This is a genomic window from Paracoccus haeundaensis, assembly GCF_006239215.1.
Classification (GTDB): Bacteria; Pseudomonadota; Alphaproteobacteria; order Rhodobacterales; family Rhodobacteraceae; genus Paracoccus; species Paracoccus marcusii.
The window spans coordinates 110980-166432 of record NZ_VDDC01000007.1; the positions used below are offsets into that span (position 1 = coordinate 110980).

At 68.7% G+C, this 55453-nt stretch carries 57 protein-coding genes and 1 tRNA gene (2 of these 58 running past the window's edge); 23 read left to right on the forward strand and 35 right to left on the reverse strand.

Features of this window, described 5'->3' with window-relative positions; translation table 11 throughout:
• Together msrB and msrA are read left to right on the forward strand one after the other, a co-directional pair.
• Positions 1-131 carry the 3' portion of a peptide-methionine (R)-S-oxide reductase MsrB gene (msrB, locus tag FHD67_RS03450; RefSeq protein ID WP_045982827.1) on the forward strand. It extends 319 nt beyond the left edge of the window, so the window shows 131 of its 450 coding nt (coding positions 320-450); its start codon lies beyond the left edge, outside the window; the stop codon is at positions 129-131.
• Positions 124-630, forward strand: a complete 507-nt coding sequence (gene msrA, locus FHD67_RS03455; RefSeq protein ID WP_046000698.1) for a peptide-methionine (S)-S-oxide reductase MsrA — start codon at positions 124-126, stop codon at positions 628-630. Before msrB ends, msrA begins: the two co-directional genes overlap by 8 nt.
• A 124-nt stretch (positions 631-754) precedes the next feature.
• Here msrA and FHD67_RS03460 read toward each other — a convergent pair whose 3' ends face one another.
• From FHD67_RS03460 to kynU, 4 genes are all read right to left on the reverse strand, one after another.
• Positions 755-3808, reverse strand: coding sequence for an efflux RND transporter permease subunit (locus tag FHD67_RS03460; protein WP_139597819.1), 3054 nt, complete (start codon positions 3806-3808; stop codon positions 755-757).
• Positions 3805-4905: an efflux RND transporter periplasmic adaptor subunit gene (locus tag FHD67_RS03465; protein ID WP_139597820.1), complete on the reverse strand. Its 1101-nt coding sequence runs from the start codon at positions 4903-4905 to the stop codon at positions 3805-3807. Before FHD67_RS03465 ends, FHD67_RS03460 begins: the two co-directional genes overlap by 4 nt.
• Complete coding sequence (locus tag FHD67_RS03470) at positions 4902-5966, reverse strand: efflux RND transporter periplasmic adaptor subunit (protein ID WP_139597821.1); 1065 nt, start codon at positions 5964-5966, stop codon at positions 4902-4904. Before FHD67_RS03470 ends, FHD67_RS03465 begins: the two co-directional genes overlap by 4 nt.
• Before the next feature lie 70 nt (positions 5967-6036).
• Positions 6037-7224: a kynureninase gene (gene kynU / locus FHD67_RS03475; RefSeq protein ID WP_139597900.1), complete on the reverse strand. Its 1188-nt coding sequence runs from the start codon at positions 7222-7224 to the stop codon at positions 6037-6039.
• 61 nt (positions 7225-7285) lie between these two features.
• On the opposite strand from kynU, the gene FHD67_RS03480 reads away from it, so the two are divergent.
• Positions 7286-8080 carry an alpha/beta hydrolase gene (locus FHD67_RS03480; protein ID WP_139597822.1) on the forward strand — a complete coding sequence of 265 codons (795 nt, stop codon included), beginning with the start codon at positions 7286-7288 and terminating at the stop codon, positions 8078-8080.
• On the opposite strand, the gene FHD67_RS03485 is transcribed toward FHD67_RS03480, so the two are convergent.
• Together FHD67_RS03485 and FHD67_RS03490 are read right to left on the reverse strand one after the other, a co-directional pair.
• Positions 8068-8904: an aldo/keto reductase gene (locus FHD67_RS03485; protein WP_139597823.1), complete on the reverse strand. Its 837-nt coding sequence runs from the start codon at positions 8902-8904 to the stop codon at positions 8068-8070. The two genes, FHD67_RS03480 and FHD67_RS03485, sit on opposite strands and share 13 nt — an antisense overlap.
• A 52-nt stretch (positions 8905-8956) precedes the next feature.
• The gene (locus FHD67_RS03490) at positions 8957-9427 is read right to left on the reverse strand and encodes a YbaK/EbsC family protein (RefSeq protein WP_046000692.1); all 471 of its coding nucleotides are present in this window, start codon (positions 9425-9427) and stop codon (positions 8957-8959) included.
• Positions 9428-9540: 113 nt separating this feature from the next.
• On the opposite strand from FHD67_RS03490, the gene FHD67_RS20840 reads away from it, so the two are divergent.
• The 4 genes from FHD67_RS20840 (at position 9541) to bluB (ending at position 12681) form a co-directional block, all read left to right on the forward strand.
• Positions 9541-10287, forward strand: a complete 747-nt coding sequence (locus FHD67_RS20840; RefSeq protein WP_046000691.1) for a DUF421 domain-containing protein — start codon at positions 9541-9543, stop codon at positions 10285-10287.
• 3 nt (positions 10288-10290) lie between these two features.
• The gene (locus FHD67_RS20845) at positions 10291-10623 is read left to right on the forward strand and encodes a hypothetical protein (RefSeq protein ID WP_045982818.1); all 333 of its coding nucleotides are present in this window, start codon (positions 10291-10293) and stop codon (positions 10621-10623) included.
• 118 nt (positions 10624-10741) lie between these two features.
• Positions 10742-12010, forward strand: coding sequence for a lytic murein transglycosylase (locus tag FHD67_RS03500; protein WP_046000690.1), 1269 nt, complete (start codon positions 10742-10744; stop codon positions 12008-12010).
• Positions 12007-12681 (forward strand): 5,6-dimethylbenzimidazole synthase, encoded by a 675-nt coding sequence (gene bluB, locus FHD67_RS03505; RefSeq protein WP_139597824.1) that lies wholly within the window; start codon positions 12007-12009, stop codon positions 12679-12681. Before FHD67_RS03500 ends, bluB begins: the two co-directional genes overlap by 4 nt.
• Here bluB and FHD67_RS03510 read toward each other — a convergent pair.
• From FHD67_RS03510 to rsfS, 6 genes are all read right to left on the reverse strand, one after another.
• On the reverse strand, positions 12678-13175 hold the full coding sequence (locus FHD67_RS03510; RefSeq protein WP_046000688.1) for an RNA pyrophosphohydrolase: 498 nt from the start codon (positions 13173-13175) through the stop codon (positions 12678-12680). The genes bluB and FHD67_RS03510 overlap by 4 nt on opposite strands.
• Positions 13176-13179: 4 nt before the next feature.
• A complete protein-coding gene (locus FHD67_RS03515) occupies positions 13180-14601 on the reverse strand; it encodes a S41 family peptidase (RefSeq protein WP_046000687.1) in 1422 nt (473 codons plus the stop codon).
• A 16-nt stretch (positions 14602-14617) separates the two neighbouring features.
• Complete coding sequence (locus FHD67_RS03520) at positions 14618-15787, reverse strand: murein hydrolase activator EnvC family protein (protein ID WP_045982813.1); 1170 nt, start codon at positions 15785-15787, stop codon at positions 14618-14620.
• A complete protein-coding gene (gene gpmI, locus FHD67_RS03525; protein ID WP_139597825.1) occupies positions 15784-17298 on the reverse strand; it encodes a 2,3-bisphosphoglycerate-independent phosphoglycerate mutase in 1515 nt (504 codons plus the stop codon). Before gpmI ends, FHD67_RS03520 begins: the two co-directional genes overlap by 4 nt.
• Before the next feature lie 93 nt (positions 17299-17391).
• Complete coding sequence (gene rlmH / locus FHD67_RS03530) at positions 17392-17859, reverse strand: 23S rRNA (pseudouridine(1915)-N(3))-methyltransferase RlmH (RefSeq protein WP_045982811.1); 468 nt, start codon at positions 17857-17859, stop codon at positions 17392-17394.
• A 9-nt stretch (positions 17860-17868) separates the two neighbouring features.
• Positions 17869-18234 (reverse strand): ribosome silencing factor, encoded by a 366-nt coding sequence (gene rsfS / locus FHD67_RS03535; RefSeq protein WP_246071217.1) that lies wholly within the window; start codon positions 18232-18234, stop codon positions 17869-17871.
• A 357-nt stretch (positions 18235-18591) separates the two neighbouring features.
• Here rsfS and leuC point away from each other — a divergent pair, with 357 nt between their 5' ends.
• The 3 genes from leuC to FHD67_RS03550 are packed head-to-tail and all read left to right on the forward strand — an operon-like array spanning position 18592 to position 21627.
• Entirely contained in the window at positions 18592-20010 is a 1419-nt protein-coding gene (leuC, locus tag FHD67_RS03540; protein WP_139597827.1) for a 3-isopropylmalate dehydratase large subunit, read from the forward strand.
• Positions 20011-20017: 7 nt separating this feature from the next.
• Positions 20018-20623 carry a 3-isopropylmalate dehydratase small subunit gene (leuD, locus tag FHD67_RS03545; protein ID WP_046000684.1) on the forward strand — a complete coding sequence of 202 codons (606 nt, stop codon included), beginning with the start codon at positions 20018-20020 and terminating at the stop codon, positions 20621-20623.
• 17 nt (positions 20624-20640) lie between these two features.
• Positions 20641-21627, forward strand: coding sequence for an endonuclease/exonuclease/phosphatase family protein (locus FHD67_RS03550; protein ID WP_139597828.1), 987 nt, complete (start codon positions 20641-20643; stop codon positions 21625-21627).
• On the opposite strand, the gene FHD67_RS03555 is transcribed toward FHD67_RS03550, so the two are convergent.
• The 13 genes from FHD67_RS03555 to FHD67_RS03615 form a co-directional block, all read right to left on the reverse strand.
• Positions 21613-22842, reverse strand: a complete 1230-nt coding sequence (locus FHD67_RS03555) for an adenosylmethionine--8-amino-7-oxononanoate transaminase (protein ID WP_139597829.1) — start codon at positions 22840-22842, stop codon at positions 21613-21615. The two genes, FHD67_RS03550 and FHD67_RS03555, sit on opposite strands and share 15 nt — an antisense overlap.
• A complete protein-coding gene (gene bioD / locus FHD67_RS03560) occupies positions 22839-23489 on the reverse strand; it encodes an ATP-dependent dethiobiotin synthetase BioD (RefSeq protein WP_246071208.1) in 651 nt (216 codons plus the stop codon). The genes FHD67_RS03555 and bioD overlap by 4 nt, the downstream gene beginning before the upstream one ends.
• On the reverse strand, positions 23486-24619 hold the full coding sequence (locus tag FHD67_RS03565) for an 8-amino-7-oxononanoate synthase (RefSeq protein ID WP_246071210.1): 1134 nt from the start codon (positions 24617-24619) through the stop codon (positions 23486-23488). Before FHD67_RS03565 ends, bioD begins: the two co-directional genes overlap by 4 nt.
• A gap of 15 nt (positions 24620-24634) precedes the next feature.
• On the reverse strand, positions 24635-25678 hold the full coding sequence (bioB, locus tag FHD67_RS03570; RefSeq protein ID WP_046000679.1) for a biotin synthase BioB: 1044 nt from the start codon (positions 25676-25678) through the stop codon (positions 24635-24637).
• 68 nt (positions 25679-25746) lie between these two features.
• On the reverse strand, positions 25747-26118 hold the full coding sequence (locus FHD67_RS03575; RefSeq protein ID WP_045982803.1) for a hypothetical protein: 372 nt from the start codon (positions 26116-26118) through the stop codon (positions 25747-25749).
• Complete coding sequence (gene flhB / locus FHD67_RS03580) at positions 26112-27173, reverse strand: flagellar type III secretion system protein FlhB (RefSeq protein WP_139597831.1); 1062 nt, start codon at positions 27171-27173, stop codon at positions 26112-26114. The genes FHD67_RS03575 and flhB overlap by 7 nt, the downstream gene beginning before the upstream one ends.
• A gap of 10 nt (positions 27174-27183) precedes the next feature.
• Positions 27184-27942 carry a flagellar biosynthetic protein FliR gene (locus tag FHD67_RS03585; protein WP_046000677.1) on the reverse strand — a complete coding sequence of 253 codons (759 nt, stop codon included), beginning with the start codon at positions 27940-27942 and terminating at the stop codon, positions 27184-27186.
• Positions 27939-30038, reverse strand: a complete 2100-nt coding sequence (locus FHD67_RS03590) for a flagellar biosynthesis protein FlhA (protein ID WP_139597832.1) — start codon at positions 30036-30038, stop codon at positions 27939-27941. Before FHD67_RS03590 ends, FHD67_RS03585 begins: the two co-directional genes overlap by 4 nt.
• The gene (locus tag FHD67_RS03595; protein ID WP_052714842.1) at positions 30035-30310 is read right to left on the reverse strand and encodes a hypothetical protein; all 276 of its coding nucleotides are present in this window, start codon (positions 30308-30310) and stop codon (positions 30035-30037) included. The genes FHD67_RS03590 and FHD67_RS03595 overlap by 4 nt, the downstream gene beginning before the upstream one ends.
• On the reverse strand, positions 30310-31176 hold the full coding sequence (gene motA / locus FHD67_RS03600; RefSeq protein WP_139597833.1) for a flagellar motor stator protein MotA: 867 nt from the start codon (positions 31174-31176) through the stop codon (positions 30310-30312). Before motA ends, FHD67_RS03595 begins: the two co-directional genes overlap by 1 nt.
• A gap of 11 nt (positions 31177-31187) precedes the next feature.
• Complete coding sequence (locus FHD67_RS03605; RefSeq protein ID WP_052715256.1) at positions 31188-31730, reverse strand: MotE family protein; 543 nt, start codon at positions 31728-31730, stop codon at positions 31188-31190.
• Positions 31723-32055 carry a hypothetical protein gene (locus FHD67_RS03610; protein ID WP_084693842.1) on the reverse strand — a complete coding sequence of 111 codons (333 nt, stop codon included), beginning with the start codon at positions 32053-32055 and terminating at the stop codon, positions 31723-31725. Before FHD67_RS03610 ends, FHD67_RS03605 begins: the two co-directional genes overlap by 8 nt.
• Before the next feature lie 14 nt (positions 32056-32069).
• Positions 32070-32546 (reverse strand): flagellar basal body-associated FliL family protein, encoded by a 477-nt coding sequence (locus FHD67_RS03615; protein ID WP_046000674.1) that lies wholly within the window; start codon positions 32544-32546, stop codon positions 32070-32072.
• Between the two features lie 117 nt (positions 32547-32663).
• Here FHD67_RS03615 and fliF point away from each other — a divergent pair, with 117 nt between their 5' ends.
• Genes fliF through fliP form a run of 4 tightly spaced genes read left to right on the forward strand, consistent with a single transcriptional unit; the run spans position 32664 to position 35762 of the window.
• On the forward strand, positions 32664-34241 hold the full coding sequence (gene fliF, locus FHD67_RS03620) for a flagellar basal-body MS-ring/collar protein FliF (protein ID WP_046000673.1): 1578 nt from the start codon (positions 32664-32666) through the stop codon (positions 34239-34241).
• On the forward strand, positions 34238-34810 hold the full coding sequence (locus tag FHD67_RS03625) for a hypothetical protein (RefSeq protein ID WP_046000672.1): 573 nt from the start codon (positions 34238-34240) through the stop codon (positions 34808-34810). The genes fliF and FHD67_RS03625 overlap by 4 nt, the downstream gene beginning before the upstream one ends.
• Positions 34798-35055, forward strand: a complete 258-nt coding sequence (locus tag FHD67_RS03630; protein ID WP_042245210.1) for a FliM/FliN family flagellar motor switch protein — start codon at positions 34798-34800, stop codon at positions 35053-35055. Before FHD67_RS03625 ends, FHD67_RS03630 begins: the two co-directional genes overlap by 13 nt.
• Entirely contained in the window at positions 35055-35762 is a 708-nt protein-coding gene (fliP, locus tag FHD67_RS03635; RefSeq protein ID WP_425467240.1) for a flagellar type III secretion system pore protein FliP, read from the forward strand. The genes FHD67_RS03630 and fliP overlap by 1 nt, the downstream gene beginning before the upstream one ends.
• A 27-nt stretch (positions 35763-35789) precedes the next feature.
• Here the strand turns inward: fliP and dxs are convergent, their stop codons facing one another.
• From dxs to dapF, 6 genes are all read right to left on the reverse strand, one after another.
• Positions 35790-37715 (reverse strand): 1-deoxy-D-xylulose-5-phosphate synthase, encoded by a 1926-nt coding sequence (gene dxs, locus FHD67_RS03640; RefSeq protein ID WP_046000671.1) that lies wholly within the window; start codon positions 37713-37715, stop codon positions 35790-35792.
• Between the two features lie 26 nt (positions 37716-37741).
• On the reverse strand, positions 37742-38605 hold the full coding sequence (locus tag FHD67_RS03645) for a polyprenyl synthetase family protein (protein WP_046000670.1): 864 nt from the start codon (positions 38603-38605) through the stop codon (positions 37742-37744).
• Positions 38605-38841: an exodeoxyribonuclease VII small subunit gene (locus tag FHD67_RS03650; RefSeq protein WP_045982791.1), complete on the reverse strand. Its 237-nt coding sequence runs from the start codon at positions 38839-38841 to the stop codon at positions 38605-38607. The genes FHD67_RS03645 and FHD67_RS03650 overlap by 1 nt, the downstream gene beginning before the upstream one ends.
• Positions 38841-39752, reverse strand: a complete 912-nt coding sequence (locus FHD67_RS03655; RefSeq protein WP_139597834.1) for a histone deacetylase family protein — start codon at positions 39750-39752, stop codon at positions 38841-38843. Before FHD67_RS03655 ends, FHD67_RS03650 begins: the two co-directional genes overlap by 1 nt.
• Before the next feature lie 122 nt (positions 39753-39874).
• Positions 39875-41128 carry a tRNA (N(6)-L-threonylcarbamoyladenosine(37)-C(2))-methylthiotransferase MtaB gene (gene mtaB, locus FHD67_RS03660; protein WP_139597835.1) on the reverse strand — a complete coding sequence of 418 codons (1254 nt, stop codon included), beginning with the start codon at positions 41126-41128 and terminating at the stop codon, positions 39875-39877.
• Positions 41125-41952, reverse strand: a complete 828-nt coding sequence (gene dapF, locus FHD67_RS03665; RefSeq protein ID WP_046000666.1) for a diaminopimelate epimerase — start codon at positions 41950-41952, stop codon at positions 41125-41127. The genes mtaB and dapF overlap by 4 nt, the downstream gene beginning before the upstream one ends.
• Before the next feature lie 95 nt (positions 41953-42047).
• Here dapF and FHD67_RS03670 point away from each other — a divergent pair.
• The 7 genes from FHD67_RS03670 to FHD67_RS03700 all read left to right on the forward strand — a co-directional run bounded on the left by FHD67_RS03670 (position 42048) and on the right by FHD67_RS03700 (position 47976).
• Positions 42048-42123: transfer RNA gene (locus FHD67_RS03670), tRNA-Lys, on the forward strand.
• Positions 42124-42249: 126 nt separating this feature from the next.
• Positions 42250-43476, forward strand: coding sequence for a glutathionylspermidine synthase family protein (locus FHD67_RS03675; RefSeq protein WP_139597836.1), 1227 nt, complete (start codon positions 42250-42252; stop codon positions 43474-43476).
• Between the two features lie 19 nt (positions 43477-43495).
• The gene (locus FHD67_RS03680; RefSeq protein ID WP_045981552.1) at positions 43496-44080 is read left to right on the forward strand and encodes a DUF1190 domain-containing protein; all 585 of its coding nucleotides are present in this window, start codon (positions 43496-43498) and stop codon (positions 44078-44080) included.
• 185 nt (positions 44081-44265) lie between these two features.
• Complete coding sequence (gene osmF / locus FHD67_RS03685; protein ID WP_139597837.1) at positions 44266-45171, forward strand: glycine betaine ABC transporter substrate-binding protein OsmF; 906 nt, start codon at positions 44266-44268, stop codon at positions 45169-45171.
• Positions 45171-46310 carry an ABC transporter permease gene (locus FHD67_RS03690; RefSeq protein WP_139597838.1) on the forward strand — a complete coding sequence of 380 codons (1140 nt, stop codon included), beginning with the start codon at positions 45171-45173 and terminating at the stop codon, positions 46308-46310. The genes osmF and FHD67_RS03690 overlap by 1 nt, the downstream gene beginning before the upstream one ends.
• A complete protein-coding gene (locus FHD67_RS03695; RefSeq protein WP_139597839.1) occupies positions 46307-47242 on the forward strand; it encodes an ABC transporter ATP-binding protein in 936 nt (311 codons plus the stop codon). The genes FHD67_RS03690 and FHD67_RS03695 overlap by 4 nt, the downstream gene beginning before the upstream one ends.
• On the forward strand, positions 47239-47976 hold the full coding sequence (locus tag FHD67_RS03700; RefSeq protein ID WP_139597840.1) for an ABC transporter permease: 738 nt from the start codon (positions 47239-47241) through the stop codon (positions 47974-47976). Before FHD67_RS03695 ends, FHD67_RS03700 begins: the two co-directional genes overlap by 4 nt.
• Here the strand turns inward: FHD67_RS03700 and FHD67_RS03705 are convergent.
• Positions 47973-48647, reverse strand: a complete 675-nt coding sequence (locus tag FHD67_RS03705) for a GntR family transcriptional regulator (protein WP_139597903.1) — start codon at positions 48645-48647, stop codon at positions 47973-47975. The genes FHD67_RS03700 and FHD67_RS03705 overlap by 4 nt on opposite strands.
• A gap of 130 nt (positions 48648-48777) precedes the next feature.
• On the opposite strand from FHD67_RS03705, the gene FHD67_RS03710 reads away from it, so the two are divergent.
• A complete protein-coding gene (locus tag FHD67_RS03710) occupies positions 48778-49476 on the forward strand; it encodes an aspartate/glutamate racemase family protein (RefSeq protein ID WP_045981558.1) in 699 nt (232 codons plus the stop codon).
• A 32-nt stretch (positions 49477-49508) separates the two neighbouring features.
• A complete protein-coding gene (locus tag FHD67_RS03715; RefSeq protein WP_045981559.1) occupies positions 49509-50864 on the forward strand; it encodes an NCS1 family transporter in 1356 nt (451 codons plus the stop codon).
• A 36-nt stretch (positions 50865-50900) separates the two neighbouring features.
• Here FHD67_RS03715 and FHD67_RS03720 read toward each other — a convergent pair whose 3' ends face one another.
• The 3 genes in view from FHD67_RS03720 to glgX are tightly spaced (each overlapping or abutting the next) and all read right to left on the reverse strand, a layout consistent with a single transcriptional unit that may run on beyond the window.
• Entirely contained in the window at positions 50901-53336 is a 2436-nt protein-coding gene (locus tag FHD67_RS03720; RefSeq protein WP_139597841.1) for a glycogen/starch/alpha-glucan phosphorylase, read from the reverse strand.
• Positions 53314-55188: an amylosucrase gene (locus tag FHD67_RS03725; protein ID WP_139597842.1), complete on the reverse strand. Its 1875-nt coding sequence runs from the start codon at positions 55186-55188 to the stop codon at positions 53314-53316. The genes FHD67_RS03720 and FHD67_RS03725 overlap by 23 nt, the downstream gene beginning before the upstream one ends.
• Positions 55185-55453, reverse strand: partial view of a glycogen debranching protein GlgX gene (gene glgX / locus FHD67_RS03730; protein WP_139597843.1) — the 3' end only. Its footprint extends 1816 nt past the window's final position; 269 of the gene's 2085 nt are visible here — the last part of the coding sequence; the start codon falls outside the window, past its right edge; the stop codon is at positions 55185-55187. The genes FHD67_RS03725 and glgX overlap by 4 nt, the downstream gene beginning before the upstream one ends.

Below are 55453 nucleotides of genomic sequence, written 5' to 3' on the forward strand. Positions count from 1 at the left end.
GTCCGCGCGATCAGGGCGGGCTGCGCTATTGCATCAATTCGGCGTCGCTGCGCTTTGTCCCCAAGGACCGGATGGAGGCCGAGGGTTACGGCGACTATCTGGCCCAGGTCGAGGAGGCGCATCATGGTTGAACGTGCGGTTCTGGCCGGTGGCTGCTTCTGGGGCATGCAGGACCTGATCCGGCGCATGCCGGGCGTGATCGCGACGCGCGTCGGTTATTCCGGCGGCGACGTGCCCAACGCGACCTATCGCAACCACGGCACCCATGCCGAGGCGATCGAGATCATGTTCGACCCCGACCTGATCAGCTATCGCCGGCTGCTGGAGTTCTTCTTCCAGATCCACGACCCCTCCACGCCGAATCGGCAGGGCAACGACATCGGGCCGGGCTATCGTTCCGCGATCTATTACGCGGACGAGGCACAGAAGCAGGTGGCGCTGGACACGATCGCGGATGTTGACGCATCCGGCATCTGGCCGGGACGCGTCGTGACCGAGGTCGAGCCGGTGGGCGATTTCTGGGAGGCCGAGCCCGAGCACCAGGATTATCTAGAGCGGTTCCCCAACGGCTATACCTGCCATTTCCCGCGCCCCGATTGGGTGCTGCCCAAACGCGACGCCGCAGAGTGAGGCACGGGCGCCCCGGAACGCGGTTCCGGGGCGTTCTCTTGCGTCCCGCGACGGCCGGGGGGCTGCCGCCCCCCGGCCCCCCCGCCCGGACGGTTCAGGTCCGATTGGATTGGAGACGGACGCTTCAGGGACGGGGCGGCCTGACCCGGAATACCGCGCAGTAAAGCGCGGGCACGAAGACCAGCGTTACCAGCGTGCCGGCGATGATGCCGCCCATCATCGCATAGGCCATCGGCCCCCAGAACACCTGCCGCGAGATCGGGATCAGCGCCAGCGACGCCGCAGCCGCGGTCAGCAGAATGGGGCGGGCGCGGCTGTCCGAGGCCTCGAATACGGCGTCCCACTGGCTGCGGCCTTTGTGCAGCAGCTCCTGGATCTCGTGGACTAGGATGACCGAGTTGCGGATCAGGATGCCGATCAGCGCCAGGATCCCCAGGATCGCCACGAAGCCCATCGGCACGCCGAAGGGCACCAGCACCGCCACCACGCCGATCAGCCCTAGGGGCGCAGCGGCGATCACCACCAGCGACATCCGAAAGCTTTGCATCTGCGCCATGACCAGGACGGCCATGATCAGCAGCATCACCGGCACCACCGCGGCGATGGGCGCTTGGCTGTCGGCCGAGGTCTCGACGCTGCCGCCGACCTCGATGCGGACGTCGGGGGGCAGGGTTTCCTGATATTCGGCCACCTGAGCGGCCAGCGCCGTGACCAGGGTCGCGGGCTGGTCGGCGGTGCCGATGGCGGCCTTGACCGTGACGGTGGGCAGGCCGTTTCTCTGCATGATCAGCGGCTGTTCGGATCCGTATTCCAGCGTCACCAGCGCGGCCAGCGGCACGACCCGCCCGTCCGCCAGGTTCAGCTGCATGTTGCGGATCGAGGCCAGCGACTGGCGATCGTCGGCCACGCCGCGGGCGACCACGTCGATCAGGAAGATGTCGTCGCGCAGCTGCGTCACGCTGGTGCCGCTGAACAGGGCCGACAGGGCCTGGGCGATGTCCTGGCTGGTCACGCTGAGCCGGCGGGCCTGGTCCTGGTCCACGACCAGGCGGACCATGCGCGCGGGCTCGTTCCAGTCCAGCGCGATGTCGCGCAGGCGCGGCTCGGAGGCGATCAGCGTGGCAAGGCCCTGGGCCGCGTCGCGGGCGGCGTCGGTGTCAGGGCTGGTCACGCGGTACTGGACGGGCTTGCCCACGGGCGGGCCGATTTCCAGGTTCTTGACATAGATGTCGACGCCCGGAAATTCGGCGGCCGCCAGCGCGCTCAGCCGCGCCTTGACGCGGTCGCGCGCGGCCAGGTCGGGGGTCTGGATCACGATCTGGCCCATATGCGGCCCTGCCGTGGGCACGTCCATCGACAGCACGAAGCGCGGCGCCCCCTGCCCCACATAGGAGGTCCAGAACAGCACGTCGTCATCATCCGCCAGGCTCGCCTCCAGCCGGTCCATGTCGGCGCGGGTCCGCGCGATCGAGGCGTTCTGGCGTTCCGTGATGTCGACCAGCACCTCGGTCCTGTCGGAGGTGGGGAAGAACTGCTGTTCCACGAACCGCATCCCCCAGACCGATGTCGCAAAGATCGCCAGCGTCACCGCGATGGTCAGCCACTTGAACCGCATCGCCGCCCGCAACAGGCCGTGGAAGGCGCGCCGCAACCGGCCCGGCCCCTTGTGGCCATGCCCCATATCGGCGCGCAGGAACGTGACCCCCAGCAGCGGCGCGAACAGCACCGCCACGATCCAGGACACGATCAGCGACACCGCGATGACCACGAACAGCGAGAACGTGAACTCTCCCGCGGCAGAGCTGTTCAGACCGATGGGGATGAAGCCCGCGACCGTCACCAGCGTGCCGGTCAGCATCGGAAAGGCGATCGAGGTCCAGGCATAGCTGGCCGCATCGGTCAGCGATTCCCCGATCTCCAGCCTTGAGATCATCGTCTCGATGGCGATCATCGCATCGTCGACCAGCAGGCCAAGGGCGATGATCAGCGCGCCCAGAGAGATCCGCTGCAGCGTGATGCCGTAAAGGTCCAGGATCACGAAGGTGATCGCCAGGCACAGCGGGATGGTCAGCGTCACCACCAGCCCCGCGCGCAGGCCCAGGCTGATGAAGCTGACGACCAGGACGATGGCCACGGCCTCGGCCAGGGCCTTGACGAAATGGCCCACGGCGTCTTCGACCACATGCGGCTGGTCGGCGAATTTCGCCATCTCGATGCCGATGGGGAGGTCGGCGGCGATGCGGTCCATCAGCGCCTCCAGTTCGGCGCCGAACTCCAGGATGTTGCCGCCCTGGCGCATGCCGATCTGCAGCCCGATCGCAGGCTGGCCGTTGTGGCGGAACAGCGATGTGGGCGGGTCCTGATAGCCGCGTGTGACGGTAGCCACGTCGCCCAGATTGAAGAACCGCTCTCCGACGCGCAGGTTCACGGCCTCGATCGATTCCGCCCCGTCGAACTGGCCGCCGACGCGCACCAGGATGCGTTCGGGCCCGGCCTGGATCACGCCGGACGGCGCGATGGCATTCTGTTGGGCCAGGGTCTGGATCACCTGCGCCTGGTTCAGGCCCAGGGCCGCCAGTCGCGCGGCGGAGAATTCCAGGAACACCTGTTCGTCCTGCACGCCCAGCAGCTCGGTCTTGCCGGCGGCGTCCAGGGCCGCGACCTGGCGACGGATCGCCTCGACCCGGTCGCGCAGCTCGCGCGGCGTGAACCCATCGGCGGTGAAGGCATAGATGTTGCCGAACACGTCGCCGAAATTGTCGTTGAACTGAAAGCCCGCGAATTCCTGGGGGAATTCGGGCCGGATGTCGCCCATCATCTGGCGGACCCGCTTCCACACCTCGGGGACGGCAGGGCCGCGGATGGTGGGGTCCAGCTCGACGTAGACGACCGCCTGACCCGGCGTGGTGACGGAGCGGGTGAAGTCCAGCTCGTCCAGCTCCTCCAGCTTGGTCTCGATGCGGGTGGTGACCTGCTTCAGCGTCTCGTCGATGGTGGCGCCGGGAAGGGCCGCGCCGATGATCATCGTCTTGATCGTGAAGTCCGGGTCCTCCTCGCGGCCCAGGTTCAGGTAACTGATGGTGCCCGCGATCATCGACACGATCAGCAGGAACCACACGAAACTGCGATGCTTCAGTGCCCAGTCGGACAGGTTGAAGCGGGTCTTGGGGGTGCTCACGGCTCCAGCCTCCGGCCGACGGGCTGGCCGGGGGCCAGGGATTTCACGCCGCGGATCACGACCTCGTCGCCCGCGTCAAGGCCGTGGGTGATGGAGACGCGCCCGCGAAAGGGGGCCGCCGCCTGCACGGGGGCCTGTTCGACCCGCGCCCCCGCATCGTCGCGGATCACCCGCCAGACGAAGGGCATGCCCTCGGTGGCGACCAGCGCCTCGGCCGGCAGCGACAGGGATGGCGCATCGACCGTGCCGAACCGCGCCCGCACCAGCGCGCCAAGGCGGAACGGCGCGCCGGGCGGCAGCGTCAGGTACAGCCGCCGCGTCCGGGTGGCGCTGTCGGCGATGGGGTCGACCCGGTCCAGCGTAGCCGCGATCTCGACCTGGGGGTCGCTGCGATGCCAGACGGTAAAGTCGGCGCCCGGTGCCAGCCCGACCAGCGCCTGTTCGGGCAGGTCGATCACCACCTCGGGGGTGTCCTGGGCCGACAGCTGGATCACGGGCGCGCCCGCATCCACGACCGCGCCCGGCACCTCATAGACGGCGCTGACCACACCGGCGAAAGGCGCGGTCATCTTGGCGAACCCTTCGGCATCCTCGGCCTGCAGCAGCTGCGAGCGGGCCTGCTCGACCGCGGCGGCGGCGGCGCTGGCCTCCTGCTGAGCCTGTTCCAGCTGGGCGTTCGAGGCGACGTTGCGCGCCGCCAGCGCCTGCGTGCGTTCCAGCGTCGCGCGCGCGGTGCGGTCCTGCACGTCCGCGGCATCGACGGCGGCGCGCGCGGCGCGGGTTGTCGCGGCCAGATCGTCCGTGGACAGCTGCGCCAGCAGATCGCCGGCCGCCACCTGATCGCCCAGATCGACAGGCCGCGCGATCATCCGGCCCAGGGTCTGAAAGCCCAGCTGGACCTGGGTACGCGCCTCGACCACGCCCGGGATCCAGCGCGCGTCCAGGCCGCGATCGTCCACGATCACGCTGACCACCGGGCGCGGCGGGGCCGCGGGCTTTTCTGCCTGACCGCCAAGGCCCAGCCAGTCGGGCAGCGACAGCGCCGCGGCCGGCCCGCAGGCCAGCGCAAGCACGCCGGCCAGGATCAGGGCCCTCATTGCACGCCCTCCGCGACCGGTCGGACCCGGCGGCCGGGATACAGCAGCTGCGCCCCGTCGCCCACGACCCGCTTTCCGTCGGACAGGCCCTCGGACACGAAGATCGTGCTGTCCGCAAAATGGTTGATGACCACCTTGGTCAGCGCCACGCGCCCGTCATCGTCGACCACCCAGACGGCCGGATCGTCGCCCGACCGCATCAGGGCGGTCCAGGGCACGACCACGCCCTTTTCCATCGCCATGCTCAGATGCCCGCGCACCGACGCGCCCAGAAGGACGATCCCGGCATTGGGCGTCAGCAGCCGCGCGCGCACGGTCACCGTGCCGGTCTGCGGATCGACCAGGGGCGCGATCTCGGTCACGGTGCCGACCATGTCGGGACGGTCGACGTCCAGAGTCTCCATCCGCACGTCGCGGCCCAGGATGTCGTGCAGCAGCGGGTCGTCGGGCGCGTGAAAGACGGCCTCCAGCCCCGACAGCGCGGCCAGCGTCAGCACCGGCTGCGCGGCGGCGACCACCTGGCCGGGGGCCACCGACTTGTCGGTCACGACGGCATCCTCGGGCGCCCGCAGCACGGCATCGTCGACGGCGCGCCGCGCCTGTTCGACCGCGGTTTCCGCGCGCTCCAGCGCCCCCTGGGTCTGGGACAGCGCCTGCTCGGCCTGATCGGCCGCCGCCCGCGTGCCGACCCCCCGCGCCAGCAGCGCATCGGCGCGATCGCGGGCCTGCCGGGCCTGGTCGCTGCCCGCGCGCGCGGCGGCCAGGCCCGCCAGCGCGACGTTCAGCGCCTGATCCTGCTGGACCGCGTTCAGCCGGGCCAGGGGCTGACCCGCGACGACGCTGTCGCCCTCGGCCACCAGCACCTCGGTCACGCGGCCGCCCTGGCGAAAGCCCAGCTCCAGCGTGTCGACGGCCTCGATCTCTCCGGACAGCTGCATGTCCAGGTCCAGAGGCTGGGTGCGGGCGGTCACGATGCGCACGCGGATATCGTCGGGGGCGGCCTGGGCCGCCGCAAGCGTGGGAATCATCATGGCAAGGGCAAGGGGCAGCAGCTTGAACATCGGAACCGATCCACGACATCTGTGGCTCAATCTGTCGACGGTTTTGGCCGCCTTGGAAAGCCCCCTTACCCTAGGTCACCGCAGCCTTGCGACGGAATTCCGCACTGTCCCAGCTGCCGTCGCGCAGGATTCGCGCCAAGGTCGCGACCGCCTGCGACACGTCGTCCAGATCGTTGTAAAGCGGCGCGAACCCAAAGCGCAGCACGTCGGGCGCGCGAAAGTCGCCGACCACCCCCGCCGCGATCAGAGCCTGCATCACCGCATAGCCCTGCGGATGGCGGAACCCGACCTGAGAGCCGCGCCGCGCCGGGTCGCGCGGGCTGTTCAGGGCCAGGTCTGGGCATTGCGCCTCGACCCCCGCAATGAACGCCTCGGTCAGTTCGATCGATCGCGCCCGCAGCGCGGCCATGTCGACCGTGTCCCAGATGTCCAGCGACGCCTCCAACGCGCTCAGCGCGATGACGGGGGGCGTGCCCACGCGCATCCGCTCTATCCCCGGCGCGGGGCGGTATTCCTGGTCGAAGGCGAAGGGCGCGGCATGGCCCATCCAGCCCTGCAGGATCGGCTCGGCCTGTTCGGCGTGGCGCGGATGGGTCCAGATGAAGGCCGGCGCCCCCGGACCGCCGTTCAGGTATTTATAGGTGCAGCCCACCGCGAAATCGGCATCCGACCCCCGCAGGTCCACGTCCACCGCCCCCGCCGAATGGGCCAGATCCCAAATGGCCAGCGCGCCGGCGTCATGCGCGCGGGCAGTCAGGGCGGGCATGTCGTGACGGCGGCCGGTGCGGTAATCGACCTCGGTCAGCATCAGCACGGCCAGGTCGGGGCCGATGGCCGCCTCGACCTCTTCGGGGGCCACGACGCGCAGGGTCGCGCCCAGGGCGCGGGCGATCCCCTCGGCCACGTACAGGTCCGACGGAAAGTTGCCGCTGTCCGACAGGATCACCCGGCGATCGGGCCGCAGGGCCAGCGCCGCGCTCAGCGCCTGGAACACCTTGATGGACAGCGTATCGCCCATGACCACCTGGCCATCCTCCGCGCCGATCAGCCGCGCGATGCGGTCGCCGACCTTGCGCGGCTGGACATACCAGCCCGCCTTGTTCCAGCCAGTGATCAGCATCTCCGACCATTCGTCGGCCATCATGGTTGCGACCCGATCGGCGGCGGCGCGGGGCATCGGCCCCAGGGAATTGCCGTCCAGATAGGTCATGCCGTCCGGCAGGTGGAACGCGGCGCGGGTCTTGGTGAAATCGGTCATCATGGGCTCCCTCTTGACGCGACGATAGCGCCGCGATTGGCTGCCCGAAAGAGGGGGAACCATGCTGTATCAGATCACCGACTGGGACGACGCCTATGCCAATGGCGCGCATATCCCGCATGCCGACACCTATGTCCCCCGCTGGACCGAGGCGGCGGCGGCCTTCCGCGCCGCCCATCCGCCGCAGGATCTGGGCCGGGGGCATCTGTTCCTGCCGGAGGGAGACCTGCGCGGGCTGATGGTGTTCATCCATGGCGGCTACTGGATGCGGTTCGACCCGACGCTGTGGTCGCATCTGGCGGGCGGCGCGCTGGCGGAGGGTTGGGCCTGCGTTCTGCCGGGCTATCCCCTGGCGCCGGAGGCGCGCATTGCCGACATGACCCGCATCGTCGCGGAGCAGATCGCAGAAGCGGCGGGTCGCATCGCAGGGCCCATCGCGCTGACCGGTCATTCGGCGGGTGGGCATCTGGCGGCGCGGATGATCTGTCCGGGGGTGCTGCCCGAAACGGTGGCCGCGCGGGTCACCGCCTGCGTCCCCATCTCTCCCCTGACCGACCTGCGTCCGCTGATGCGCACGGCGATGAACGACACCCTGCGCCTGGACGCGGCCGAGGCCGCATCCGAAAGCCCCGCCCTGCTGGAACCCCGCATGGGCATCCCGGTCACGACTTGGGTCGGGGGGGCCGAAAGGCCTGAATTCATCCGCCATGCCCGGCTGCTGGCGGATGCCTGGGCGGGGCTGGGCGCGGCGACCGAATGCGTCATCGACCCCGGCCGCCACCATTTCGACGTGATCGAGGGACTGGCGGACCCCGCCAGCCCCCTGATGCGTCGCCTGCTGGGTTACAGCGGCTGACGATAGTCGAACGTGTCCGGGTCCGGCCCGGTGCGATGACCGCGGTCCAGTGCGTCGATGGCCGACATCTCCTCGGGCGTCAGGGTAAAGTCCAGCACGTCGAAATTCTCGGCCAGGCGTTCGGGCTTTTCCGATTTCGGAATGACCGACAGCCCGTGCTGGATGTGCCAGCGCAGGATCACCTGCGCCACCGTCCGCGCCGTGCGCGCCGCCGCATCGCGGATCGCGGGGGCGTCGAAGCTGTCGCCGCGGCCCAGGGGGGTCCAGCTTTGCGTGACGATGCCAAGCTGCTTGTTCACCGCCCGCATGCGCTCCTGCGTCAGCGAAGGGTGCAGCTCGATCTGGTTCAGCGCGGGCGCGACGCCCGTCTCGTCGATCAGGCGACGCAGATGCGGCTCGTGGAAATTCGCGACGCCGATGGACCGCACGCGCCCTTCGTCGCGCAGGCGGATAAGTGCCTTCCAGCTGTCGACATAGGCGTCCATCGCCGGCAACGGCCAGTGGATCAGGTACAGGTCCAAATAATCCAGCCCCGACCGCTCCATCGTCGCGTCAAAGGCCCGCAGCGCGGCGTCATGCCCCTGCGCGTCGTTCCACAGCTTGGACGTGACGAAGATCTGGTCGCGGGCCACGTCGCTGTCGCGGATGCCCCGGCCCATCCCGGCCTCGTTCTTGTAGGCGGCAGCGCCGTCGATCAGCCGGTATCCGATGCGCAGCGCCTCGGCCACGACCTCGGGGGTCTTCGCATCCTCGATCTGCCAGATGCCGGTGCCCAGCTGGGGCATGGTCCGGCCGTCGTTCAGGGTCATCATGGGTTGGGTCATCGGGGCTTCCTTTCAGATGTCGCGTCCCAACGCCCCGGACCCGCCGCGGGGTTCATGCGACAAAATCACCGGTCCGTGCGGCGGTCACGGCCTGCAGCCGGTCGGGCGCGATGGCAAAGACATGCCGCGGGGTGCCCGCCGCCGCCCAGACCTGCACGAAATCGGCCAGGCGCGGGTCCAGGAAGGCCCTGACCGGCGACAGATGCCCCACCGGCGCGACACCGCCGATGGCGAACCCCGTGCGCGCCCGCACCAGCGCCGCATCGGCCCGGCCCAACGGCTCTCCGGCCAGCGTCGCGGCCTTGTCGGGATCGACCCGGTTGCCGCCTGCGGTCAGGAACAGCAGCACCGCTCCGCTGTCCTGGCCGTGAAAGATGATCGACTTGGCGATCTGGTCCAGCGCGCAGCCGACCGCGTCCGCGGCCTCGGCGGCGGTGCGGGTGCTGCCCGGCATCTCGCGGATGTCGACCGCGACGCCGGCCGCGTCCAGGGCCGCGCGGACCCGCTCCAGACTGTCGCTCATGGCATGCCCCCCTGCTGCTGCGCGGACCCTAGCGGGCGGGACCAGGCGGCGGAACCCCTCGGTTCGGGCACGGTTATAGGCTGTGCAGCATTCCCTGCCGCGAAAGGCCTTTCATGGACCAACCGGTCATCCCCTTCGATCTTGCCCGGATGTTCCTGGGCGAGCATCCACCCCTGTTCTATGCCGAGATCCTGGTCCGCACCGTGCTGGTCTATGTCTATGCGCTGCTGATGATCCGCTGGATCGGCGGGCGCGGCGTGGCGCAGCTGTCGATGGTCGAGTTCCTGCTGGTCATCGCCCTGGGGTCCGCCGTGGGCGACGCGATGTTCTATCCCGACGTGCCGCTGCTGGCGGCGATGGCGGTCATCACCGTGGTCGTCGGGCTGAACAAGGTGCTGGACCGGCTGATCGTGCGGTTCGACCGGGCCAAGCGCATCATCGACGGCCGCCCCGTGGCGCTGGTCCTGGACGGGCGCATCCTGCCCGAGGCGGCATCGCAGCGCGACCTGGGCCTGGCCGAGATCAAGGCGATGCTGCGCCTGGCCGGCGTCGGCAACCTTGGAGAGCTGCGCGCCGCCTATCTGGAGGCGGGCGGCGGACTGTCCGTCTTTCGCCGGTCGCAGGTGCAGCCCGGCCTGTCGCTGCTGCCGCCCGAACATCTGGTGAACGGCCCGCCCCCGCCCGCAAAGGCGCTTGCGATGGACGGGCAGACATGTTGTGCCATGTGCGGCGCGTCCGCGGGCGCGCAGATCATCGCCACCCGTGCGCCCTGCCCCGAATGCGGCAACCGCATGTGGCAGGCCCCCGAATGGCCCGAAGGGGCCGAACGCGCCCAGGGCGGCGCAAAACCGATGGAGTAAGCCATGAAGGTCTTCACGCTGGTCGTCGAGCTGGGCAGGCGGAAGGGCGACGGTCTGCCCAAGGGCGCCACCGGGGCGGGGCTGGTCTGCTATGCCCCGGCCAACGACGAACCCGAGGCCGTGCGAGAGACCGTGGCGATCCTGAAGCAGGCCGACATGGCCCCCCTGGACGTCACCGGCTATGGCACGCTGGACGAGCGTCTGGCCGACGGCCACGAGATCGACGAGGCGGAACGCGCGCTGATGGATCGGGCGCTGGCCGAAAACTCGGTCATCATCGCGCAGATGACGCCTTGGTTCGGGACCGCGCCGGACCCGGAATCGCTGCTGCACTAAGCGCGCCCGCGCCCTACCCAAGCGGGAGTGGTTCGTCTAGACTGCACGCAGAAGACCAAATCCGGGCCATCAAGATCCGGGCCAAGAAACCTCGGCAGTCCAAAACAGGCGATCCATAATGAGCTTTTCCCGCATTCTTCTGTCCACCACCCTGATCGGCGCGCTGGCCGCCTGTGCATCGCCGATGTCGCGCATGCCCGCCGCGGGCGGCCCCCGCGCGCCCGCCGACGTGACCGTGACCCCGATCCCGCCCGCCAATCCCGGCGACGAGGCCGGCCTGCAGCGGTTCGTCCAGCAGTTCCGCGCCCGCGCCCTGTCGTCGGGCGTGTCGGGCCCGACCTATGACCGCGCCATGGCGTTGGCCCGCTACAACCCCGAGGTGATCCGCCTGGACCGCCGCCAAGCCGAATTCTCGCGCCCCGTCTGGCTGTACCTGGACAGCGCCGTGTCGGACGTGCGCATCACCACCGGCCGCCAGAAGCTGGCGCAGCTGTCGCCCGTTCTGTCCCGGATCGAGGCGCAGTACGGCGTCCCGCGCGAGATCGTGCTGGCGGTCTGGGGGATGGAATCGAACTTCGGCGCCAACCGCGGCAGGATGCAGATCATCCCGTCGCTGGCGACGCTGGCCTATGACGGCCGCCGCGGAGAGATGTTCCAGAACCAGCTGATCGCCGCCCTGCAGATCCTTCAGGCGGGCGACACCGATCCCCAGCACATGCTGGGCAGCTGGGCGGGCGCGATGGGGCATACCCAGTTCATGCCGACCTCCTATCTGGAATACGCGGTCGACTTCAACGGCGACGGCCGCCGCGACATCTGGTCCGAGGACCCGACCGATTCGCTGGCCTCGACCGCGGCCTATCTGGCGCGCAGCGGCTGGCAGCGCGGCGCGACCTGGGGCGCCGAGGTCCGCCTGCCCGCCAACTTCAACATGGGCCTGATCGGCAAGGGCACCCGGCGGTCGGCCGGCGACTGGTCAGCACAGGGCGTGCGCACCATGTCGGGCGGCGGGCTGCCGGCGGGCAACGGCTCGATCATCATGCCGGCGGGGGCGCGGGGGCCTGCGTTCTTCATCACCGACAACTTCCGGTCGATCCTGCGCTACAACAACTCGGACAACTACGCCCTGGGCGTGTCCTACCTGGCGGAGCGCATCGCGGGCCGTCCGGGCATCCAAGGCGCCTGGCCGCGCCAGGACCGCACCCTGTCCACCGCCGAACGCCAGGAGATCCAGCAGCGCCTGGCACAGCGCGGCTTCTATCAGGGAGAGATCGACGGCCTGTTCGGTTCGGCCACAATGGAATCGGTCTCGGCCTTCCAGCGGTCCATCGGCGTGACGCCGGACGGCTATCCGACCTCGATCCTGCTGGACCAGCTGCGCCGGTGACCGATGCCTGCGGCCTTGCCCCGGCGGGGCTGTTTTCGAACGCGGAGCGCGCGGCGGTCTATCGCGCGATCCGCGAACGCCGCGACGTGCGGGGTCAGTTCCGCCCCGACCCGGTCGACCCCGCGACCCTGCGCCGCCTGCTGCAGGCGGCGCATGACGCGCCGTCCGTCGGGCTGTCACAGCCCTGGAACTTCATCCTGATCCGCGACGCGGCACTGCGCGGCCGCATCCATGACGCCTTCGCATCGGCCAATGCCGAGGCCGCCGACCGCTTTCCCGACCGCAAGGCGCTGTATTCGTCGCTGAAGCTGGAGGGGATCCTGCAGGCGCCGGTCAACCTGTGCATCACCTGCGACCGGACCCGGGGCGGCGCGCATGTGCTGGGCCGCACCCATGACCCGGCAACCGACCTCTATTCCACCGCCTGCGCGGTGCAGAACCTGTGGCTGGCCGCGCGGGCCGAAGGCATCGGGGTGGGCTGGGTCAGCATCTTCCGGCCCGACGACCTTCGCGGCCTGCTGCACCTGCCCGACCATGTCGTGCCGGTGGCCTATCTGTGCATCGGCCATGTCACCGAACTGTACCGCCAGCCCGAATTGCAAAGCCGGGGCTGGGCGGCGCGCCTGCCGCTGGACGAGCTGATCCTGGAGGATCGCTGGCCCGCGTCCTAGGCCAGATGAGGGTGGAACGCGCCCAGCACCTCGGCATAGACGGCGCGCTTGAAGGGCACGATGCTGTCCAGCACGTCCTCGGCCCGCATCCACCGCCACTGGTCGAACTCGGGGTGGGCGGTATCGATGCGGATGTCGGTGTCCTGGCCCAGGAACCGCAGCGCCAGCCATTTTTGGCACTGCCCGCCATAACGGCCCTTCCAGATCCGGCCGACCATCTCGGGCGGCAGGTCGTAGAAGACCCAGTCGGGCGTCTCGTCCAGCACCTCGACCAGCGATGGGTCGATGCCCGTCTCCTCGGTCAGCTCGCGCAGTGCGGCCTCGCGCGGGGTCTCCCCCTCGTCGATGCCGCCCTGGGGCATCTGCCACGCAGGCGGCTGGTCGGGGCTGCGGTCGATCCGGCGCCCGGCAAAGACCAGGCCCCGGTCGTCGATCAGCACCACGCCGGCGCAGGGCCGGTACGGCAGGCCGCCCGGCCCCATGCGTCCGTCCATCGGATCAGCCCTGGTCCGGGGCGGCCTCGGCCCCCTCGCCCGCACCTTCACCGGTGACCGCGGGCGTCTCCGCGGCAGGCACCTGGTCGGCGCGGAAGTTCACCGCGGCCAGACCCTTCAGCACGTCGACCGCATAGGCCAGCTGATAGTCCTCCTCGCGCAGCGCGGCGGTGGCCTCGACCTCGGCGGCCTCCTCCTCCATCTGCTTGCGCATCTCGTCGCTGACATCGTTGCCCAGGGCACCGCGCAGGTCGGCCTCGGACCGGCTGAAGTCGCTGTTGCTGCGGGCTTCCTCCTCCTCGACCTCGGGGGCCGGGGCGGGCTGGGCGACCAGGATGTCGGGCTGCACGCCCAGGGCCTGGATCGACCGGCCCGACGGGGTGAAGTACCGCGCCGTGGTCAGGCGGATGGCGCTGTCGGCGGTCACCGGCATGACCGTCTGGACCGAACCCTTGCCAAAGGACTTTTCGCCCACGACGATGGCGCGGCGGTGGTCCTGCAAGGCACCCGCGACGATTTCCGACGCGCTGGCCGAACCGCCGTTGATCAGCACGACCATCGGCTTGCCCTCGGCCAGATCGCCCGCCTCGGCGTTCCAGCGTTCGCTTTCTTCCGGGTTGCGGCCGCGGGTGCTGACGATCTCTCCGGCATCCAGAAAGGCGTCGCTGACGCTGATCGCCTGGTTCAGCAGGCCGCCGGGGTTGTTGCGCAGGTCCAGCACGAAACCGGTGACCCGGTCGATGCCGCCGGCTTCCTCGACGGCCTTCTTCAGTTCCGCCTGCAGCGTGTCATAGGTCTCGTCGTTGAAGGTGGACACCCGCAGCACGACCGCATGGCCCTCGACGCGGCTGCGCACCACGGTCAGCTTGATCGTGTCGCGCGACATGGTCAGGTCGAACGGCTCGCTCTCGCCCTCGCGCAGGACGGTGATGGTGATCTCGGACCCGATCGGGCCGCGCATCATCTCGACCGCGTCGTCCAAAGGCAGGCCCAGCAGCGATTCGCCGTTCACGTGGGTGATGAAGTCGCCCGGCTGGATGCCCGCATTCGCGGCGGGCGTATCGTCGATGGGCGCTACGACCTTGACCAGACCCTCCTCCTGGCTGACCTCGATCCCGAGGCCGCCAAAGCTGCCGCGGGTCTGGGTCTGCATGTCGGAATAATCGTCGGCCGACAGGAAGCTGGAATGCGGGTCAAGCGAGGTCAGCATGCCGTTGATGGCGGCCTCGATCAGCTCCTTGTCCTCGGGTGCCTCGACATAGTCGGTGCGGATGCGCTCGAAGATGTTCCCGAACAGCTCCAGCTGCTGATAGACCGAGGCATTCCCCTCGGCCGTCTCCTGCGCCAGCAGCGGACCGGCGATCTGGGTGGTGGCCAGGGCTCCGGCCAGAACGCCCCCCAGGCCTGCGATCAGATAATGTCTCATGGCGGTCTTTCCTGCCTCAGTCCTGTTGCGGGTCGACGACGGGATTCAGCACGAACCAGTCGGCGGGGTCCAGCGTTTCATTGCCCTGGCGCAGTTCCAGATACAGCGTCTCGCTGCGTCCGGCCTCGGCGCCCTGGGCGGCATCGGCGACGAATTGCGATCCGAACTCCTGGGCGGGGGCTTCCGCGCCCCCCATCAAGCCCACCGGATCGCCCGCCTTCAAGACGTCGCCCACTTCTCCGAAGACCTGGGACAGGCCTGCGAAGATCATTAGATAGCCGCGCGCGGGCTCGACGATCATCACATTGCCGTAATCCAGGAACGGCCCCCGATAGCGGATCGTCGCAGGCCAGGGCGTCTGCACCAGCGCCGCGGGGGCGGTGGCGATCACCCAGCCCGGTCGGCTGACCCCCGCCGCGTCCGGCTCCCGATAGGGGCGCAGCACGGTCCCCACCACCGGCAGGGCCAGGCTGCCGCGCGCGCCCTCGAAATCGTCCATGGGCGCGCCCACGTCCTTTTCCATCCGCGCGATGCCGGTCGCGAAATCGTCCAGGCTCTGCGCAGCGGCGCGCAGGGCCTGCAGCTCCTCGGGGTCTTCGGCATATCGCGCGGGCATCGAGCTGCGGTCCGTCACGGCGCTGGCCAGCAGGCGGCGCGCCTCCTGGACGCTGTCCAGGCCGCTCCCCAGCATGCCGGCGGCGTTCGACTGCAGCTGGCGGACGGTGGCGATCTCGTCCAGATCGGCCTGCAGGGCCTCGGCCTCGGCCCGCAGGCCGGGGGTGACGCCCGACAGGATCATCCCCGACCGCGCATTGGCCAGCGCCCCCGCCGGATGCAGCAGCATCGTCGATTCGGGGCTTTGCTGCAGCGCGGTCATCGCGCCCAGGACGCGTGCCAGCTGGTCGCGCTGCGCCTCGAACCGGTCGCGCAGTTCGGCCTCGCGGCCGCTGGCCTGGCGCAGGCCGCCGCGCAGGGCGGCCAGGCCCAGCTCGTATCCGCGAATGACCTCGGTCAGGGCCACCACCTGGTCGTCGGCGCTGACCGCCTCGGCCAGCTGGCCGATGGCCGCGCGCAGCAGGGCCGCGGCAGCCTCGGCATCCGCAACCGCCTGGTTGGCGGGGGTGGTCTGCGCAAGGGCCGGACCGGCAAGGGCGGCGCAGAGCGCCAGGGCAAGGCGGGTTCTCATCGGACGATCAGGCTTTCCCCGGTCATGTCGGAGGGCTGGTCCAGCCCCATCAGCGCCAGAACCGTCGGCGCCAGATCGGCCAGGCGCCCGTCGCGCAGCCCCGTGACGCCCGGCGCGCCATAGACGATGACCGGGACCGGGTTCAGCGTGTGCGCGGTATGCGGCCCGCCCGTCACCGGGTCGATCATCTGTTCGCAATTGCCGTGATCGGCGCAGATCACCGCCGCCCCCCCGACCGCGTCCAGCGCGGCAAGCATCCGGCCCAGACCGCGATCCACCGCCTCGCAGGCGCGGGCGGCCGCGTCCAGATCGCCGGTATGGCCGACCATGTCGGGATTGGCATAGTTCACCACGATCAGATCGTAGCCCTGACCGATGACCTGGACCAGCCTGTCGGTAACCTCGACGGACGCCATCTCGGGCGCCAGGTCATAGGTGGCGACCTTGGGGCTTTGCGGCATGTGGCGATCCTCGCCCGGTTCGGGCGTTTCCTTGCCGCCGTTCAGGAAGAAGGTCACGTGGGGGTATTTCTCGGTCTCGGCCAGGCGGAACTGGCGCAGGCCCTTGGCCGCGACCCAGGCCCCCAGGGTGTTCTGCACCTGCCGCTTGGGAAAGGCCGCCTGCATGAAGCTGTCGTGGCGCGTCGAATAATCGACCATGCCCAGCATCGCGGCCCAGGCCGGGCGTGCGGCGGCGTCAAAGCCGTCGAAGACGGGATCGCCCAGGGCAGACAGGATTTCACGCGCGCGGTCGGCGCGGAAATTCAGGCAGAAGACCCCGTCCCCATCCCGCGCACCCGCATAGCCACCGATGACGAAGGGCGGCACGAACTCGTCCATCTCGCCGCGCGCATGGGCCGTGGCGATGGCGGACGCGGCGTCCGGCGCAGCCTCTCCCTGTCCGGCGACGACGGCGTCGAACGCGCGCTGCACCCGGTCCCAGCGGCTGTCGCGATCCAGTGCGTAATAGCGACCGATCACCGTTCCGATCCGCGCCCCCGCAGGCAGCCCGTCCTGCAGCGTGGCCAGGAAGCCCGGTGCCGAATCGGGGGCCACGTCGCGGCCGTCGGTGATCGCGTGGATCACCACCGGCACGCCTGCTTGGGCCACCGCGCGCGCTGCGGCCAGCACGTGGACGATATGACCGTGAACACCGCCATCCGAGACGACGCCCAGAAGATGCGCGGTCCCGCCCGTGGCCTTCAGCCGGTCGATGAACGCCAGCAGCGGCGCGTTGCGGCCGAAGCTGCCATCCTCGATCGCAAGATCGATCGCGCCCAGATCCATCGCGACCACGCGTCCGGCGCCGATATTCGTGTGACCCACCTCGGAATTGCCCATCTGGCCGCGCGGCAGGCCCACGTCGGGACCGTGCGTCACCAGCGTCGCATGGGGACAGTCGCGCATCAGACGGTCGAAATTCGGGGTCGCCGCCCGGTCCGGGGCGCTTTGTTCGGGTCGGGTGGACTGGCCCCAGCCGTCCAGAATGCACAGGATCACGGGTTTGGTCATCGGAGCCTCGCGGTTTTGCCCTTACTTACGCCTCGCGGGCGGCGGCGGCAACCAAGCCCGCCCACGCCCGGTGCCCCCCTATGCCCGGTGCCCCTATGCCCGGTGATAGGGCGACCCGGCCAGGATCGTGGCGGCGCGGTACAGCTGTTCGGCCAGCATCACGCGGACCAGCAGATGCGGCCAGACCATCCGGCCCAGGCTGATCTGCCAGTCGGCCCGCGCCCGCAACGACGGGTCCAGCCCGTCCGCGCCGCCGATCACGAAGCACACGTCGCGCGCCTGGTCGCGCCAGTCCGCCAGCCGCGCGGCGAATTCGGGAGAGGTCGGCTGATCGCCGCGTTCGTCCATCATCACCACCGCCGCGCCGGGCGGGATGGCGCGGGACAGCAGCTCTGCCTCGGCGGCCATGGTGCCGGCGCGGCGATCCTCGACCTCGACGACGGACACGGCCGGCAGCCCCAGGCTGCGGCCGGTCTTGGCAAAGCGCTGCAGGTAATCGGCGACCAGCGCCGCCTCGGGGCCGGTCTTCAGCCGCCCCACGGCGGCGATGTCGATCCGCATCGCGGCGGATCAGTCCTGCGGCTGATAGCTGGACGGTTGGGCGGGTTCGCGCACGCGGGCCAGCGCATCGGCGGGCAGCCACATCTTTTCCAGTTGATAGAAGTCGCGGACCTCGGGGCGGAACACGTGGACGATCACGTCGTCCGTGTCGATCAGCACCCAGTCGCCGGCATCCTTGCCCTCGATCCGCGGGCTGCGGCCGGTGACCTGCTTTACGCGCTCGGCCAGCTTCTCCGCGATGGCGCCCACCTGACGCGAGCTGCGCCCCGAGGCGATGACCATGTGGTCGGCAATGGCCGTGCGACCGCGCAGGTCGATGCAGACGACCTCCTCGGCCTTGTCGTCATCAAGGGAATTCAGCACCAAGGCCAGCATGTCGTCACTGGTATGCTGGCTGGTCTGCTGGGTCGAGGTCGGCCGACCGGCCGACGGGGCGTCTTGTGACAGGGTGTAGTCCTCCGATCCGCGCGCCGATAGCCCCCGGCGCAGGGGTTCACCCAACATAGCATCTTTTCGGCCCGTCTCAATCTCTCGCGGCATTTTCCTTGACATGCGCGCGCTTGCCAGCAGGCGGATGCTGGCCTAATCTGGCCCAATGATGCGCTATTTCGACATTCATGACCGCGCGCGCCTGCCGGGCCGCTTCTACGGCGAGATGCTGGGCGTGACCGCGCAGGGCTGACGGCTGCCCGACCGTCACCCTTCCTGCATCACAGCCGAAAGACCTCAGCCATGACCCCTGCACGCACGCTTTACGACAAGATCTGGGACGCCCATGTGGTGGACCGCCAGGAAGACGGCACCTGCCTTCTGTATATCGACCGCCACCTGGTCCACGAGGTGACCAGCCCGCAGGCCTTCGAGGGGCTGCGCATGACCGGCCGCCCGGTCCGCGCGCCCGAACGCACCATCGCCGTGCCTGATCACAACGTGCCCACCACGCTGGACCGCCAGACCGGCATCGACAACGAGGAAAGCCGCATCCAAGTGGATGCGCTGGACCGCAACGCCCGTGAATTCGGGGTGGTCTATTACCCGGTGAACGACATCCGCCAGGGCATCGTGCACATCGTCGGCCCCGAACAGGGCTGGACCCTGCCCGGCATGACCGTCGTCTGCGGCGACAGCCATACCGCAACCCACGGCGCCTTCGGCGCGCTGGCCCACGGCATCGGCACGTCCGAGGTCGAGCATGTGCTGGCCACCCAGACCCTGATCCAGGGCAAGTCCAAGAACATGAAGGTCGAGATCACCGGCCGCCTGGCCCCCGGCGTGACCGCCAAGGACATCGTCCTGCGCATCATCGCCGAGACCGGCACCGCGGGCGGCACCGGCCATGTCATCGAATATTGCGGAGAGGCGATCCGCAACCTGTCGATGGAAGGCCGCATGACCATCTGCAACATGGCGATCGAGGGCGGCGCCCGCGCCGGCCTGATCGCCCCGGACGAGGTCACGTTCAATTACGTCAAGGGCCGTCCCCATGCGCCCAAGGGCGCCCAATGGGAGGCCGCCGTCGCCTGGTGGAAGACGCTCTTCTCGGACGACGGCGCGCATTTCGACAAGGTCCTGACCATCCGCGCCGAGGACATCGCGCCGACCGTCACTTGGGGCACCAGCCCCGAAGACGCGCTGCCGATCACGGCATCCGTGCCCGACCCGGAAAGCTTTGCGGGCGGCAAGGTCGATGCCGCGCGCCGGTCGCTGGACTATATGGGCCTGACTGCAGGCACGCCGCTGACCGACATCGCCATCGACGCGGTCTTCATCGGATCCTGCACCAACGGCCGGATCGAGGACCTGCGCGCGGCCGCCGACGTGCTGCGCGGGCGCAAGCTGGCGCCGGGCGTGCGCGGCATGGTCGTGCCGGGATCGGGCCTGGTCCGCGCCATGGCCGAGGAGGAAGGGCTGGACCGCATCTTCATCGACGCGGGCTTTGAATGGCGGCTGGCCGGCTGCTCGATGTGCCTGGGCATGAACCCCGACCAGCTGAAGCCCGGCGAACGCTGCGCCGCGACCAGCAACCGCAACTTCGAGGGGCGCCAGGGCTACAAGGGCCGCACCCACCTGATGAGCCCCGCGATGGCGGCCGCCGCCGGCGTCGCCGGACGCCTGACCGACATCCGCGAATTCGCGCACGAACCGGCCTGAGGACATCATGGACAAGTTCACCACCCTGACCGGCATCGCGGCCCCCATGCCCCTGGTCAACATCGACACCGACATGATCATCCCCAAGCAGTTCCTGAAGACCATCAAGCGGTCCGGCTTGGGCGTGAACCTGTTCGACGAGATGCGCTATGACCGCGACGGGAACGAGATCCCAGATTTCGTCCTGAACCGGCCCGCCTATCGCGACGCCCAGATCCTGATCGCGGGCGACAATTTCGGCTGCGGCTCCTCGCGCGAGCATGCCCCCTGGGCGCTGCTAGATTTCGGCATCCGCTGCGTCGTCTCGACCAGCTTTGCGGACATCTTCTTCAACAACTGCTTCAAGAACGGCATCCTGCCGGTGGTCCTGCCCCAGGATGCGGTCGACGCGCTGATGCGCGATGCCGAGAAGGGCGCGAATGCCCGCATCACCGTCGATCTGGACGCGCAGACCGTGACCGGTGCGGACGGCACCGAATACGGCTTCGACATCGACCCGTTCCGCAAGCATTGCCTGATGAACGGCCTGGACGACATCGGACTGACGATGGAAAAGGCCCCCGCCATCGACACGTTCGAGACGCAGATGGCCCAGGCCCGCCCTTGGGTCTAAGGGCCCTTGCCCTGGCCATGCTGCTGGCGGGCCCGGCGGCGGCCGATCCGCTGCGCATCGCCACCTGGGACCCCGGTCTGTCGCGCGACGGGCCGGGTCTTTTGTTGCGCGACATCATGGCCCACGATCCGCAGGTTGTGGCCGCGGCGCAGGTGATCGCCCATGCCGCGCCCGATGCGATCCTGCTGACCGGGCTGGACTGGGACCTGGACAACCGCGCGCTGACCGCATTCGCGGGCCTGCTGGCCGAACAGGGTCATGCGATGCCGCATCATCATGCGACGCAGTCCAACCGTGGCATGGCCACGGGCGTGGACCTGGATGGCGACGGGCGCGCGGGCCAGCCCCGCGATGCGCAGGGCTATGGCGCCTTCACCGGACAGGCGGGGCTGGCGGTGCTGTCGCGCCTGCCCATCGCGGGCGTCACCGATCACAGCGCGACGCTGTGGCGCGACCTGCCGGGCAACCGGATGCCTGAAAGCCCCCATGCCGACATCCAGCGCCTGTCCAGCACGGCGCATTGGGACGTGGCGCTGGACACGCCTGCGGGGCCGCTGCACCTGCTGGCACTGGCCGCGACACCCCCCGCCTTCGAGGATCGCAATCCCGCCCGCAACCATGACGAGGTCACCTTCTGGCTGACCCACCTTCCCGACGCGCCCTTTGCGATCGTGGGCAACCTGAACGTCGATCCGCAGGACGGCGACGGCGATCCGGCCACGCTGGCGGCGCTGGCCGCCGTTACCCAGGACCCCCGGCCCCGCGGCGCATGGCAACCGCCGCAGACCGGACCGAATGCCGGCCAGCGGGGCGACCCGGCGCTGGATACGGCGAAATACGACCGCGCGCCTGGCAACCTGCGACTGGACTACGTCATGCCGGCGCAGGGGCTGTCGGTGCTGGCGTCGGGTGTCGTCTGGCCCGCGCCCGACGATCCGCTGGCAGAGGCCGTGGCGCTGGCCTCGCATCGCAGGCTGGTCTGGGTCGACCTAGACCTGGAATGAGGTGACGGCCTCCCAGGCCGCATCCAGGTCGCCCCCCGTCACGCAATAGGGCGGCAGCACATAGACCGTGTTCCCCAGGGGACGCAGCAGCACGCCGCGGTCCATGCAATGCGCCCGCATCCGCGGCCCGACCTCGGACAGATAGCCGCCCTCGGGCACGACCAGGTCGGCGGCGGCGATGGTGCCGCATTGGCGGATGTTGGTGAACCGCCCGTCCAGCCGCGCCAGCCGTTCGGCCTGCATGGCGGTCAGCGCGTCCAGCCGCGCCTGCATGGGGCTTGCCTGCCACAGCCGCACCTGCGCCAGCGCCGCCGCGCAGGCGATCGGGTTCGCGGTATAGCTGCTGGAGTGATAGAAGGTCCGCCGCCGGTCGGTCGAGCGATGCGCGTCGAATATCCGCCCGCTGGCCAGCGTCGCCGCCAGCGGCACCACGCCCCCGGTCAGCCCCTTGGACGTGCACAGGATATCGGGCGCGACGCCCGCATGATCGCAGGCCCACAACCGCCCGGTGCGGCCCCATCCGGTCATCACCTCGTCGGCGATCATCAGCACGTCGTGGCGGTCACAGATCGCCCGCAGCCCGGCCAGAACCGCGGGGGCGTACATCCGCATCCCCCCCGCGCCCAGCACCAGCGGCTCCAGAATGATCGCCGCCATCCGCCCACTGGCCGCCAGCGCCTCGAACGCCGCCAGCGTCGCGGCACCGTCGCCCTCGGGAAAGGGCAATCGGTCCACCCCGAACATCAGCGGGTCATAGGCGGCGTTGAAGACCCCCCGCTCTCCGACGCTCATCGTGCCGATGGTGTCACCGTGATAGCTGTCCTCGATCACCGCGATGCGGTGGCGGCCGTCGCCCTCGTGGCGCCAATAGCCCAGGGCCATCTTCAACGCGACCTCGACCGCGGTCGACCCGCTGTCGCTGTAGAACACGTGGTCCAGCCCCGCGGGCGTCATCGTCACCAGCACCTCGGCCAGCTCCTCCGCCGGGTCATGGGTCAGCCCGGCAAAGATCACCTGATCCAGCCGCCCGGCGGTCTCGCGGATGGCCTCCACGATCTGGGGCTGATTGTGGCCATGCGTGACCACCCACCAGCTGCTGATCCCGTCCAGCAGCGGGCCGCGATCGGTCAGGATATGCGCGCCCTGGGTGCCGACCGCCCGGGGCGGGGCCGGTTCGGTGCCATGCTGAAAGAACGGATGCCAGACGGCGCTCATGCGAAATCCCCTGCGCTAAACGCGGCCCGCATCGCGGCGGTCAGGCTGTCCCTGTCCAGCTGGTCCAGCAAAGGCAGGCGTCCCAGCACCCTGACCCGACCCAGATCGCCGATGGTCGCCATGTTGTCGTCATTCGCAGGCCCGACGAAGGCCACGCCATGAACCGGCACGCCCCGCGCGCGCAGGCTCTCCAGCGCGGTCAGGCTGTGGCTGATCGTGCCCAGCCCCGTGGCACAGACGACGATCACCGGCACCTGCCAGCGCGCAAACAGGTCCGCGAACAGCACCTGCCGCGTGACGGGCACCAGCGCGCCGCCCGCCCCCTCGATCACCAGCCGCGCGGCATCGGGCGGGGTCCAGACCGCCGGGTCCAGCGTGACGCCCGCCAGTTCCGCCGCCCGGTGCGGCGACAGGGGCTGGGGCAGCAGCACGGCCTCGGGGTGGGTGCGGGCGCCGGACAGCCGCTCGACCTCGGCGCGGTCGGTGCCGGGTTGGGCGGCATTCCCGCGGGCGGCGGAAGCGGCGTCGTTTTCGACATTCCCGGCCAGCCCCGACTGCACCGGCTTCCAGTACTCTGCCCCGATCAGCCCGCACAGCCCGGCCGCGAAGACCGTCTTGCCGACATCGGTGCCGGTGCTTGTGATCACAAATCGGGCCACAGGTCCTCCAGCGTCTCGGCCAGCCGCAGCACATCCGCGCGCGTGGCGTTCAGCGTCAGCGACACCCGCAGCCGCGACGTGCCCTCGGGCACCGTCGGAGGGCGGATGCCGCGCACGTCGAACCCGCGCGCCTGCACCTGTGCGGCCAGCGCCATGGTTTCGGCATTGGGTCCGACGATCAGCGGCACGATCTGGCTGCCGCTCAGCGGAACCTGCGGCAGGCGGCGCGCCATCTGGTCGTGGAACGCCGTAACATGGCCGGCCAAGGTCGCCTGACGCCACGGTTCGTCCTGCAGCACCGCCAGCGCCTCCAGCCCCGCGGCCGCCATCAGCGGCGACGGCGCGGTGGCAAAGATGAAGGGCCGGCAGCGGTTCACCAGGAAATCGATCAGCACCCGCGCCCCGCAGATCAGCGCACCGGACCCGCCCAGGGCCTTGCCAAGCGTATGCAGCGTCACGACGTTGTCGCGCCCTTCCAGGTGGTGGGCCAGCCCCCGCCCCCGGGGACCGAAGACGCCCGTCGCATGCGCCTCGTCGATCAGCAAAAAGCCGTGCGCGTCCGCCAGCCGCATCAGGTCGTCCAGCGGCGCCCGGTCCCCGTCCATGCTGTAAAGGCTCTCGACCGCGATCCAGACCGCACCCGTGTTGCCCGCGCGGCGCCATGCGGTGATCACATCCTCGGCGTGGCCGACATCGCCGTGGCGAAAGCTGGCGACCTCGGCGCGCCCGGCCCGCGCGCCCTCATGCGTGCTGGCATGGGCCAGCGCATCCATCAGCAGCAGATCACCCCGCTGCGGCAGGGTGGTGATGACCGCGAAGTTCGCGACATAACCCCCACCAAAGCCCAAGGCCGCCTCGGCGCCGAAGAACCGCGCGGCGGCATCCTCGAACCCGGCCTGCTGGTCGGTGTTGCCCCGCAGCAGGCGCGACCCCGCCGCGCCCACCGGAACGCCCGCATCCAGCGCCCGCACGACCGCGGCACGCATCCGGTTGCTTTGCGCAAGGCCCAGATAGTCGTTCGACGAAAAGTCGATCCCCCGGCGCTCAGCCAGGCTGCGCAGCCGCGCATCGCCCGCCAGACCCTGCAGGTCGCGTCGATAAATTGTCAGCCGGTCCAAGCCGCAGCCCCGGCCCTAGCGCAGGATCGGAATGGCGGGGTCGGCGGCCAGCAATTCGGCCCGGCGCGCTGCGTCGGGATGATGTTCGTGCGCCTGCATGGGCTGAAGGCCCAGCTTGGCGAACAGGCGCATGTCGCTTTCCTCCTCGGGGTTGTCCTTCGTCAGCAGCGTGTCGCCCACGAAGATCGAATTCGCCCCGGCAAAGAAGCACATCGCCTGCATCTCGTCCGACATGGCGGTGCGGCCGGCGGACAGGCGGACATGGCTGCGCGGCATCATGATGCGCGCGGTGGCGATCATGCGCACGAAATCGATGGGGTCCACCGGGGCGGCGTCGGCCAGCGGGGTGCCCTCGACCGGGATCAGCATGTTGATCGGCACGCTTTCCGGCGCGACCGGCAGGTTGGCCAGCGTCACCAGCATGTCGACGCGGTCCTGCGGCCCCTCGCCCAGACCCAGGATGCCGCCCGAGCAGACCTTGATCCCGGCCTGCCGGACGGTGTCCAGCGTATCCAGCCGGTCGGCAAAGCTGCGGGTAGTGATGACGTTGCCGTAATGCGCCTCGGACGTGTCGATGTTGTGGTTGTAGTAGTCCAGCCCGGCATCGGCCAACTGGCGCGACTGGTCCGCATCCAGCATGCCCAGGGTCATGCAGGTCTCCATCCCCAGGGCCTTGACGCCCTCGACCATGGCGATGATCTGCGGCATGTCGCGTGCCTTGGGGCTGCGCCAAGCGGCGCCCATGCAATAGCGCGTGGCACCGGCGTCGCGTGCGCGGCGCGCCTCGGCCAGCACGCGCTCGACCTCCATCAGCTTGGATGCCGACAGGCCCGACGCATGGCGGGCCGACTGGCTGCAATAGCTGCAATCCTCTGGGCAGCCGCCGGTCTTGATCGACAGAAGGCGGCTCAGCTGCACGCGGTTCGGGTCGAAATGCTGGCGGTGCACGGTCTGCGCCTGAAACAGCAGATCCATCAGCGGCAGGTCAAAGACGGCGCGCGCGCCCTCGGCGGTCCAGATCTTGCGGTGGCTGTCGGTGTTCGGATCGCTGTGCAGCATGGCTCTTCCCCGTGGCTTGGCACCGTGCCTAGCATCCCGGTCGCAGCCTGTCCAATGCCGCCGACGGCTCAGTATTTCTCCTTGCGGCGGCGTTCCGCCTCGTCCTGTCCCAAGCCCAGCAGCGCCTCGGCCCGGCCGAATTCGCGCGCCGCCTGCTGGCGGGCGATCTGGAACCGGGGCAGCATCCGCTGCAGCTCCTGGTCGGCATGGCGCAGCTCTCGTGCGGCACGCCCGGCCTGGGCGTTGGCGATGCGCGCCTCGGGCAGGGTCAAGGGAGCGGTGCTGTCATAGCTTTGCGCCAGCGTGGCCTGCAGCGAATCGATGCGCTGGCGTGCAACCGTCATGTGCGCATTGAACGCCGCAAAGGTCTTGAGCTGACGCTCGGCCTTCAGCCGCGCGATGCGTTCCAGCTGCTGCAGCTGTTTGATCTTGTCTACCATCCGGAACGGGCCTTCTGTCGCATCTTCTCGGCAAAGCGGATCGCGGCGGCAACGGCGGCGAAATGGGCGCGGTCGATCTCCTCTCCCACCTTGACCTGGGCGTGGATGGCGCGGGCGCAGGGCGGGTCGGACCAGATGGGCACGCCCGCCTCGGTCGCCTTGGCGCGAATGCGGGCGGCGACCTCGTCGGTGCCCTTGGCCACGCAGACCGGGGCACGGCCGGACCCCCGCGACCACTTCAGGGCGACGGCATAATGGGTCGGGTTGACGATGATGACGTCGGCGGTGGGCACGTCGGCCAGCATCTGCTTCATCGCGATGTCGACCGCGCGCTGGCGGCGGGCGCCCTTCATGTGCGGGTCGCCTTCGGAATCCTTGAACTCGTCCTGCATTTCCTGGCGGCTCATGCGGTTCTTGCGTCGGTGGTCGAACCACTTCCACAGCATGTCCGGCACGGTGAAGACGATCGAGACGACCAGCCCCAGCATCAGCACCTGCCCCAGGATCGAGCCCAGTGCCGCAACCCATTGCCCGTCCGCCATCGCCGCGGCGGCGATCCGGTCCAGCAGCGATGCGAACAGGAACCACCCCCCCGCACAGACCAGTCCGGCCTTGCCCAATGAAAAGGCGAAGGTCACCAGGCCGTCCTTTCCGAACTTCTGCGCGGCGTTCTTGACCGGGTTGATGCGCTTGATGTCGAAGGCCAGCTTCTGGGGCGAAAAGATCAGCGCCCGCGTGGCGATCAGGCCCAGAAGGATCGCCCCCATCACCAGAGCGGCCAAGCCGATCGTAGCAGTCGCGGCATAGGCGGCCAAGCTGCGCGCGATCGGTGCCGGCCCGTTGTCCGACCAGCCCTCGGCGCCAAGCGCCCGCGTGGCCATGGCCATCCATTGGCGCACCGCAAAGCCGGCCATGACCGAAAAGGCCAGGAATGCCCCCAGGTACATCATCGTGACGTTCAATTCCGTCGATCGCGGAATGTCGCCCTTTTCGCGCGCACGCTGCAGCTTCTGGTCGGTGGCCTCGAACTGCTTGTCGTCGGCATCCTCGCTCATCCGCGGTCCCTCATGGCAGTGCCGGCAGCATGAAGCCCATAACCGCGTTGGCCCAGATGCCGACCAGCAGCGGCGCCAGGATCACCAACCCCATCAGCGCCAGCAGGATGGAGGCGGGCGCGCCGATGAACACGACCGGCAGGGCGGGCATCACCCGGTTGATGACCCCCGACAGCGCCTGGTACAGGAATCCCCCCAAGGTGAAGGGCGCGGCCAGCATCATCGCCAGCCAGAAGCTGTCGGTCACCATGCGGACGACGGCCATCACCAGCCCCTCGACCTGGGGCAGGTCCGCGGGCGGCCAGAGACGCAGGCTGTCGGCGATCAGCTCGACGATCATGACTGGCAGGCCCATGGCCATCAGGACCGCCATGCCGGCCAGGTGCAGCATGTTGCCGATGGGATGGGGCGACATCTCGTTCTGGATGCCCATGATCTGGGACAGTGACGCGGTCGCGGCAATGGCCGTGGTGGCGATGTCTATGGCGATGGTCAGCAGCCGCAGCATGATGCCCGTGGCAAAGCCCAGAACCATCTCGACCCCGACCTGCGCGATCATGCCCAGGGGTTGTTCGGGCATCTGCGGGCCGGGCGCGATGCCCGACAGCAGCGGCGCCAGCGCCAGCGCGATCGCCACCTTGACGCGGGCCGAGATCACGCGTTCGCCCAGGCCTGGCAGGGCCACCACGCAGGCCTGCACGCGGACATAGACCAGCACCAGCGCCCAGTCCAACCCCGGAACGATGGCCTGCAGCTGGTCCCACATCATGCGGCCTCGACGGTGCCCAGCAGGCGCAGTTCGGCGGCGGGATCGATCTCCTCCAGACCCAGGACCGGGACCGCCATGCCGTTGGCCCCCAGCACCGCGCGGACCATGCGGCGCCGGTGGTCGGGCGCAACCAGCACGGTGCGGGCGACGGGTTCAGCCAGGGACAGCGCGCGGCGGGTGGCCTCGACCAGCTTCTTGGACATGGCGGGGGTCATCGCCCCGCCCCCCGCACGTCCGGTTTCGGCATCGGCGCGCACGAACTCCGCCTCCCAGGCGGGATGCAGCTGCAGGGCTGCGACGCGACCGGCCTCGTCCGAATATTGCTGGGTGATCTGGCCGCGCAGGCGCTTGCGCACCAGCTCATAGATCGTCTCGGCCGATTCCACATTGCGGAACTCGCAGATGGCATCCACGATCAGCGGCAGGTTGCGGATCGAGATCCGCTCCTCCAGCAGGGCGCGCAGGATCGCCAGCAGCGTCTCGGGCGTCACCTTTTCCGGCATCATCGCGTCGAAATACTTGCGATAGCGTTCGGCGCGGCCCGTGTCGGACAGGGTCTTCAGTTCCTCGATCTGGCGCTGCATCGCGCCCAGGGTCAGCAGTGCGGGCAGGTTGGCCTTGACCACCTCCATCAGATGCGTGGACAGCACTTCCATCGGGGTCACGACGGTGGCGCCCATAGTCGCCGCGTCCTCTTGGTCGGTCGGATGGATCCAGCGGGCCGGGCTGGAATAGACCGGCTCGCGGACGGCCACGCCGCGCAGATCGGCCAGCACGGCATCCGGGCCAAGCGCCAGGATCTCGGCCGGGCGCAGGGTGCCGCGGCCTCGGATGACGCCGTGGATGCGGATCTGATAATCGCCGGGCGGCAGATCGTCGGTGTCGGTGATGCGCACATCCGGCAGGATCAGGCCGAAGCTGCGGGCGATGTGGATGCGCAGGTTGCTGATGCGGCTGCCCAGGCCCCGCGCCTGGTCCAACGCAGTCACGATCAGGTCCGACCCGATCTCGACGCTGATGTCGTCGGTGTCCAGGACGTCCCCGATGCGGGCAGCGGGCTTGATCGCGCTGTCGCCCAGGGGCAGGTCGGGCAGCGTCTCGTCCGCGATGCGGCGTTTCTGCGCGATGCGCCAGGCCATGAAGCCCATCCCCGCCGCGATCCCCAGAAACAGCGGCTTCGGCATGCCCGGCACGAGGGAGATCACCACCATCGCCGCCGCGACCATCGCCGCCGGCTGCCAGCTGCGCACGAACTCGGTCGACATCAGGCCCGCGGTGGTTTCCGTGGCCCCGCCCCGCGACAGCAGCAGCGCCGCCGCCATCGAGGTGATCAGCGCCGGGATCTGGCTGACCAGCCCGTCCCCGACCGTCAGGTGGGAATAGGTCGCCGCCGCCTCTCCCAGAGGCATTCCGTGGATCGTGATGCCCACGACCAGACCGATGCACAGGTTGATCAGCGTGATGACGATCCCCGCCACCGCGTCGCCCTTGACGAACTTCGACGCGCCGTCCAGCGAGCCGAAAAAGCTGATCTCGCGCTGTTCCTGGATGCGGCGGCGCTTGGCCTCCTGGTGGTCGATGGCACCGGCGTTCAGATCGCCGTCGATGGCCAACTGCTTGCCGGGCAGCGAATCCAGCGCAAAGCGGGCGGCGACCTCGGCCATGCGGCCCGAGCCCTTGGTGATGACCATGAAGTTCACCACAGAGATCACAGCAAAGATCGTAATCCCGACCAGGATCGACCCCCCCGCCACGAACTCGGCAAAGCCGTTGATGACCGAACCCGCCGCCTCCTTGCCGTTCTGCCCTTCGGTCAGGATCAGCCGGGTCGACGATACGTTCAGCGACAGCCGGATCACCAGGCTGACCAGCAGCAGGACCGGGAAGGCCTGAAAGTCGGTGGGCTTCTCGACCAGCGAGGCCATGACCAGCACCATCACGGCGGTGGCGATCGAGATGGCGATGCCGAAATCCAGCACGCCGGCCGGCAGCGGGATCACCATCGAGATGACGACCAGCACAAGGCCGCCCGTGACAAGCAGGGGCGCGTCCAGGATCTTGGTGGACTTGCCCGAGAGGGCGGCGATGGGGGTCATTCGCGGGGCTCCGTTCTGGTGGCCGCGGGGCGCAGGAGGTCGTCAAGCGACCAGGGACGTTCCGTCAACAATCCGATGCGGCGCAGATAGGCGATCGCCTGCAGCCGGTCGGCACTGTCCATCTGCAGCAGCGTCACGCGATAATCGCGCGGCAGCCCCTGTCCGGTCAGCAGCCATTCGTCGGCGGTGCGGCGAAAGCCGTCCAGCCCGGCGGCGGCGACCGGACCAGCGGCCAGGCAGGCGATCAGAAGCGGCAGGCCGATCCGGGTCATCACGCCGCCTTCTTCAGCTCTCTCAGGGCACCTTCCAGCGTGTCGAAGCTGGGGCGCACATGTTCGGGCACGGTCTGGCGGCCGACCTCGACGCACAGGGTGGTGGCGTGCTGGTGCAGGCCTGCGACCAGGACCGACTTGACGACCTCGTAAAAGCCCAGGTCCTGCTTGACGACCGCGCCAAGCCGGTTGGCCAGCGGCGCCACGAAGCCATAGGACAGAAACACCCCCAAGAAGGTACCGACCAGCGCCCCGCCAATCATCTTGCCCAGAACCGAAGGCGGCTGATCGATCGAGGACATGGTCTTGATCACGCCCAGAACCGCCGCGACGATCCCCAGGGCGGGCAGCGCGTCGGCCATGTTCTGCAGGGCGTGGGGGACGTGCATCTCCTCCTCCTTGAGGACGGCGATGCGGCGGGACAGCATGTCCTCGACCTGGTAGGGATCGTCATAGTTCAGGCTGGCCGAACGCAGCGTATCGGCGATCAGCGAGACGACATGATGATCCGCCGCCAGCTTGGGATAGGCGATGAAGATCGGTGATTCGCCGGGATTCTCGATGTGCTGTTCCAGCGCGACGGGGTTCTCCTTGGCGATCTTGAGCAGCTGGAACATCAGGCACAGCACGTCCTGATGATCTTGGGCGTTCCATTTCGGGCCTTTGAAGGCGCGGATCAGCCCGCCCAGGGTGGCCTTCAGCGTATGGCTGTCGTTGCCCAGCAGATAGGCGCCGACGGCAGCGCCCATGATCATCATCATCTCGAAGGGCAGCGAATGCAGGATCACGCCCATCTTGCCGCCGGCCAGCAGGTAGCCGCCGAACACCATGGCGATCGTAAGGAATATTCCGACGAAACCGAACATTGCGGGGTTCCTTATGGGTTGCGGACGCTGCGCGCGCCCATCTGGGCGGTCAGCAGGGCGGCCTGGCGCGGCTCGACCGCGGCGATGATGCGGGCGCCGGCCTCGGGCTGGACGCGCATCAGGATCTCGGCCGCGAAATCGGCGGGCAGGTTGGTCAGGATGGCGGCGGCCTCGGCAGGTTTCATCTGGTCATAAAGCGCGATCAGCCGGTCGATGTCGGTGCGCACGGCCTGGGTCGCGCCGTCCTGGCGGGCCGTGATGCTGCCCTTTTGGGTGCGCAGCTCGGCCAGCCGTTCGCGCAGCGTGCTTTCCGCCTGCGCCAGCTCGGCCTTCCGCGCGTCGATGGATTCCATGTAACGCTCGATGCGCAGCGCACGGTCGCGCAGCTCCTCGGCCAGGGCCACGGCCTCGGGGACATCGCCGCAGCCGTCCAGCAGGTCGGTGGGCGCGGCCACGGCGGCAAACACCCGCGACAGGTCCTGGCCCTGCCAGATCATCGCGCCGGCCGGCAGCGCGAACAGCAATGTCAGCGCGGGCAGCAGATGCCTAGCCATGGGACACCTCGCGCTTGCGCAGGCGGCGACCCGAAGGCATCGGCTGCGGCGCCTCGGAGGCGGCGGCGCCGATGCGCTGCCGCAGGTCCCAGATGGCGCGTTCGCGGCGCGCGGTCTCGATCTCCTCGGCCAGGCGCTCGCTGGCGGCGGTGGCCTCGTCGCGGGCCGACCGGATGGCGCGTTCCAGGCGGTCGACCTCGGCGGCCATGACGGCGATCGCGCCCCCCAGACCGCTTTCCAGGTTGTTCATCCGCCGCAGCCGCCGCGCCAGGGTGGCGCAGAAGACACCAAGCCCCAGACAGGCCGCCAGCAGCAGGATCTGCATCAGTTGTTCCAAGGTCATTTGAATCGAAACTCCGTGATCAGAAGGTCCTTGACCGGCTCCTCGCCCAGGACGAAGCGGGTGCGAGTGACCAGTTCGGCGCGGATCACCTCGAGGACGCCGCGCTTGTCATAGGCCGCCGGATCGACGCCCGAGAGGAAGGTCGTGAACGCGTCCGACACGCGCGGCATCAGGTGGGTCACCTCGGCCTTGTGGGTGGTGTCGGTCTCGATCGTCGCGGACAGGACCAGGCTGCGGGCGCGGCCACCCGGGATGACGATCTCGATGGTGGGGATGTCAATGAACTCGACGCTCATGTGCTCGGTCGACTGAACCGGCTCCTCGGGGCCCGACAACATGCCGGAGGGCGACCAGAAGCCCAGATAGCTGGACGCGAATCCCGCCCCGCCCAGGACCAGCGTCGCCACCAGCGGGATCAGCAACCCCTTCTTTCCGCGCGGCTTTTCGGGTGCCGCCGCAACAATGTCGGTCATCGTGATTCTCCGTCCTGACCAGACCGAAATATCAGGTTGCGACTAACCAATTCTTAACGTGGCCCATGTCATTTCAGGGTCAGACGACCATGACGCGATGATTCGAAAGGAACGGTTTTGCAAAAACTGCAGGACTACTGGAACGAGCGAAGCTCTCGACAGCGGATGATCCTGGGGGCGGCCTTTCTGGGGACGTTCCTGGTGATCGCAGGGTTCGGCTGGATGGCCAGCCGCCCCAGCATGGCCCTGATTTATGGCGGGCTGGACAGCGCCCAGGCCGGCGAGGTCATCGCCGGCATCGAACGTGCCGGCGTTCCCTACGAGGTGCGGGGCGACTCGATCTATGTCGCAGCCGATCAGCGCGACCGCCTGCGCATGGATCTGGCCGCCGAAGGCCTGCCCGCCGCCGGCAGCACCGGCTACGAGCTGCTGGACGGCATGTCGGGCTTTGGCACCACGTCGCAGATGTTCGACGCCGCCTATTGGCGCGCGAAGGAGGGAGAGCTGGCGCGCACCATCCTGGCCCTGCCCAACGTCCAGACGGCCCGCGTCCACCTGGCGATCGAGACCGGACGCGGATACCGCCGCGACCAGAACGGCAGCGCTTCGGTCACCCTGACGACCAATGGCGGCACGATCACGCGCGAACAGGCCGCGGCGTTGAAATACCTGGTGTCGTCGGGCGTACCGGGCATGCAACCCGACCGCGTCACCGTCATCGATTCGCAGCGCGGGATCATCGCCGCGACCGAGGACCAGACAGGAGCCGACCGCGCGGCCGAGATGAAGCGCAACGTCGAACGCATCCTGGAGCCCCATGTCGGCATCGGAAACGCCATCGTCGAACTGAACCTGGACCTGCTGACCGAAACCGAACTGCTGACCGAACAGCGTTATGACCCCGAGGCCCGCGCCCTGATCTCGACCGTGACCGAGGAGACGACGGACGAGAGCAACTCGACCGGAAAGGGCGCAGTCACCGCGGCCTCGAACCTGCCCGATGCCACGGAACAGCCGGGCGACACCAGCCAGAGCAGCCGCGCCGAGAACCGTACCCAGTCCAATTTCGAGGTCAGCCGCACCACGCGCGAGGTTCAGCGCCAGCCCGGATCGACCCGCCGCCTGACCGTCGCCGTCCTGGTGAACGGCGTCCCGCAGGCCGGCGCCGACGGAGAGACCACCCTGACCCCCCGGTCCGAGGCCGAACTGCAGACGCTGCGCGAGCTGGTCGCCTCTGCCGTTGGCTATGACGAGGCGCGGGGTGACCAGATCACCGTCAAGTCGCTGCCCTTCGCCACGCTGGGCGAGAATGGCACCCTGGCCACGCCGGGCTTCCTTGATCGGCTGGCGCTGAACGATCTGGCGCGCATCGCGCTGATCGGCGTCTTTGCGCTGGCCGTGATCGTGATGGTCCTGCGCCCGATGATGCGCAATCGCGCGCCCGCCCCTGCGCCGATGCTGGACAACAGCCTGCCGCCGATGCCCCCGATGATGGGCGGGCTGACGGGCATGATCGACGACGAGCCCTCTCCGGACAACCCGCGGATCGTGCCGATCGAGTTTCCGGGGCTGGACCAGCTGGCCCTGCCCCCTGCCGACCCGGTCGCCCGCCTGAAGGCGATGATGAAGGACCGCCATGACGAAAGCGTCAAGATCCTGTCGGGATGGATCGACAACAAGGAGAAGGTGAATTGAGCCTGGCCCTCTTCAAGCTTGAGTCCTTCTCGAACGCGGTCGCGGCGCGTGTCGAGGTGACCTACACGCAGGCCGACCTGGACCAGGCCTTCGCCGACGGCGTGGCGCAGGCCAGCGCGCAGGCCCAGGACGACCAGCTGCGCGCCCTGAGCGCCAGCCTGGAACAGGTCGCCGCCGGTCTGGCCGCGGACGAGACCCGCCGCCGCCAGATGCGCCAGGAGGCGGTCGATGCGCTGGCGCCGATCCTGCATCAGGTCCTGGACCTGATGGCCCCGCCCCTGTCGTCGCGCCGGCTGGAGGAGGCCCTGCAGGCAGAGCTGACCCATCTGGCGCAGCGCGCGACCCCCGTGGGCCTGCGCATCGCCTGCAGCGACCGGCTGGCCGACATGGTCCGCCGCTGCCTGGCCCAGGCCGGCCTTGAGGGCATCGAGATCGCCCCGGTCCCGCAGGACCTGATTACCGTGTCGCTGCAAGGCGGCCACATCGACTTTACCCCCGACAGCATTGCGGGCGACATCCGCGCCCTGATCGCGGAAATCACCCAGGAGGACAGCACATGGACGCACTGAAGCATCTGATCGACACCGACACCATCCAGGTCGAGGTGACCATCCGCCTTGGCCGCACGCGCCAGACCGTCTCGCAGCTGTCCTCGCTGCGCGCCGACGACATCCTGGTCCTGGACCAGGCGATCGAGGACGGGGTCGAGATCTGCGTGGGCGACAAGGTCATCGCGCGGGGCGAGCTGACCGGCGACGGATCGGCCGAAGACCGGCTGTGCGTGCGCGTCCTGGGCGCGACGGGGGCGGCGTGATCCGCGCCGCGGCCCTTGTCGCGGTCGCGGCCCTGCTGCCCTCGCCCCTGTGGGCGCAGGACCTGGGCGGCGCCCTTGGCGCCGGGCTGGGCGACAATGCGGTGATGCTGGTCCTGGTGCTGACGGCGCTGTCGCTGGCACCGGGCATCGCGATCATGGTGACCGCGTTCCCGTTCATCGTGACGGTCCTGTCGATTTTGCGCCAGTCGATCGGCCTGCAGCAATCGCCGCCGAACATGCTGATCGTCAGCCTGGCGATCTTTCTGACCTGGTTCATCATGGACCCGGTCCTGCGCGAGGCCTGGACCGTCGCGGGGCTGCCCCTGCAGCAGGGTCAGATCGGCATGGCCGAGGCCTTCCAGCGCGGCATCGTGCCGTTCGAGAGGTTCATGGCGGCCCGCACCGACCCCGACACCTTGGCCAACCTGGCCGAGATCGCGCCCGGCACCGGCCCCGCAGACCGCCTGTCGGTGCTGATCCCGTCCTTCATGCTGTCCGAGATCCAGCGCGCATTCGAGATCGGGTTCCTGATCGCCCTGCCCTTCCTGATCATCGACCTGGTCGTGGCGGCCGTGCTGATGTCGATGGGCATGATGATGCTGCCCCCGGTGGTGGTGTCGCTGCCCTTCAAGCTGGCGTTCTTCGTGGTCGTGGACGGATGGGGAATGATCGCGGGCGCGCTGGTGCGCAGCTATGCGCCCGGCTGACCCCCTCAGGGGATCAGCCGAAAGGTATCAGGCGCGGTCGGTGCGCCGCGCGGCCAACGACTGGACGCCCATCACGGAAAGGACCTTGTCCTCGATATGCTGGGCGTTCAGGCAGCTGCTGTCATACATCGCCCGCGGCGCGTCGTGGTCGACGAACGCATCCGGCAGGACCATCGACCGGAAGCGCAGCCCCTTGTCGAAGGCGCCCTCCTCGGCCAGCAGATGGGCGACATGGCTGCCGAAACCGCCGACGGCGCCCTCCTCGATGGTGATCAGCGCCTCGTGGTCGCGGGCCAGGGCCAGGATCAGGTCACGATCCAGCGGCTTGGCAAAGCGCGCGTCGGCGACCGTAGGCGTGATGCCCCGCGCCATCAGCGCCTCGCGCGCGGTCATCACCTCGGACAGGCGCGTGCCGAAGGACAGGATGGCGACGCCCTTCCCCTCCGCGACCATGCGGCCCTTGCCGATGGGCAGGACCTGCCCGCGTTCGGGCATCTCGACCCCGGTGCCCTCTCCGCGCGGAAAGCGGAAGGCGATGGGGCCGCTGTCATGTGCGGCGGCCGTGGCGACCATGTGAACCAGTTCGGCCTCGTCCGCGGCGGCCATGACGACAAATCCGGGCAGATTGGCCAAGAAGGCGGTGTCATAGGCGCCGGAATGGGTCGGACCGTCCTGGCCCACCAGCCCGGCACGGTCGACGGCGAACCGGACGGGCAGGTTCTGGACCGCGACGTCATGCACGATCTGGTCATAGCCGCGCTGCAGGAAGGTCGAATAGATCGCGACGAAGGGCTTCATGCCCCCCGCGGCCAGACCGGCGGCAAAGGTCACGGCGTGCTGTTCAGCGATGCCCACGTCAAAGCAGCGGCGCGGAAAGCGCTGCGCGAACTGCTTGAGGCCGGTCCCGTCCGGCATCGCGGCGGTCACCCCCAGGATGCGATCGTCGCGGCCCGCCTGATCGATCAGCGCCTGCGCGAAGACGGCGGTATAGCTGGGTGCATTCGATTTCGCCTTGGCCTGCACGCCGGTGATCACGTCGAACTTGGCAGTGGCATGGCCCTTGTCCGCGGCCGCCTCGGCCGGGGCGTAACCCTTGCCCTTCTTGGTCACGACGTGGATCAGGACCGGGCCGTCCGCCCGCGCCCGCACGGTGCGCAGCAGGGGCAGCAGCTGTTCCATGTCGTGACCGTCGACCGGCCCGATATAGGAAAAGCCCAGCTCCTCGAACAGGGTGCCGCCCACGGCCATGCCCTTCAGCATCTCCTTGGCGCGGCGCGCGCCCTCCTGCAGGGCGTCCGGCAGCATGCCGACGGCGCCCTTGGCCACTGCCTTCAGCTCCTGGAACGGCCCGCCCGCGTAAAGGCGCGTCAGATAGGAGGACATGGCGCCGACCGGGGGCGCAATGGACATCTCGTTGTCGTTCAGCACCACGAACAGGCGCTTGCCCTCATGGCCCGCGTTGTTCAGCGCCTCATAAGCCATGCCTGCGCTCATGGCGCCGTCGCCGATGACCGCGATCGCATCGCCCGGGTCGCCGCCCAGTTCCCGCGCCATCGCGAAACCCAGGGCCGCGCTGATCGAGGTCGACGAATGCCCCGCCCCGAACGGGTCATAGGGGCTTTCCGCGCGCTTGGTGAAGCCCGCAAGGCCCCCGCCCATGCGAAGCGTGCGGATGCGGTCGCGCCGCCCGGTCAGGATCTTGTGCGGATAGCACTGATGCCCCACGTCCCAGATCAGCTTGTCGCGCGGCGTATCGAAGACAGCGTGCAGGGCCACGGTCAGTTCGACCACGCCCAGGCCCGCGCCCAGATGGCCGCCGGTCACGCTGACGGCGCTGATGGTCTCGGCCCGCAGCTCGTCGGCAAGCTGGCGCAGTTGCGCGTCGGTCAGGGTCTTCAGATCCGACGGCAGGCTAACGCGGTCCAGAATCGGCGTCTTGGGTCGATCGGTCATGGCTGGCCCTCCTCCGGGGCGGGCGTTCAAGTGTCGCGCTCGATAACGAAACGCGCGAGATCGTGCAAGTTCCCGGCGGCATCACCATAGTGCGACAGCGCATCGGTTCCCATGGCGACACGACGCCGCGCCTCGGCCTGTGCGCCGTCCAGGCCCAGCAGCGACACGAAGGTCGCCTTGCCGGCCCCGGCATCCTTGCCGACGCGCTTGCCGGTCACGGCCTCGTCGCCGGTCACGTCCAGGATGTCGTCGGCGATCTGGAAGGCCAGGCCCAGGGCCACCGCATAGCGGTCCAGCGCCGCGGGATCGTCGCCCGCGATCAGCGGCCCTGCGGTCGCGGCAAAACGGATCAGCGCGCCGGTCTTGCCACCCTGCAATTCAGTGATCGCGTCCAGATCCAGCGGCGTGCCCGTGGTTTCGGCGGCGATGTCCAACGCCTGCCCCCAGACCATGCCCGCCGCCCCCGATGCCTGCGCCAACGCGGACACCAGCCGCACCTGCGCTTCGGGCGCGCCGATGCGCGGATCGGTCAACAGCTGAAACGCCAGCGTCTGCAGCGCGTCGCCCGCCAGAATCGCGGTCGCATCGCTCCATTTGACATGCACGGTCGGCTGACCGCGCCGCAGGTCGTCGTCGTCCATCGCCGGCAGGTCGTCATGGACCAGGCTATAGGCGTGCAGCGCCTCGACCGCCGCCGCGACCGGCAGGGCGGCATCGTCGGACACCCCATGCAGGCGCGCCGATTCCATCACCAGAAAGGCGCGCAGGCGCTTGCCGCCGTTGACCGCATAGGCCATCGCATCGCGCAGATCGCCGGGCGGCAGCGCCGTGATGGCGCGATCCAGCTCGGCCTGAACCTCGGTGCGGACACGCGCAAGGCGGTCCTGCATCACAGGCCCTCGACGGGGGTGGTGCCGGCAGGCTGGCCGTTGGCGGCCAGGGTGATCTTCTCGACCCGCTCCTCGGCCTCGCGCAGGCGGGCCTCGCAATGCGCGCGCAGGGCGGCGCCGCGTTCGTACAGCGCGATCGATTCCTCCAGCGTCGCCTCTCCGGTCTCCAGCTTGCCGACCGTGGCCTCCAGCTCGCGCATGGCCTCCTCGAACGAGAGGGTGGTGATATCGCTCATCAGTCGGCCTCCATCAGCACATCGACATGGGCCCGCACGCTGCGACCCAAGGCCCGAAGGTCATAACCACCTTCCAGGCAGGATACCACCGGGGCCTTTCCCGCCGCGTCCAGGATCGCGCGTGTCAGGGCGGCATAGTCGTCGTCGTCCCATTCCAGCTGCGCCAGCGGATCGTCGCGATGCGCATCAAAGCCGGCGGAAATCAGCACCAGCTGCGGCGAAAACTTCCGCATCCGGTCCAGCGCGCCCCGCCATTCCGACAAAGCCAGCGCCCCGTCCGATCCGGGCGGCAGCGGCAGGTTCACCACCTGCCCATGCGCGCCACGCTCGGACGCGGCCCCGGTGCCCGGCCACAGGGGAAACTGCTGGCTGCTGACGAACAGCACCCGCGCCTCGTCCCACAGCAGGGCCTGCGTGCCGTTGCCGTGATGCACGTCGAAATCCAGGACTGCCACCCGCTCCAGCCCGTGATGATCCAGCGCGCGTTTCGCCGCGATCGCCACAGTGCCGAACAGGCAGAACCCCATCGAGACCTCGGCCTCGGCATGGTGCCCCGGCGGGCGCAGGGCGACGAAGGCCCGTCGCGCCTCTCCGGCAAGAACAGCGTCCACCGCCGCACAGGCCCCGCCCACGGCACGCAGCGCGGGCTCCAGGCTGCCGGGCGACAGATGCGTGTCCGCGTCGATCTGGCGGGTCCCCGCCTGCGGCACCGCATCGCGCAGGCCCTGTAGATAGCGGGCGGGATGACAGCGCAGCACCTCGACATCCTCCGCCACGGGCGCCTCGCGCCGGTCCAGAGCCAGCCCCTCCAGCGCGGCCATCACGGCATCATGTCGGGCCGCCTGCTCGGGGTGGCCATCGGGCGTCACGTGGCGGCGGGCGCTGTCATGGGAATACAGGATCACGGTCATTCATCTCCTCCGAAGGGGCAGGCTAGAAGCCCCCGCGCATCCCGGCAACCCGCCATTTCTCCGTTGCGGAAATACCCCGGGGGAGCCCGCAGGGCGGGGGCAGCGCCCCCATTCGCCTCCAGTCAGACCGTCAGCCGTTGCCCGTCATGCCCCGCGATGGTCAGGGTCATCAGCGCCCCTTCGGGCTGGTCGCTGTCAAAGGCAACCTCGGTGAACTGTTCGGTCCGGCCAAGGCGCGGCCCCTCGGTCAGCACCCGGTGCGCAACCCCGACCTGCGCCTCCAGATGCGTGCGCAAGGCCGCATCGCCCGCCGCGCGCAGCCGCGCGGCCCGGTCCCGGATCGCGGGACCGGGCACGGCGGGCATGCGCGCCGCGGGCGTGCCCTTGCGCGCCGAATAGGGGAACACATGCAGGAAGGTCAGACCGCAATCCTGAACCAGCTTCAGCGAATTGTTGAACATCGCCTCGGTCTCGGTCGGAAAGCCGGCGATGATGTCGGCGCCGAAGACCATGTCGGGACGCAGCCGCCGCGCCTCCTCGCAGAAGGCGATGGCATCGTCGCGCAGGTGGCGGCGCTTCATCCGCTTCAGGATCATGTCGTCGCCGGCCTGCAGCGACAGGTGCAGATGCGGCATCAGGCGCGGTTCGGTCGCGATGGCCAGCATCAGGTTCTCGTCCGCCTCGATCGAATCGATCGAGCTGATGCGCAGGCGCGGCAGGTCCGGCACCAGCCGCAGGATGCGCATGACCAGATCGCCAAGCCGCGGCGTGCCCGGCAGGTCTGCGCCCCAGCTGGTCAGGTCCACCCCGGTCAGCACGACCTCGTTGAAACCGCGCCCGACCAGACGCTTGATCTGCTCGACCACCACACCTGCGGGCACCGACCGCGAATTGCCGCGGCCAAAGGGGATGATGCAGAAGGTGCAGCGGTGATCGCAGCCGTTCTGGACCTGCACATAGGCCCGGTGCCGCCCGAATCCGTCGATCAGGTGGCCCGCGGTTTCCCGCACCGACATGATGTCGTCCACGACGACCTTTTCGGTGTCGCCGATCAGGTCGGGGGCGCGCATCGCGGTCCAGGTGGCGGGCTGCATCTTCTCATGGTTGCCAATGACCTTGGTGACCTCGGGCATGGCGGCAAAGGTCTCGGGCTCGGTCTGGGCGGCGCAGCCGGTGACGATGACCGGCACGCCGGGGTTCTCGCGCGACAGGCGGCGGATCTCCTGGCGGGCCTTGCGGACGGCCTCGGCGGTCACGGCACAGGTGTTGACCACGACCGCGCCGGACAGGCCCGCGGCCTCGGCCATCTCGCGCATGGCCTCGGTCTCAAAGGCGTTCAGGCGGCAGCCCAAGGTGGAAAAGACCGGCGCGCTCATGCCAGCCACGCGGGCGTCAGGCGCCCCTCGAAGACGATGGCGGTCGGCCCCTCCATCCAGACGCCATCCTCGCGCCAGTCGATCAACAGCTGCCCGCCCGGCACATGCACCGTCACGCGCCGATCCGTCAGACCGCGCCGCGCCGCGGCCACCACCGCCGCACAGGAACACGACCCGGATGCCAGCGTCGGCCCCGTCCCGCGTTCCCAGATGCGCAGCCGGATCGCGTCGCGCGACAGGACCTGCACGACCTCCACATTGGTGCGTTCGGGATAGAGAGGGTGATGCTCATGCTCCGGCCCGAAACGGTCCAGATCGACGGCATCGGCGTCATCCACGAAGAAGGTCACATGCGGATTGCCCATGCCGGTCGCCACCGGATCACCCGCGATGGGCAGATGATCGATGTCCACGTCCCGCGCCAAGGGGATCGCGCGCCAGTCCAGGACCGGCGGCCCCATGTTCACACGGGTCAGCCCGCCGCCCGCGTCCTCGGCCAGCAGCATGCCGTGATCGGTCCGCAGGCGCAGCGACGCTGCCCCCGTCTGATCCATCAGCCAGCGCGCGATGCAGCGCGTCGCATTGCCGCAGGCCGACGACAGCGACCCGTCCGCGTTCCAGAACACCAGCCGCGCATCCGCGTCACCGCAATCCTCGACCGCGGCCAGCTGGTCGAAGCCCACGCCGCGATGGCGGTCCGCGATGCGCGCGACAAGGCCCGCGTCCGGCCGGGCCAACCCGCCGCGCAGATCCAGTACCACGAAGTCGTTGCCCAGCCCGTGCATCTTGAGGAAGGGCAGCCCGGTCGAATGAGAATGCGTCATGGCCGCGATATAGGCCGCACGGACGGATTCCGCCAGATGGGTTGATTTTTCTGCTTGACGCCACCGGCCACCCCCCCTAGGAACCGCCTCGTGATGGGCCCATAGCTCAGTTGGTAGAGCAACTGACTTTTAATCAGTGGGTCACAGGTTCGAATCCTGTTGGGCTCACCACTGTATCCTCCGATCTGCAGACCACCGGCCGCCCGCGGCGATCGCCGTGGCGGATGCCGGGGATTTCACCCGCGCGCGACATCCGGGGCTCTGGTCCTCGCGGCGCGCAGCGACTACATCTTGGGCATGCGCAAGATCACCCTTCCCGAACGCCCCGACCTGGCCGCCAAGGCCGCCGATGTCGGCTTCACCTTCGCCCATATGCATGGCGAGCCCTATTGGGACGAAACCACCGCCTATCAGTTCACGCTGGCCCAGATCGAAGACGACCTGGAAGGCCCCGCGACCGAACTGCACGCGATGGTGCGTCAGGCGGTCGACCGCATCGTGGCCGACCCCGCGCTGATGACGCGTCTGGGCATCCCGCAGGCGCATCACGCGCTGATCGCCGACAGCTGGGCGCGGTCCGAGCCCGCGATCTATGGGCGGATGGATCTGGTCTATGACGGCACCGGTCCTGCCAAGCTGCTGGAATACAATGCCGACACGCCGACCTCGCTGTATGAATCGGCGGCCTTCCAGTGGCAGTGGCTGGAGGATCAGTTGGCGGCGGGACACCTGCCCACGGGGGCCGACCAGTTCAACGGCATCCACGAGGCGCTGGTCGAGCGGTTCCGCGAATTGTTCGCGCCGAACACCGACATCCACTTCACCGCCGTCGCGAACAACGCCGAGGATTACGCCACGGTCGAATCGATGGCCTGGGCCGCGCGCGAGGCCGGGATGGGTGCGCATTACACCGACCTGGACAAGCTGGCCGTCAGCGAGAAGGGCCAGTTTTTGGACGCCGAGGATCGGGTGATCGGCACGCTGTTCAAGCTGTATCCGTGGGAGGACCTGCTGGCCGACGACTATGCCCGCCATATCGCGGGGTCGGGCTGCATGTTCCTTGAGCCAGCATGGAAGGCCGTCGTGTCGAACAAGGGCCTGCTGCCCGTCCTGTGGGAGATGTTCGAGGGTCACCCGAACCTGCTGCCCGCCTTCTTCGCCGACGACGTGGCACCCGCCCTGGTCGAGAACGGCCAGCCCGACCCGTCCGTGGCCCAGGCATTCGGGCGCGTGGCCGACCAGTTCCGCGCCGCCCATGTGGTCAAGCCGATCTTCTCGCGCGAAGGCGCGGGCGTCGTCATCGTCGAGAACGGCGCGGTCACCGAAGCGTCGGACAACCACGATTACGACGGGCATGCGCGGATCGTGCAGGCCTATCACCCCTTGCCCGAATTCGAGGGTTTCCGCCCGGTCATCGGCGCCTGGATCGTGGGCGATGCCTGCGCCGGCATCGGCATCCGAGAGGATCGCGCCCGCATCACCCAGGACCTGTCGCGCTTCAAGCCGCATTTCATCGCGGGCTGACCCGCCAAGGAGGATTTCCATGAGGACACGTTCACGGACCGTCGCCCTGACCATTCTGGGGGCGGCCGCCTTCACCGTCGCGGGCTGCCGGGACGAACAGGTCGAGGCGCAGGCCTTTCCGGACCTTGCCAGCTGCCAGGCGGCGGCGGTGAACGGCGGCCTGGTGACGGCCGATCAGTGCAGCCAGGCCTTTGCCGAGGCCGAGGCCCTGCATGTCGAGGCCGCGCCCCGCTATGACAGCCTGGCCGTCTGCGAGGAGCAGCACGGTGCCGGCAATTGCGGGTCCGAGGATCAACAGGTGTCGCAGGGCGGGTCGGGCAGCATCTTCATGCCGCTGCTGGCGGGCTATCTGATCGGCAGCATGCTGGGCCGCGCGGGCGGCGGGATGGCGGCCTCGCAGCCGATGTACCGCAATGCGCAGGGCGGCTTCACCAACGCCGCCGGCACCACCAATTTCGGCAGCAATGCCGGGCGTGCGTCGATGTCGTCGCAGAACTTCACGCGGCCTGCGACGACCGCGGGACAGGCGCCGATGACGCGGGCCACGGCCGCGTCGCGCGGCGGGTTCGGCGGGTCCAGCGCGGGGCGCAGCATCGGCGGCTGAGGCCGGGCCGGCGCGTCCGTGACAGGCGGACGACCGGCATCCGGTGCGGCACGGGTCAGCCCCGGTCGACCGGATCGCCATGGGCGGGACGACAGGATCGTACCCATTCATGCCGGAACCAAATCGCCGCGCGGGCATTTGCATTGTCGAGCCCAACAATGCCGTCCGCGCGACAGGAGATCCGCATGAAAGCCCTTACCCCCCTTGCCGCGCTGCTGATCGGCCTTGGCGGCGCCGCCGGTGCCCAGGACATCACCGTGTCCTCCAAGATCGACACCGAGGGCGGCCTTCTGGGGAACATGATCCTGCTGGCGCTGCAGGACGCGGGCCTGCCGGTGCAGGACCGCCTGCAGCTGGGCGGCACGCCGATCATGCGCGACGCGATCACCTCGGGGCAGATCGACATCTATCCGGAATACACCGCCAACGGCGCGTTCTTCTTCAACGAGGCCGACAGCGATGTCTGGAAGGATCCCGAAGCCGGCTACAAGCGCGTCGCCGAGCTGGACCTGGAACAGAACGACATCGTCTGGCTGCAACCCTCGCCCGCGAACAACACCTGGGCCATCGCCCTGCGCCAGGATGTCGCGACCGAAAACGACCTGCAGACCATGACCCAGATGGGCGAATGGATCGCGGGGGGCGGCGACGTCAAGCTGGCGGCATCGACCGAATTCGTGACCTCGGCCGCGGCGCTTCCGGCGTTCCAGGAGACCTATGGCTTCACCATGAGCCCCGACCAGCTGGTGCAGCTGTCGGGCGGCGACACGGCCGCGACCATCGCGGCGGCAGCGCAGCAGACCTCGGGCGTGAACGCGGCGATGGTCTATGGCACCGATGGCGGCATCGCGCCCGCCGGTTTGGTGGTGATGGAGGACGACAAGGGCGTGCAGCCCGTCTATCAGCCCGCTCCGATCATCCGTGCCGAGGTTCTTGAGGCGCATCCGGAGATCCCCGACATCCTGGCGCCGATCTTCTCGTCGCTGGACCTTGAAACCCTGCAGGAGTTGAACGGTCGCATCCAGATCGGCGGTGAACCCGCCGCCACCGTCGCGCGCGACCACCTGACCCAAGGGGGCTTTCTGGACTGATGCGCGCGCGGCTGGACCGGCCCGGCCTGCTGTTTGCGGTGATCGGTCTGGCCGGGCTGGCCCTGCCGCTGGTGCAGTTCAAGCCGAACCGCATCGTGCTGGGCGAGGGGCTGTCCCTGACCGCCGCCCTGCCCCAGGGACTGATCCTAACCGTGGCCTTGGCCGCGGTGCTGGTCGCGGGCTGCCTGCGCTGGCCGCCCGCGCTGCGCCTGGCCGCCGGTGCCGCGGCGCTGCTGGCGGTGCTGCTGGCCTTGGGGGCGGCGGCGACGCATCTGACCCCGCCCGACAACGCCCTGGCCCGCGTCGCGCCCTCGGTCGGGTTCTGGCTGATGGCGCTGGCCTTCGCGCTGATGCTGGCCGATGCGCTGGCGCGGATGAACCCGGCGCTGTGGCTACGCTGGCTGATCCTGGCCGGGGCGGTCGTTGCCATCGGCGCGATCCTGGGGTCGGGCGCACTGGACGGGGTGTCTGTCATGCGCGAATACGCCGCCCGTCAGGACATCTTCCTGCGCGAGGCGCGGGCGCATCTGACGCTGGCCTTCGGGTCGCTGGCGCTGGCACTGCTGATCGGGTTGCCGCTTGGGGTGGCGCTGTATCAGGCGCGGCGGCTGAGGGGACCGGTTCTGTCGGTGCTGAATATCCTGCAGACGATCCCGTCGCTGGCGCTGTTCGGCGTGATGATCCCCGTCTTCGGCTGGATCGCGGCCAATGTGCCCGGCGTCGCGCAGGCGGGGGTGGCGGGCATCGGCCTGTTCCCGGCGCTGGTTGCGCTGTTTCTCTATTCGCTACTGCCGGTCGTGTCGAACACGCTGACCGGGCTGACCGGCGTGAACCCCGCCACGCGCGAGGCCGCGATCGGCCTGGGCCTGACGCGGGCGCAGCTGCTGGTGCAGGTGCTGATCCCGCTGGCTTTGCCGGTGCTGCTGGCGGCGGTGCGCATCGTGCTGGTCCAGAATATCGGGCTGGCGGTCATCGCCGGGCTGATCGGCGGCGGCGGCTTCGGTACCTTCGTCTTTCAGGGCCTGAACCAGACCGCGATGGATCTGGTCCTGTTGGGCGCCCTGCCCACCATCGCGCTGGCGCTGACCGCCGGCATCGCTCTTGATCTGCTGGTGCGTTCCAGCCGGAGGTCCGCATGATCGACATCCAGAACCTGACCCGAATCTATGACGGCCGCGCCGCAGTCGACGATGTCAGCCTGACGGTCGAACCCGGCCAGATCGCGGCGTTGGTCGGCACCTCGGGGTCGGGCAAGACGACGCTGTTGCGCATGATCAACCGCCTGGTCGAACCCAGCAGCGGTCGCGTGCTGATCGACGGGCAGGACACGCGCGAGGTCGCGCCCCATCTGCTGCGGCGCCGCATCGGCTATGCGATTCAGGGCCATGGGCTATTCCCGCATCGCACCGTGGGCCAGAACATCGCCACCGTCCCACGCCTTCTGGGCTGGGACCAGGCCGCGATCCGCGACCGGGTGGACGAACTGCTGACGCTGTTCCAGATGGCGCCCGACCAGTTCCGCGACCGCATGCCCCATGAGCTGTCCGGCGGCCAGCAGCAGCGCGTGGGCGTGGCCCGTGCGCTGGCGGCGAAGCCCGACCTGCTGCTGATGGATGAGCCCTTTGGCGCCCTTGACCCGGTGATCCGCGCCAAGGCGCAGGCCGACCTGCGCGACATCCAGCGCCGGCTTGGCACCACGCTGATCCTGGTCACCCACGACATGGAGGAGGCGGTGACCCTGGGCGACCGCATCGCCGTCATGGACAAGGGCCGACTGGTCCAATACGCCCCCCCGTCCGAGATTCTGACCGCCCCCGCCACGCCCTTCGTGCGCGACCTGATCGGGCTGGATCAGCGACCCTTCCACCTGCTGTCGCTGACCCCGGCCCATGCCTTGGCGCGCGAGGGCCATGCCGACGGCCCCGCCCTGCCACGCGAGGCGACCCTGCGCGACGCGCTGGCCGAATGCCTGTGGAGCGGGCGCGACGCCCTGCCGGTCGAGGGCGGCGGCGTCATCACCCTGGCCGCCCTGCGCGCCCAGGCCGCCCCGCAGGCCCGGGCGGCGGAATGATCGGACGCATCCTGCTGGCCATGGCCGCGGTTCTGCTGCTGGCCTTCCTGATCGCGCCGGACGGGTTCGCGCCGGTCTTTCAACCCTTCACCCGCAACAACGCGCCCGCGATCTATACCCAGACCCCGCTCTGGTCGCTTACCCTGTCGCATCTGGCGCTGGTCGGGATGGCGGTCATCGCCTCGACCGTGGTGGCGCTGGTGCTGGCGGTGCTGGTGACGCGGCCCGCGGGTCGCGAGTTCCTGCCCTTGGCGCGCACGATCACCAGCGTGGGCCAGACCTTTCCGCCTGTGGCGGTGCTGGCACTGGCCGTGCCGATCATGGGGTTCGGCGCCGGGCCGACCCTGGTGGCGCTGTTCCTCTACGGCCTGCTGCCGGTGTTCGAGAACACCCTGGCAGGCCTGACCACCCAGCCCGCCAACGTGGCCGAGGCCGCGCGCGGCATGGGCCTGACCCATCGCCAGCGGCTGTGGCAGGTCGACCTGCCGTTGGCCCTGCCGGTGATCCTGGGCGGGATGCGGCTGACGGCGGTGATCTCGCTTGGCACGGCCACGATCGGCTCGACCGTCGCGGCCCGCACCCTGGGCGAGGTGATCATCGCGGGGCTGTTGTCGTCGAACACGGCCTTCGTCCTGCAGGGCGGGCTGGTCGTCGGCATCATCGCGGTGCTGATCCACGAAGGCTTTCAGGCGCTGGAACGGATCGCCGCCCGCCGCACCGGCCTGGACCGCTAGCGCCCCCGCAACGCCGCCGACAGCGCGCCCGTCACCGGCAACGCGTCGTCGAACCGGATCCCCGCCTCGATATGGCGCAGGTGCGTGTCCAGCAGGGACAGGGCCCGCCCCTCGTCCCGCGCGGCGATGGCCGCGACGATGTTCGCATGCTCATCCTCGGCGCACAGCGTGGCGTGGCCCTGGGCGTACAGGCCGATGATCAGCGACGACCGCATTGTCAGCTCGTCTAGATAGCGGGTCAGCACCGGGTTGCGCCCGATCCGCGCCAACAGGATGTGAAACCCGCGCGACAGGCGGATGGCGGCGGGGCGGTTGTCCTGCCCGCGGGCCGCATCCTCGGCCGCCAAATGCGCCTGCAGGTCGGCCAGGTCCTGCGCGTCGGCCAGCCGGACGGCATTGCGACAGATCGTCGTCTCGATCGCGCGGCGGGCCTGAAAGACATCGCGCGCATCCTGCGGCGTGGGCGTCGCGACATAGGCGCCGCGATTGGGCAGGTGATCCACGACCTGCCAGCCGGTCAGCATCGACAGCGCACGCCGCACATGGGCGCGGTTGCAGGCAAAGATATCCGACAGCGCCTGTTCGCCCAGCTTGGTCCCCGCGCGCAGCCGCTGATCGGCGATGGCGTCCAGGATGCTGTCCACGATCAGTGTTTCCAAGGGCTTGTCCATGGTTTCCAATTTGCACCTTCCTTGGGCCTTCGCAACATTGTTCCGCCCGGAAAGGCGGCAGAAAAATATGATTATAGATTGTTAACAATCGGTGGTAACAATAGGGCGACTCAGGAACACGGAGACGCCAATGAAGCTGGTCGTGATCAACCCCAATTCCACCGCATCGATGACCGACAAGATCCTGGCATCGGCCCGCGCGGTGGCCGCCCCCGGCACTGATGTCGAGGGCCGTACCGCCCATGGCGCCCCCGCCAGCATCGAGGGCCATTTCGACGAGGTGATGTCTGCCGCCCACCTGCTGCGCGAGGTGCAGCAGGCCCAGGCCGAGGGTGCCGACGCCATCGTGGTCGCCTGTTTCGACGATCCCGCCATCGGTGCCTGCCGCGAGGTCGCGACCGGCCCCGTGCTGGGCATCTGCGAGGCGGGCATCAAGGCCGCCAGCATGATCGCCACGTCGTTCTCCATCGTCACCACCCTGCCCCGCTCCGTCCCGGTGATCGAGGAATTGGTGCGCAAGTACGGCCTTGACCACCAGTGCCGTCGCGTCCGGTCGGCGGAAATTCCGGTGCTGGCCCTGGAAGAGCCCGGATCGAATGCACGGCAGCTGGTTCGTGCCGAAATCCTGCGCGCCATCGAGGAGGACCGCTGCGAAGCCGTCGTTCTGGGATGCGCCGGCATGTCCGACCTGACCGAATGGCTGAGCCACGAGACGGGAATTCCTGTCATCGACGGCGTGACCGTCGCCACCAAGTTCGCCGAGGCGCTGGTCGGCGCCGGGCTGCTGACCTCCAAGATCGGGGCCTATGCGCACCCGATCCAAAAATAAGAAATCCGCCATCTCCATACAGGGAGTATCCCATGACCCATACCGGAACGATCGCCGATCACGCCCCACATGCCCTGGACGACAAAAGACCGGGCGAGGAGAGCCTTGCCCCGCAGACCACCCGAATCATGGACCCCTGGTCCTACCTGTTCGCCTGGCTGGGCGGCTGCGTCAGCATCGGCACCTTCACCGTCGGATCGGGGCTGGTGGGCACGCTGAACCTGATCCAGACGGTCGTGGCCATCGCCATCGGCTGCACGGTCATCGGCCTTGCGCTGATGATCAACGGGCGCGCGGGCCACAAGTACGGCATCCCCTTCATGGTGCAGGCCCGGTCGTCCTTCGGCTTTGCCGGGACGCGGCTGCCCGCGCTGGTGCGATCGGTCCCGGCGATCGTCTGGTACGGCTTTCAAAGCTGGATCGGCGCCGGCGCCCTGAACCTGGTCTCCGAAACGATGTTCGGCTACTCCAACATCTGGGTGTTCTTCATAGGCTTCCAGTTCCTGCAGATCGCCCTGTCGGTGCTGGGTTTCCACGGCATCAAGTGGCTGGAGAACATCGGCGCCGTGTTCATCATCGGCGCGCTGATCTACATGTTCTTCAGCGTGATCGGGCAGTACGGCGACCAGATCAGCACCAACCTGATCCAGGCCGAAGGCACCTGGGGCGCGCCGTTCTGGGGGGCCACGATGCTGTTCCTGGGCGTCTATTCCACGATGATGCTGAACGTGTCGGACTATTCGCGCGAATTGCAGCACCGCGTGGGATCGGTGCGGCAGGTGGTGATCTATGCCAACTCGATCCTGCCCGCGACGCTGTTCATGGGGATGATCGGCCTGATGGTGTCCTCGGCCACCGGAGAGGTCGACCCGATCAAGGTCTTCTCCAGCGCGGTGGACAACCCGATCCTGCTGGTGGTGACGCTGTTGTTCATCGCCTTCGCGCAGGTGACGACCAACATCCTGAACAACGTGGTGCCGCCCGCCTATGCGATGATGGACGTGTTCAAGCTGTCGTTCAAATCGGCTGCCGTCATCGTTGGCCTACTGGCCTTCGCGACCTTCCCCTGGCTGCTGGTGCGCGACGAATCCGCGGCGGGGCTGGGCCTGTTCATCCAGACCTACAGCGCCTTCCTGGGGCCGATCTTCGCGATCCTGGTGGTCGACTATTACGTGATCCGCCGCCAGACCCTGAACCTTGACCACCATTACGATGCCGACGGCCCCTATCGCGGCTGGAACCCGGCGGCGGTCATCGCGACCGTGGTGGGCGTAATCGTCGCGCTGATCTTTTCGGGCATCAGCTGGTATGCCAGCCTGATCCCGGCGGGGGTCACCTATTGGCTGCTGATGCAGTACCTGCCATCGGCACAGCGCTTCCGCGCCTGACAGGAAAAAGGCCCCCGGTGACGGGGGCCTTTCGCATCATGCGGGCACGACCGGCACCGCGTGCCAGATGTCGCGCATGTATCCCCGGATCGTCCGGTCGGACGAGAAGAACCCCGACCGCGCGATGTTCAGGGCCGCCATCCGGTCCCAGGCCGCATGGTCGGCATAGGCCCGATCCACCGCCCGCTGCGTCGCGAAATAGCTGTCGAAATCGGACGCGACCAGGAACGGGTCGTCGTTCCAGGTCCGGTCCAGCAGCGTGTAATAGCTGTCGGCCCGGCCGAACTGACCTTCGGCGATCAGCTGCAGGGCGATCTTCATGTCCTCGGACGCCTCGATCGCGGCGCGGGCATGGCCGGGGCGGGCCTTTTCGGCCGCTGCCTCCTCGGCGGTCAGGCCGAACAGGAAGAAGTTCTCGGGGCCCACATGCTCGCGGATCTCGACGTTGGCACCGTCCAGCGTGCCGATGGTCAGCGCGCCGTTCATGGTGAACTTCATGTTGCCGGTGCCGGACGCCTCCTTGCCCGCAGTGCTGATCTGTTCAGACAGATCGGCGGCGGGGATCAGGTCTTCGGCCATCGAGACGTTGTAGTTCGGCGGATAGGCGATCTGCAGGTATTTTGCCGTGACCGGGTCGTTGTTGATCTTGGCGGCCACGTCGTTGATCAGGTGGATCACCGACTTCGCCAGCCAGTATCCCGGCGCCGCCTTTCCGCCGAAGATCTTGACGCGGGGCGTCCAGTCGCCGTTCGGGCTGTCATGGATCCGCTTCCAGAGGGCGATCGCCTCCAGCACGTTCAGCAGCTGGCGCTTGTATTCGTGGATGCGCTTGATCTGGACGTCGAAGATCGCGTCCGGGTCGGCCTTGACGCCCAGCCCTGCCAGCAACCCGTCGGACAGGGCAACCTTGTTGGCGCGCTTTGCGCCCCGCAGATGTTCCAGGAAGATCGCGTCGCCGGCATGGGTCTCAAGTCCCGCCAGCTGGTCCAGGTCCTTGGTCCAGCCGGTGCCGATGGTGTCGTCCAGAAGCCGCGTCAGCGCCGGGTTCGACATGCGCAGCCAGCGGCGCGGCGTCACGCCGTTGGTCTGGTTCACGATCCGGTCGGGATGCAGCTTGTGCAGGTCGGCAAAGACCGTGTCCTTGACCAGATCGGTGTGCAGCGCGGACACGCCGTTCACGCGGCCCGCCATGATGAAGGCCAGCTCTCCCATGTGGACCTGGTCGCCATGCACGATGCCGATATGCGCAGGGCGATTGGTAGTCTTGCGATGATCCTCGTCGATCATCTGGATGATCTGCATGTGCCGGGGCAGCACGCGGCCCATCAACCAGGTGGACCACCGCTCCAGCGCCTCGGGCAGCAGGGTGTGGTTGGTATAGTTCAGCGTCCGCCGCGCCAGGTCCTGCGCGCGGTCGAAGGCCAAGCCGTGCACGTCCATCAGCAGGCGGATCAGCTCGGGCCCGGCGATGGCGGGGTGGGTGTCGTTCAGCTGGATCGCGACCTTGTCCGGCAGGATCTCCAGGTCGCCATGTTCGGCCAGGAACCGCGCCAGGATGTCCTGCAACGCGGCCGAGGTCAGGAAATATTCCTGCTTCAGGCGCAATTCCTTGCCCGATTCCGTGGTGTCGTCGGGATAAAGAACGCGCGACAGCGTGCGGGCCAGCGCCTCGGGTTCGGCCGCGGCCGTGTGATCGCCCGCGTTGAACCGCTTGAGGTCCAGCAGCGTCGTCGGATGCGCCCCCCACAGCCGCAGCGTGTTGGCCCAGTCCCCGCCCCAGCCGATGACCGGCGTGTCATAGGCACGCGCCACGACGCTTTCGCCCGGATGCCAGACGGCATGGCCTTCGACCATGTCGACATGACCCTTGAACCCGATCTCGTAGCTGTAGTTGATGCGCACGAATTCCCACGGATGCGGCTGGTTCAGCCAATCCTCGGGGGTCTCGACCTGCTGGCCGCCCTCGAAGCGCTGGCGGAACAGGCCGTGCTCATAGCGGATGCCATAGCCGAAGGCCGGGCAGGACAGCGACGACAGCGATTCCATGAAACACGCCGCCAGACGCCCCAACCCGCCGTTGCCCAGTGCCGCGTCGGGTTCGTCGTCCAGGATCACCTGCTCGTCCAGACCCAGCAGGGTCAGCGCCTCGCCCATGGCGGGCTCCAGGTTCAGGTTGATGATCGCATCGCCCAGGATGCGGCCGATCAGGAATTCCATCGACAGGTAATAGACCCGCTTGGCGCCCTGGTCGCGGGCGGCACGGATGGCGCCGACCCAGGGGCCGACCATCAGGTCGCGCACCGTATAGCTGACGGCAAGGCGCCAATCGAAAACGGTTGCGAATTCCGGGCCGCGGCCCTGGGTGTGGGTCAGGTGATGCAGGATCTGATCGCGCAGATCCTGTGCCGACAGGGATTGGGTCACATTCCGCCTCTTGCGCAGGGAAAAATCAGGACAACCAGACGCGGCCATAGGGTGGCAATGCCAGCATGTCGTCATGCAGCGTCACCGTCGCGTCCGACAGAATGTCGCGCATGTCCGTCACGCCTTGAAAGCGCAACCAGTCGCCGCTGACCTGTTGCCAGCTTTCCGTGAAGTTGAAAAGACACAGAATGCCGCCTTGGGGCGCGCGGCGTGCGAATGCCAGCAGCGCGGCGTTGCCGCAGTCCAGAATTTCGGTCGGATGCCCGCCATGCAGGCGGTCGCAGGACCGGCGCGCGGCCAGGATGGCGCGGGTGCCGTGCAGAACGCGCCCCTCGGGCGTGTCCGGGTCGGCGCTTGCGCGGGCGGCGCGGTCCCAGTCCATGGCGGGGCGGTTGATCCAGCGGCTGTCATGCGCATGCTCGGGCACGTCCAGATAGCCGTGGTCGTTCACCATCGCGAGTTCGTCCCCCATGTAGATCAGGGGGATGCCGCCAAAGGACGCGATCAGCGCATGGCCCAGCAGGATCCGGTCCACGGCCCGGTCGACCACCAGCGGATCGCCCGCGGCCAGACCGGCCTCCAGCCCAGCCAACGCGGCAAAGCTGCCGGCGATGCGCTTGTCGCCGGTCTCGGGGTTCTCCTGGAACAGCACGCCGCGGGCGAAGCTGCCCGGATAGCTGCCGTCATAGAAATCCGACAGGAAGGCGCGATGCGCCGCCCCCGACAGGCCTAGGGCGCCCGCGTCTTCATCGGTGATCGCCCATCCGATGTCGTCGTGACAGCGGATGTACGTTGCATAAGTCGCGTTCGTCAGCACGGGCGGGAAATGCGTGCGCAGCACATGCGTCATCAGCCGCGTGTCGCGCGTGGCCAGGGCCGACCAGTACTGGACCATCAGGCTGTTGTGATAGCAGAGGTTCCCCTCGCGCCCGTCATGTTCGCCGCGCCCGAAATAGGTCAGCATCTCGGCCGGGCCGACGATGGCCTCCTCCAGGTGGATCACCGCGCTGGCCGCGATCCGGGTGCAGGCGCGCAAAGCGCGCAGGATCATGTGGACCTCGGGCTGGCTCTGGCAGGTGGTGCCCATGCGCTTCCACATGAAGGCCACCGCGTCCAGGCGCAGCACATCGACCCCCTTGTTGGCCAGGTTCAGCATGATCCGCACGATCTCCAGGAACACCCGCGGATTGGCCCAGTTCAGGTCCCATTGATGGGCGTTGAACGTGGTCCAGACCCATTTGCCGAATTCGGGGTGATGGGTGAAGCTGCCCGGCGCGGTCTCGGGAAAGATCTCGATCAGCGACGCCTCATAGGCGCGGGGCAGCGTGTCGTCGTCGAACATCAGGTACATGTCCTGGTATTCCGGATCGCCCGCCGCCGCGCGCCGCGCCCATTCGTGTTCCTGCGCGGTGTGGTTCAGCACCAGATCCACACACAGCGACATGCCCCGTTCGCGGAGACTGCCCGCCAGCCGCGTCAGGTCGGCCATGCGCCCAAAGGCCGGGTTGATCTGGCGATAATCCATCACCGAATAGCCGCCGTCGCTGTCGCCCGGTCGCGGCATCAGGCAGGGCATCAGGTGGACATAGCTGATGCCCAGATCGCGCAGGTAATCCAGCCGGCCATGCACCCCCGCCAGCGTCCCGGCAAAGCGGTCGATGTAGAAGACATAGCCCGCCATGCCAGACCGCTGGAACCAGTCGGGCTCCAGGTCGCGCATCAGGTCCAGGCGCTTCAGGTCGGCGGGACGCGCGGCCCAGCCCTCGCGCAGCGCGGCCTCCAGCTCGGCGCAGAAGGCGTCGTAATCGGGGCGATCGCCGTACAGGCGTTCCAGCATGGGCCACAGGTCGGGCGCGCTGCGCGCGAGGCGCATGTCGAAGATCGAGGGGGCTTGGGTCATGATACGCTCGGGGTGGTCAGCACGAAGGCCGCGACGCTGTCGGCGGCGATGGGTTCAAGGTCCTGGGCAGGCAGGTCCGGGTCGTCGTCCCGCGCGCTGTCCAGGCGGCGGCGCCAGCGGCCGTCGGGCGCGTCGGGCAGGCGGACCTGCGCCTCGGGGCCGTTGTTGAAGACCAGGAAGACCGCTCCCGGCAGGGCCGCATAAGCGGGCGTGCCGGATGCCATGCGCATCTCGGCCGCCAGCAGGCGGCGGTCGGGGTCGTTCC

Coding starts and splice junctions, on each gene's coding strand:
- msrA (WP_046000698.1), top strand. CDS start 124: ATGGTTGAACGTGCGGTTCTGGCCGGTGGCTGCTTCTGGGGCATGCAG.
- FHD67_RS03465 (WP_139597820.1), bottom strand. CDS start 4,905: ATGAGGGCCCTGATCCTGGCCGGCGTGCTTGCGCTGGCCTGCGGGCCG.
- FHD67_RS03470 (WP_139597821.1), bottom strand. CDS start 5,966: ATGTTCAAGCTGCTGCCCCTTGCCCTTGCCATGATGATTCCCACGCTT.
- kynU (WP_139597900.1), bottom strand. CDS start 7,224: ATGACCGATTTCACCAAGACCCGCGCCGCGTTCCACCTGCCGGACGGC.
- FHD67_RS03480 (WP_139597822.1), top strand. CDS start 7,286: ATGCTGTATCAGATCACCGACTGGGACGACGCCTATGCCAATGGCGCG.
- FHD67_RS03485 (WP_139597823.1), bottom strand. CDS start 8,904: ATGACCCAACCCATGATGACCCTGAACGACGGCCGGACCATGCCCCAG.
- FHD67_RS03490 (WP_046000692.1), bottom strand. CDS start 9,427: ATGAGCGACAGTCTGGAGCGGGTCCGCGCGGCCCTGGACGCGGCCGGC.
- FHD67_RS20840 (WP_046000691.1), top strand. CDS start 9,541: ATGGACCAACCGGTCATCCCCTTCGATCTTGCCCGGATGTTCCTGGGC.
- FHD67_RS20845 (WP_045982818.1), top strand. CDS start 10,291: ATGAAGGTCTTCACGCTGGTCGTCGAGCTGGGCAGGCGGAAGGGCGAC.
- FHD67_RS03500 (WP_046000690.1), top strand. CDS start 10,742: ATGAGCTTTTCCCGCATTCTTCTGTCCACCACCCTGATCGGCGCGCTG.
- FHD67_RS03510 (WP_046000688.1), bottom strand. CDS start 13,175: ATGGACGGACGCATGGGGCCGGGCGGCCTGCCGTACCGGCCCTGCGCC.
- FHD67_RS03515 (WP_046000687.1), bottom strand. CDS start 14,601: ATGAGACATTATCTGATCGCAGGCCTGGGGGGCGTTCTGGCCGGAGCC.
- FHD67_RS03520 (WP_045982813.1), bottom strand. CDS start 15,787: ATGAGAACCCGCCTTGCCCTGGCGCTCTGCGCCGCCCTTGCCGGTCCG.
- gpmI (WP_139597825.1), bottom strand. CDS start 17,298: ATGACCAAACCCGTGATCCTGTGCATTCTGGACGGCTGGGGCCAGTCC.
- rlmH (WP_045982811.1), bottom strand. CDS start 17,859: ATGCGGATCGACATCGCCGCCGTGGGGCGGCTGAAGACCGGCCCCGAG.
- rsfS (WP_246071217.1), bottom strand. CDS start 18,234: ATGCTGGCCTTGGTGCTGAATTCCCTTGATGACGACAAGGCCGAGGAG.
- leuC (WP_139597827.1), top strand. CDS start 18,592: ATGACCCCTGCACGCACGCTTTACGACAAGATCTGGGACGCCCATGTG.
- leuD (WP_046000684.1), top strand. CDS start 20,018: ATGGACAAGTTCACCACCCTGACCGGCATCGCGGCCCCCATGCCCCTG.
- FHD67_RS03550 (WP_139597828.1), top strand. CDS start 20,641: ATGCTGCTGGCGGGCCCGGCGGCGGCCGATCCGCTGCGCATCGCCACC.
- FHD67_RS03555 (WP_139597829.1), bottom strand. CDS start 22,842: ATGAGCGCCGTCTGGCATCCGTTCTTTCAGCATGGCACCGAACCGGCC.
- bioB (WP_046000679.1), bottom strand. CDS start 25,678: ATGCTGCACAGCGATCCGAACACCGACAGCCACCGCAAGATCTGGACC.
- FHD67_RS03575 (WP_045982803.1), bottom strand. CDS start 26,118: ATGGTAGACAAGATCAAACAGCTGCAGCAGCTGGAACGCATCGCGCGG.
- flhB (WP_139597831.1), bottom strand. CDS start 27,173: ATGAGCGAGGATGCCGACGACAAGCAGTTCGAGGCCACCGACCAGAAG.
- FHD67_RS03585 (WP_046000677.1), bottom strand. CDS start 27,942: ATGATGTGGGACCAGCTGCAGGCCATCGTTCCGGGGTTGGACTGGGCG.
- FHD67_RS03590 (WP_139597832.1), bottom strand. CDS start 30,038: ATGACCCCCATCGCCGCCCTCTCGGGCAAGTCCACCAAGATCCTGGAC.
- FHD67_RS03595 (WP_052714842.1), bottom strand. CDS start 30,310: ATGACCCGGATCGGCCTGCCGCTTCTGATCGCCTGCCTGGCCGCTGGT.
- motA (WP_139597833.1), bottom strand. CDS start 31,176: ATGTTCGGTTTCGTCGGAATATTCCTTACGATCGCCATGGTGTTCGGC.
- FHD67_RS03605 (WP_052715256.1), bottom strand. CDS start 31,730: ATGGCTAGGCATCTGCTGCCCGCGCTGACATTGCTGTTCGCGCTGCCG.
- FHD67_RS03610 (WP_084693842.1), bottom strand. CDS start 32,055: ATGCAGATCCTGCTGCTGGCGGCCTGTCTGGGGCTTGGTGTCTTCTGC.
- FHD67_RS03615 (WP_046000674.1), bottom strand. CDS start 32,546: ATGACCGACATTGTTGCGGCGGCACCCGAAAAGCCGCGCGGAAAGAAG.
- FHD67_RS03630 (WP_042245210.1), top strand. CDS start 34,798: ATGGACGCACTGAAGCATCTGATCGACACCGACACCATCCAGGTCGAG.
- dxs (WP_046000671.1), bottom strand. CDS start 37,715: ATGACCGATCGACCCAAGACGCCGATTCTGGACCGCGTTAGCCTGCCG.
- FHD67_RS03645 (WP_046000670.1), bottom strand. CDS start 38,605: ATGCAGGACCGCCTTGCGCGTGTCCGCACCGAGGTTCAGGCCGAGCTG.
- FHD67_RS03650 (WP_045982791.1), bottom strand. CDS start 38,841: ATGAGCGATATCACCACCCTCTCGTTCGAGGAGGCCATGCGCGAGCTG.
- FHD67_RS03655 (WP_139597834.1), bottom strand. CDS start 39,752: ATGACCGTGATCCTGTATTCCCATGACAGCGCCCGCCGCCACGTGACG.
- mtaB (WP_139597835.1), bottom strand. CDS start 41,128: ATGAGCGCGCCGGTCTTTTCCACCTTGGGCTGCCGCCTGAACGCCTTT.
- dapF (WP_046000666.1), bottom strand. CDS start 41,952: ATGACGCATTCTCATTCGACCGGGCTGCCCTTCCTCAAGATGCACGGG.
- FHD67_RS03675 (WP_139597836.1), top strand. CDS start 42,250: ATGCGCAAGATCACCCTTCCCGAACGCCCCGACCTGGCCGCCAAGGCC.
- FHD67_RS03680 (WP_045981552.1), top strand. CDS start 43,496: ATGAGGACACGTTCACGGACCGTCGCCCTGACCATTCTGGGGGCGGCC.
- osmF (WP_139597837.1), top strand. CDS start 44,266: ATGAAAGCCCTTACCCCCCTTGCCGCGCTGCTGATCGGCCTTGGCGGC.
- FHD67_RS03690 (WP_139597838.1), top strand. CDS start 45,171: ATGCGCGCGCGGCTGGACCGGCCCGGCCTGCTGTTTGCGGTGATCGGT.
- FHD67_RS03695 (WP_139597839.1), top strand. CDS start 46,307: ATGATCGACATCCAGAACCTGACCCGAATCTATGACGGCCGCGCCGCA.
- FHD67_RS03700 (WP_139597840.1), top strand. CDS start 47,239: ATGATCGGACGCATCCTGCTGGCCATGGCCGCGGTTCTGCTGCTGGCC.
- FHD67_RS03705 (WP_139597903.1), bottom strand. CDS start 48,647: ATGGACAAGCCCTTGGAAACACTGATCGTGGACAGCATCCTGGACGCC.
- FHD67_RS03710 (WP_045981558.1), top strand. CDS start 48,778: ATGAAGCTGGTCGTGATCAACCCCAATTCCACCGCATCGATGACCGAC.
- FHD67_RS03715 (WP_045981559.1), top strand. CDS start 49,509: ATGACCCATACCGGAACGATCGCCGATCACGCCCCACATGCCCTGGAC.
- FHD67_RS03720 (WP_139597841.1), bottom strand. CDS start 53,336: ATGGCCGCGTCTGGTTGTCCTGATTTTTCCCTGCGCAAGAGGCGGAAT.
- FHD67_RS03725 (WP_139597842.1), bottom strand. CDS start 55,188: ATGACCCAAGCCCCCTCGATCTTCGACATGCGCCTCGCGCGCAGCGCG.